The 56,468-nt window shown below is 71.6% G+C and carries 55 protein-coding genes (2 of these 55 only partly in view); 16 read left to right on the top strand and 39 right to left on the bottom strand.

The window, feature by feature from the left end; genetic code table 11:
* From H9I49_RS20135 to H9I49_RS20155, 5 genes are all read right to left on the bottom strand, one after another.
* Positions 1-287, bottom strand: partial view of a DUF3159 domain-containing protein gene (locus H9I49_RS20135; RefSeq protein WP_188032151.1) — the 5' portion only. Its footprint begins 448 nt before the window's first position; only the first 287 of its 735 coding nucleotides appear in the window; its start codon is at positions 285-287; its stop codon lies off the left edge, out of view.
* The gene (locus H9I49_RS20140; RefSeq protein ID WP_223128938.1) at positions 280-711 is read right to left on the bottom strand and encodes an OB-fold nucleic acid binding domain-containing protein; all 432 of its coding nucleotides are present in this window, start codon (positions 709-711) and stop codon (positions 280-282) included. The genes H9I49_RS20135 and H9I49_RS20140 overlap by 8 nt, the downstream gene beginning before the upstream one ends.
* Before the next feature lie 10 nt (positions 712-721).
* Positions 722-1,483, bottom strand: coding sequence for a DUF3710 domain-containing protein (locus tag H9I49_RS20145; RefSeq protein ID WP_188032152.1), 762 nt, complete (start codon positions 1,481-1,483; stop codon positions 722-724).
* A gap of 104 nt (positions 1,484-1,587) precedes the next feature.
* Positions 1,588-2,124, bottom strand: coding sequence for a dUTP diphosphatase (gene dut / locus H9I49_RS20150; protein WP_370587674.1), 537 nt, complete (start codon positions 2,122-2,124; stop codon positions 1,588-1,590).
* Positions 2,125-2,174: 50 nt separating this feature from the next.
* Positions 2,175-2,474: a DUF4193 domain-containing protein gene (locus H9I49_RS20155; protein WP_188032153.1), complete on the bottom strand. Its 300-nt coding sequence runs from the start codon at positions 2,472-2,474 to the stop codon at positions 2,175-2,177.
* A gap of 347 nt (positions 2,475-2,821) precedes the next feature.
* On the opposite strand from H9I49_RS20155, the gene H9I49_RS20160 reads away from it, so the two are divergent.
* Positions 2,822-3,007, top strand: a complete 186-nt coding sequence (locus H9I49_RS20160) for a hypothetical protein (RefSeq protein ID WP_188032154.1) — start codon at positions 2,822-2,824, stop codon at positions 3,005-3,007.
* Between the two features lie 105 nt (positions 3,008-3,112).
* Here H9I49_RS20160 and H9I49_RS20165 read toward each other — a convergent pair whose 3' ends face one another.
* Genes H9I49_RS20165 through H9I49_RS20175 form a run of 3 tightly spaced genes read right to left on the bottom strand, consistent with a single transcriptional unit; the run spans position 3,113 to position 5,792 of the window.
* Positions 3,113-3,982, bottom strand: a complete 870-nt coding sequence (locus tag H9I49_RS20165; protein ID WP_188032155.1) for an inositol monophosphatase family protein — start codon at positions 3,980-3,982, stop codon at positions 3,113-3,115.
* Positions 3,983-3,991: 9 nt separating this feature from the next.
* A complete protein-coding gene (locus tag H9I49_RS20170; protein ID WP_188032156.1) occupies positions 3,992-5,107 on the bottom strand; it encodes a ferrochelatase in 1,116 nt (371 codons plus the stop codon).
* Between the two features lie 46 nt (positions 5,108-5,153).
* Entirely contained in the window at positions 5,154-5,792 is a 639-nt protein-coding gene (locus H9I49_RS20175) for a trimeric intracellular cation channel family protein (RefSeq protein WP_188032157.1), read from the bottom strand.
* A 163-nt stretch (positions 5,793-5,955) separates the two neighbouring features.
* On the opposite strand from H9I49_RS20175, the gene sepH reads away from it, so the two are divergent.
* Both sepH and H9I49_RS20185 read left to right on the top strand, forming a co-directional pair.
* Positions 5,956-7,320, top strand: a complete 1,365-nt coding sequence (gene sepH / locus H9I49_RS20180) for a septation protein SepH (RefSeq protein ID WP_188032158.1) — start codon at positions 5,956-5,958, stop codon at positions 7,318-7,320.
* A gap of 25 nt (positions 7,321-7,345) precedes the next feature.
* Positions 7,346-8,350 (top strand): serine hydrolase, encoded by a 1,005-nt coding sequence (locus tag H9I49_RS20185; protein ID WP_188032159.1) that lies wholly within the window; start codon positions 7,346-7,348, stop codon positions 8,348-8,350.
* A gap of 233 nt (positions 8,351-8,583) precedes the next feature.
* Here H9I49_RS20185 and H9I49_RS20190 read toward each other — a convergent pair whose 3' ends face one another.
* The 4 genes from H9I49_RS20190 to H9I49_RS20205 form a co-directional block, all read right to left on the bottom strand.
* A complete protein-coding gene (locus tag H9I49_RS20190) occupies positions 8,584-9,276 on the bottom strand; it encodes a thymidine kinase (RefSeq protein ID WP_188032160.1) in 693 nt (230 codons plus the stop codon).
* An 11-nt stretch (positions 9,277-9,287) separates the two neighbouring features.
* Positions 9,288-10,526: an alkaline phosphatase family protein gene (locus H9I49_RS20195; protein ID WP_188032161.1), complete on the bottom strand. Its 1,239-nt coding sequence runs from the start codon at positions 10,524-10,526 to the stop codon at positions 9,288-9,290.
* Positions 10,527-10,545: 19 nt separating this feature from the next.
* Positions 10,546-11,145, bottom strand: a complete 600-nt coding sequence (locus tag H9I49_RS20200) for a DUF5998 family protein (protein WP_188032162.1) — start codon at positions 11,143-11,145, stop codon at positions 10,546-10,548.
* A gap of 97 nt (positions 11,146-11,242) precedes the next feature.
* On the bottom strand, positions 11,243-13,939 hold the full coding sequence (locus H9I49_RS20205) for a bifunctional GNAT family N-acetyltransferase/acetate--CoA ligase family protein (protein ID WP_188032163.1): 2,697 nt from the start codon (positions 13,937-13,939) through the stop codon (positions 11,243-11,245).
* A 55-nt stretch (positions 13,940-13,994) separates the two neighbouring features.
* Between H9I49_RS20205 and H9I49_RS20210 the strand changes: the two genes are divergently transcribed.
* Genes H9I49_RS20210 through H9I49_RS20220 form a run of 3 tightly spaced genes read left to right on the top strand, consistent with a single transcriptional unit; the run spans position 13,995 to position 18,258 of the window.
* Positions 13,995-14,618 (top strand): nitroreductase family protein, encoded by a 624-nt coding sequence (locus H9I49_RS20210; protein ID WP_188032164.1) that lies wholly within the window; start codon positions 13,995-13,997, stop codon positions 14,616-14,618.
* Between the two features lie 53 nt (positions 14,619-14,671).
* Positions 14,672-17,218 (top strand): DNA topoisomerase (ATP-hydrolyzing) subunit A, encoded by a 2,547-nt coding sequence (locus H9I49_RS20215; RefSeq protein ID WP_188032165.1) that lies wholly within the window; start codon positions 14,672-14,674, stop codon positions 17,216-17,218.
* Complete coding sequence (locus H9I49_RS20220) at positions 17,215-18,258, top strand: sucrase ferredoxin (RefSeq protein WP_188032166.1); 1,044 nt, start codon at positions 17,215-17,217, stop codon at positions 18,256-18,258. The genes H9I49_RS20215 and H9I49_RS20220 overlap by 4 nt, the downstream gene beginning before the upstream one ends.
* Positions 18,259-18,271: 13 nt before the next feature.
* Here the strand turns inward: H9I49_RS20220 and H9I49_RS20225 are convergent, their stop codons facing one another.
* The 7 genes from H9I49_RS20225 to H9I49_RS20255 form a co-directional block, all read right to left on the bottom strand.
* Positions 18,272-19,117 (bottom strand): tetratricopeptide repeat protein, encoded by an 846-nt coding sequence (locus H9I49_RS20225; RefSeq protein WP_188032167.1) that lies wholly within the window; start codon positions 19,115-19,117, stop codon positions 18,272-18,274.
* Entirely contained in the window at positions 19,114-20,124 is a 1,011-nt protein-coding gene (locus H9I49_RS20230) for a VWA domain-containing protein (protein ID WP_188032168.1), read from the bottom strand. Before H9I49_RS20230 ends, H9I49_RS20225 begins: the two co-directional genes overlap by 4 nt.
* Complete coding sequence (locus tag H9I49_RS20235; RefSeq protein ID WP_188032169.1) at positions 20,121-21,110, bottom strand: VWA domain-containing protein; 990 nt, start codon at positions 21,108-21,110, stop codon at positions 20,121-20,123. The genes H9I49_RS20230 and H9I49_RS20235 overlap by 4 nt, the downstream gene beginning before the upstream one ends.
* Positions 21,101-21,580, bottom strand: a complete 480-nt coding sequence (locus tag H9I49_RS20240; protein ID WP_188032170.1) for a hypothetical protein — start codon at positions 21,578-21,580, stop codon at positions 21,101-21,103. Before H9I49_RS20240 ends, H9I49_RS20235 begins: the two co-directional genes overlap by 10 nt.
* Positions 21,567-22,454 (bottom strand): DUF58 domain-containing protein, encoded by an 888-nt coding sequence (locus tag H9I49_RS20245; protein ID WP_188032171.1) that lies wholly within the window; start codon positions 22,452-22,454, stop codon positions 21,567-21,569. The genes H9I49_RS20240 and H9I49_RS20245 overlap by 14 nt, the downstream gene beginning before the upstream one ends.
* Positions 22,455-22,479: 25 nt before the next feature.
* The gene (locus H9I49_RS20250) at positions 22,480-23,712 is read right to left on the bottom strand and encodes a MoxR family ATPase (RefSeq protein ID WP_255524111.1); all 1,233 of its coding nucleotides are present in this window, start codon (positions 23,710-23,712) and stop codon (positions 22,480-22,482) included.
* 131 nt (positions 23,713-23,843) lie between these two features.
* Positions 23,844-25,979, bottom strand: a complete 2,136-nt coding sequence (locus H9I49_RS20255) for a DNA topoisomerase IV subunit B (RefSeq protein ID WP_188032172.1) — start codon at positions 25,977-25,979, stop codon at positions 23,844-23,846.
* 418 nt (positions 25,980-26,397) lie between these two features.
* Between H9I49_RS20255 and H9I49_RS20260 the strand changes: the two genes are divergently transcribed.
* Both H9I49_RS20260 and H9I49_RS20265 read left to right on the top strand, forming a co-directional pair.
* Positions 26,398-26,622, top strand: coding sequence for a hypothetical protein (locus tag H9I49_RS20260; RefSeq protein WP_188032268.1), 225 nt, complete (start codon positions 26,398-26,400; stop codon positions 26,620-26,622).
* A 71-nt stretch (positions 26,623-26,693) separates the two neighbouring features.
* Complete coding sequence (locus H9I49_RS20265; protein ID WP_188032173.1) at positions 26,694-27,182, top strand: DUF456 domain-containing protein; 489 nt, start codon at positions 26,694-26,696, stop codon at positions 27,180-27,182.
* A 91-nt stretch (positions 27,183-27,273) separates the two neighbouring features.
* On the opposite strand, the gene H9I49_RS20270 is transcribed toward H9I49_RS20265, so the two are convergent.
* The 6 genes from H9I49_RS20270 to H9I49_RS20295 form a co-directional block, all read right to left on the bottom strand.
* Positions 27,274-27,672 carry a DUF3040 domain-containing protein gene (locus H9I49_RS20270; RefSeq protein WP_188032174.1) on the bottom strand — a complete coding sequence of 133 codons (399 nt, stop codon included), beginning with the start codon at positions 27,670-27,672 and terminating at the stop codon, positions 27,274-27,276.
* Positions 27,673-27,745: 73 nt separating this feature from the next.
* Complete coding sequence (gene dinB, locus H9I49_RS20275) at positions 27,746-29,005, bottom strand: DNA polymerase IV (RefSeq protein ID WP_188032175.1); 1,260 nt, start codon at positions 29,003-29,005, stop codon at positions 27,746-27,748.
* Between the two features lie 45 nt (positions 29,006-29,050).
* Positions 29,051-29,815, bottom strand: a complete 765-nt coding sequence (locus H9I49_RS20280) for a methyltransferase domain-containing protein (protein WP_188032176.1) — start codon at positions 29,813-29,815, stop codon at positions 29,051-29,053.
* A gap of 63 nt (positions 29,816-29,878) precedes the next feature.
* Positions 29,879-33,841: a DNA polymerase III subunit alpha gene (locus H9I49_RS20285; RefSeq protein ID WP_188032177.1), complete on the bottom strand. Its 3,963-nt coding sequence runs from the start codon at positions 33,839-33,841 to the stop codon at positions 29,879-29,881.
* A gap of 6 nt (positions 33,842-33,847) precedes the next feature.
* Complete coding sequence (locus tag H9I49_RS20290) at positions 33,848-34,297, bottom strand: SAV_6107 family HEPN domain-containing protein (protein WP_188032178.1); 450 nt, start codon at positions 34,295-34,297, stop codon at positions 33,848-33,850.
* Between the two features lie 24 nt (positions 34,298-34,321).
* Complete coding sequence (locus H9I49_RS20295; protein WP_188032179.1) at positions 34,322-34,663, bottom strand: DUF6504 family protein; 342 nt, start codon at positions 34,661-34,663, stop codon at positions 34,322-34,324.
* A 484-nt stretch (positions 34,664-35,147) separates the two neighbouring features.
* On the opposite strand from H9I49_RS20295, the gene H9I49_RS20300 reads away from it, so the two are divergent.
* Positions 35,148-35,864 (top strand): DUF4126 domain-containing protein, encoded by a 717-nt coding sequence (locus H9I49_RS20300; protein WP_188032180.1) that lies wholly within the window; start codon positions 35,148-35,150, stop codon positions 35,862-35,864.
* Positions 35,865-35,893: 29 nt separating this feature from the next.
* On the opposite strand, the gene H9I49_RS20305 is transcribed toward H9I49_RS20300, so the two are convergent.
* Entirely contained in the window at positions 35,894-36,091 is a 198-nt protein-coding gene (locus H9I49_RS20305) for a hypothetical protein (protein ID WP_188032181.1), read from the bottom strand.
* A 213-nt stretch (positions 36,092-36,304) separates the two neighbouring features.
* Entirely contained in the window at positions 36,305-37,213 is a 909-nt protein-coding gene (metF, locus tag H9I49_RS20310) for a methylenetetrahydrofolate reductase [NAD(P)H] (protein ID WP_188032182.1), read from the bottom strand.
* A 94-nt stretch (positions 37,214-37,307) separates the two neighbouring features.
* Between metF and H9I49_RS20315 the strand changes: the two genes are divergently transcribed.
* Complete coding sequence (locus H9I49_RS20315; RefSeq protein WP_188032183.1) at positions 37,308-38,414, top strand: polyprenyl synthetase family protein; 1,107 nt, start codon at positions 37,308-37,310, stop codon at positions 38,412-38,414.
* Positions 38,415-38,445: 31 nt separating this feature from the next.
* Here the strand turns inward: H9I49_RS20315 and H9I49_RS20320 are convergent, their stop codons facing one another.
* Positions 38,446-38,844: a helix-turn-helix domain-containing protein gene (locus H9I49_RS20320; protein WP_188032184.1), complete on the bottom strand. Its 399-nt coding sequence runs from the start codon at positions 38,842-38,844 to the stop codon at positions 38,446-38,448.
* Between the two features lie 264 nt (positions 38,845-39,108).
* Between H9I49_RS20320 and H9I49_RS20325 the strand changes: the two genes are divergently transcribed.
* The 3 genes from H9I49_RS20325 (at position 39,109) to H9I49_RS20335 (ending at position 43,153) form a co-directional block, all read left to right on the top strand.
* Positions 39,109-40,062, top strand: a complete 954-nt coding sequence (locus H9I49_RS20325) for a LysM peptidoglycan-binding domain-containing protein (RefSeq protein ID WP_188032185.1) — start codon at positions 39,109-39,111, stop codon at positions 40,060-40,062.
* Positions 40,063-40,236: 174 nt separating this feature from the next.
* Positions 40,237-42,246 carry a Stk1 family PASTA domain-containing Ser/Thr kinase gene (gene pknB, locus H9I49_RS20330; RefSeq protein WP_370587675.1) on the top strand — a complete coding sequence of 670 codons (2,010 nt, stop codon included), beginning with the start codon at positions 40,237-40,239 and terminating at the stop codon, positions 42,244-42,246.
* A 7-nt stretch (positions 42,247-42,253) separates the two neighbouring features.
* A complete protein-coding gene (locus H9I49_RS20335) occupies positions 42,254-43,153 on the top strand; it encodes a DMT family transporter (protein WP_188032186.1) in 900 nt (299 codons plus the stop codon).
* Positions 43,154-43,208: 55 nt separating this feature from the next.
* On the opposite strand, the gene H9I49_RS20340 is transcribed toward H9I49_RS20335, so the two are convergent.
* From H9I49_RS20340 to H9I49_RS20360, 5 genes are all read right to left on the bottom strand, one after another.
* Positions 43,209-44,258, bottom strand: coding sequence for a low specificity L-threonine aldolase (locus tag H9I49_RS20340; protein WP_370587676.1), 1,050 nt, complete (start codon positions 44,256-44,258; stop codon positions 43,209-43,211).
* A 28-nt stretch (positions 44,259-44,286) separates the two neighbouring features.
* A complete protein-coding gene (locus tag H9I49_RS20345) occupies positions 44,287-45,723 on the bottom strand; it encodes a class II 3-deoxy-7-phosphoheptulonate synthase (RefSeq protein WP_370587677.1) in 1,437 nt (478 codons plus the stop codon).
* Positions 45,724-45,852: 129 nt separating this feature from the next.
* Positions 45,853-46,563, bottom strand: a complete 711-nt coding sequence (locus tag H9I49_RS20350; RefSeq protein WP_188032187.1) for a response regulator transcription factor — start codon at positions 46,561-46,563, stop codon at positions 45,853-45,855.
* 55 nt (positions 46,564-46,618) lie between these two features.
* The gene (gene macS / locus H9I49_RS20355) at positions 46,619-47,887 is read right to left on the bottom strand and encodes a MacS family sensor histidine kinase (protein WP_255524112.1); all 1,269 of its coding nucleotides are present in this window, start codon (positions 47,885-47,887) and stop codon (positions 46,619-46,621) included.
* A gap of 4 nt (positions 47,888-47,891) precedes the next feature.
* The gene (locus tag H9I49_RS20360) at positions 47,892-48,809 is read right to left on the bottom strand and encodes a 1-acyl-sn-glycerol-3-phosphate acyltransferase (protein WP_188032188.1); all 918 of its coding nucleotides are present in this window, start codon (positions 48,807-48,809) and stop codon (positions 47,892-47,894) included.
* Between the two features lie 177 nt (positions 48,810-48,986).
* On the opposite strand from H9I49_RS20360, the gene H9I49_RS20365 reads away from it, so the two are divergent.
* Positions 48,987-49,658, top strand: a complete 672-nt coding sequence (locus H9I49_RS20365) for a hypothetical protein (protein ID WP_188032189.1) — start codon at positions 48,987-48,989, stop codon at positions 49,656-49,658.
* 5 nt (positions 49,659-49,663) lie between these two features.
* On the opposite strand, the gene H9I49_RS20370 is transcribed toward H9I49_RS20365, so the two are convergent.
* From H9I49_RS20370 to H9I49_RS20385, 4 genes are read right to left on the bottom strand one after another with little or no spacing between them, the layout of a single operon-like run.
* Positions 49,664-50,371, bottom strand: coding sequence for an endonuclease/exonuclease/phosphatase family protein (locus H9I49_RS20370; RefSeq protein ID WP_188032190.1), 708 nt, complete (start codon positions 50,369-50,371; stop codon positions 49,664-49,666).
* Between the two features lie 51 nt (positions 50,372-50,422).
* Entirely contained in the window at positions 50,423-51,391 is a 969-nt protein-coding gene (locus H9I49_RS20375) for an ROK family glucokinase (RefSeq protein ID WP_188032191.1), read from the bottom strand.
* The gene (locus H9I49_RS20380; protein ID WP_188032192.1) at positions 51,388-51,951 is read right to left on the bottom strand and encodes a hypothetical protein; all 564 of its coding nucleotides are present in this window, start codon (positions 51,949-51,951) and stop codon (positions 51,388-51,390) included. Before H9I49_RS20380 ends, H9I49_RS20375 begins: the two co-directional genes overlap by 4 nt.
* Positions 51,952-51,957: 6 nt before the next feature.
* Entirely contained in the window at positions 51,958-52,401 is a 444-nt protein-coding gene (locus H9I49_RS20385) for an SRPBCC family protein (protein ID WP_188032193.1), read from the bottom strand.
* Between the two features lie 223 nt (positions 52,402-52,624).
* Between H9I49_RS20385 and H9I49_RS20390 the strand changes: the two genes are divergently transcribed.
* Positions 52,625-54,415: an AMP-dependent synthetase/ligase gene (locus H9I49_RS20390; protein WP_188032194.1), complete on the top strand. Its 1,791-nt coding sequence runs from the start codon at positions 52,625-52,627 to the stop codon at positions 54,413-54,415.
* Positions 54,416-54,461: 46 nt separating this feature from the next.
* On the opposite strand, the gene H9I49_RS20395 is transcribed toward H9I49_RS20390, so the two are convergent.
* Entirely contained in the window at positions 54,462-55,826 is a 1,365-nt protein-coding gene (locus H9I49_RS20395) for a hypothetical protein (protein WP_188032195.1), read from the bottom strand.
* Positions 55,827-55,854: 28 nt separating this feature from the next.
* On the bottom strand, positions 55,855-56,124 hold the full coding sequence (locus H9I49_RS20400; RefSeq protein ID WP_188032196.1) for a hypothetical protein: 270 nt from the start codon (positions 56,122-56,124) through the stop codon (positions 55,855-55,857).
* A 238-nt stretch (positions 56,125-56,362) separates the two neighbouring features.
* Here H9I49_RS20400 and H9I49_RS20405 point away from each other — a divergent pair, with 238 nt between their 5' ends.
* Positions 56,363-56,468 carry the 5' end (the start) of a DEDD exonuclease domain-containing protein gene (locus H9I49_RS20405; RefSeq protein WP_188032197.1) on the top strand. 1,673 nt of this gene lie beyond the right edge of the window, so 106 of the gene's 1,779 nt are visible here — the first part of the coding sequence; its start codon is at positions 56,363-56,365; the stop codon falls past the right edge of the window.

Below are 56,468 nucleotides of genomic sequence, written 5' to 3' on the forward strand. Positions count from 1 at the left end.
TCCTGGCGCTGGACCAGCCGGACGAGCAGCAGGATCGCGACGCAAGCGCCGGCCACGACGAGGGCGAGCTTCAGGTCCTGGCTGCGCGACCACGTCAGCGCGAAGGCGAGCGTCGGCACGGCCGACTCCGCCGCACCGCGCCAGCCGCCGATGGCCTCGGACAGCTTGTCGCGCAGCAGCTCCTCGACAGTCTGGTAGCGGCGCAGGTCGGCCTCGGACCGATCCACCCGGTCGCCGTGCCCGGTGTCTGCCCCGGGTGCGGCAGCGTCCCGATCCGCTTCAGCCATTGGACTGTCCGACCCGGCCGATGATCTCGTAGGCCGGGTTGAACATCGTCAAGACCTTCCGGCGGGCGGTGATACGGCCCGTGGCCTGGATCTTGATGCCCGGCACGATCCCCGCGATCCGGCGGCGCCCGAGCCAGATCAGGTGCAGCGACTCGGTGCCGTCCCACACCTCGACATCGAGCGCCGGCGTCTCCTCGCGGGGGCGCAGGGTCACGGAGCGGACCTCACCACAGACCGTGACACGCGTGCGCGGGCGAGCGTCGCGGATGTGGACGACGCCGTCGAGGTCTGAGGACTCCTGGCGCAGCTCGGCTGCCTCGAGCTCGTGGGACGACCGCGTCAGTCGCTCGGTGAGACGGCGGAGGACGCTGGGGCCGCCCGTGCTCACGAGGACGTCCCCGAGGGGCGCGGCGCGGAGAGACACGGGCTGACCATCAGCGGACCTCGGTGATCTCGGGACCGCGCTCGAAGGGCTTGAGGTCCTCAGTGGTCATGCCGGACTCGTCAGGCTCTGCCTGCTCAGCCCCCTCGGCGCCCTCCGCGTCAGGCAGGTGCAGCGGGAGCAGCTCGCGCGGCGGCATCGCCTCGGCACCGCGGTCGATGACCGTCGTGCGGATGACCTCGTGCACGGCGTCCGCGGCGGCTGGCTCGATGGCGGCCCGACCGGAGACCACGGCGCGGAGGAACCAGCGCGGACCGTCGACCCCGACGAAGCGCGCCGGCATGAACACGGTGCGGCCGTCGGGCCCGGACTGCGGCATCCGCGTCAACAGCTCCTCGCCGAACTCGCCCGTCAGCACCTCCGCGGTGCCACCGGCGTCGACGATGCTCGCGGCGATCTCGTTGCGGATGTCGATCCAGACACCCTCGGTGCGTGGCGCGGCGAAGGCCTGCAGCTGGACGGCGGACTCGCCGATCACGGCCGTGACGCCCGTGATCTGCTGCTCCTGCTCGTTGACCTCGAGCCTCAGCTCCATGCCCTGCTGGCCCTTGAGCCAGATGGCACCGAGATTGAGGTAGTCGCTGTCGTCGTCGACCTGTGAGCGGTCGAGCGGACCGGTCGTGCCGTCGCCGCGCGGACCTTCGGGGTCGGCACCGTCAAAGTCCGCCGCCTCGTCGAGGTCGTCGGCCAGGTCCGTGTCCACGGCCTCGGTGTCCGGGCGGTCCTTCGACTTGCCCCGGCTGAAGAGTCCCACGTCGTTTCCGTCCTTCTGAGTCCTGCTGTCCGGCGGGCGTCGTGCCCGCCGGAGAGGTGGTCGTCTCGGCGCTGACGCAGCGCCCGGCGAACCGTATCCGATGATCACGCCGTCGCGGGCGTCTCCCCCATCGTCGGCGAGGCGGCGCCCCCGGCACCGAACCCGCCGGTGGATCCGTGTCCAGTGTCCCCCCGACTGGTCTCGTCGAGCGAATCGACCGCGACGAAGCGCACCCGCTCGACGCGCTGGACGACGAGCTGGGCGATCCGGTCACCGCGGCGCACCGTGAAGGCTGTGCGTGGGTCGAGGTTGACCAGGTTGACGAGGATCTCTCCCCGGTAGCCCTCGTCGACGGTGCCGGGCGCGTTGACGATCGAGATGCCGTGTCGCGCCGCCAGTCCCGACCTGGGGTGGACGAAACCTGCGTGCCCGGGCGGGAGCGCGAGCGCCACACCAGTGGGGACGAGCACGCGCTCCCCGGGCTCGATCGTCACGTCGATGCGGGCGCAGAGGTCGGCGCCCGCATCACCCGGGTGGGCATAGCCGGGCAGCGGCAGGTCGGCGTCGAGCACGCGGACTGCGACGTCGAGGACGTCGGCCTCGACTGCGGGCCGGTCCGGGACAGCACAAGGGTCGGTCACGAGGACCGACCCTACTTGCTCCAGAGCATGCTGCCCGGACCGCGGTGCGCTCAGGCCGCGCACTCCGTGCAGATCATCATGCCGTTGCTCTCCTTGGCGAGCTGGCTGCGGTGGTGGACGAGGAAACAGCGTGAACAGGTGAACTCGTCGGCCTGCTTGGGCAGGACCCGGACCGACAGCTCCTCGCCGGACAGGTCGGCACCCGGGAGCTCGAAGCCCTCGGCCTGCTCGGTCTCGTCGACGTCCACGCTGGACGACGTCTTGTCGACGCGACGGGACTTCAGCTCCTCGATCGAGTCTTCATTGAGGTCGTCGTCGGTCTTGCGTGGCGCGTCGTAATCGGTTGCCATCTCGTTGTCTCACTTCTACTCGTGCTGCGCCTTGCGGTCTGTGACGCGAAGAACGTTCGTGGGGTCGTGCTTGTTCCCGCTGGGACCCTCGCTGTCAACCCCGCTGTTAACAGCCACGAAACGTCCGCGTGCGCGTATGGTGCCTGATCCCACCGGCGTTGTCACGTCGCCGGAGCCATTGTCTGAGACACGGGTCGGATCGGTCGGGTGGGACCTACCCTTTTCGGACCAACAGTTCACCCCCGCTTTGCCATCCACCTACCGAGGCGGGTGCACATTGGGGGTCCTACGGCGCGGTAGGGTCTCCGGACCCGACCGAACGACCCCACGGCCCGGAGGTGGCACCCATGACCGAGTTCGTCGACCAGATAAGGCAGCGCGTACACGACGCGTTGGGCGACCTCGCCGACGCCCAGGCGGCAAACGACGACTACCGCATCCAGGTGCACACCGGTGAGCTCGAGTCGTTCGCGCGCCTCGCGGCCGAGAACGGCATCCGCGTCCCCGAGCTCGAGCCGTTCCAGGCGGCCTGAGCGGGTCCGACCGGACCACCGGGGCGTATGCCGCCCGCAGCCTGACACACGAGGACGCCCCACCCGGCTCGGCCGGGTGGGGCGTTCGTCCGTGGCCGGGGTTGCTCAGCCGCCCGCGGTCTGCGTGGTGAAGAGGGCGTGCACCTGTCCTACGAGCTCCGGGCCGGCCGCGACCGTGAGCAACCTTCCGGGCGACTCCTGTTCGCCGACGACGACTCCCCCGGCCTCCTCGACGATCAGCCAGCCGGCCGCCAGGTCCCAGGCGTTGAGCCCCGCCTCGGCGTACGCGTCCACGGAGCCCTCGGCGACGCGGACGAGGTCGAGCGCGGCGCTGCCGATGCGGCGGATGTCCCGCACGAGTGGCAGCACGCGCAGCAGCACCTCGGCCTGGCGCGCACGGATCTCCGGCGCGTAGCCGAACCCGGTGGCGAGCAGGGTGCGGGCGAGGCGGTCCTCGGCGGACACGGTGAGGCGCTTCGGCTCGGCGCCGTCGTCCGACTCCGGGCGGGTCCAGGCGCCGGTGCCGTGACCGGCGTGGTGCACGAGGCGCAGGCACGGGTCGGCGACGGCGCCCGCAACGGGCGTCCAGCCGCCCTGGGAGTGGGCGTCACCGACGACGACGGCAACGGACACGGCATACGCGGGCACCTCGTAGAGGTAGTTGACGGTGCCGTCGATGGGGTCGATGACCCACGTGAGGCCCGACGTGCCGGCCACATCGGCGCCCTCCTCGCCGAGAATGCCGTCGTCGGGGCGGGCCTGCTGGATGAGCCGGTGCAGCAGCTCCTCCGAGCGACGGTCCATCACCGTCACGACGTCGGTCTCGGTCGACTTCGTGGCGGCGACGCCCATGCGGGGCGGGCGCTCGTCACGGATGAAGCGCGCAGCCTCCGTCGCGAGGGTGACGCAGAGCCGCTCGAGCTCCTCGACGGTGACGCCGTCGGGGAGGACGGGCTCGGTGCGGATGGTGGTCATCGGGTCCTCTCAGTCGCTGCCGCAGAGGGCAGGTCGGGCCTGGCGAAGGTTGGGGCAGCAGCCGGCGGCGCAGACCGATGGCATCCGTCCCTCGAACTGCGGCACCGGCTCGCCGCGGGCCTCTGCGGCGCGCTCGAGCAGGGCGTCGGCGAGGTCACTGACGAAGACGTCGCCGGTGCCGACGGTCGGAACCCGCACGAGCGCGACGCCGAGCTCGTCAGCCGTCTGCCTGGCCTCGGTGTCGAGGTCGTACACGACCTCCATGTGGTCGCTGACGAAGCCGATAGGAGCCACCACGACGGTGCGCACCCCGGACTCCGCGAGCTCACGGATCCGGTCGTTGACGTCCGGCTCGAGCCACGGTTGGGTGGGCGGCCCGGACCTCGAGCAGAAGACGAGCTCGCCCGTGAGGTCACGGTCGAGCGCCCGGTTGGCCTCCGTGGTCAGGCGCGACGCGAGCGCGAGGTGCTGGCGCCGGTAGAGGTTGCCCTCACCGTCGCCCGGCCCCGACGTGTCGTCCATCGCGTCGGGGATCGAGTGGGTGACGAAGAGCAGGCCGAGCTCGCCGTCGGGCGCGCCGTCGAGGGCGCGCAGGGCCCGCACGAGCTCACCGAGGTTGGCCTCGGCGAAACCCGGGCGGGGCGCGTACGGCGCCACCTTGTCGAGGTGGAGCTCGAGGCCCTCGTCGGCGAGGGACGCGGCGGCGTCGGCGAGGTTCTCGCGGTACTGGCGGCACGACGAGTAGCTCGAGTACGCGCTCGTCGTGAGGACGACGATGCGACGGTGCCCGGCGGCGTGCGCGGCGCGGAGGGTGTCGTCGATGAACGGCTCGCTGTTGCGGTTGCCCCAGAGCACCGGCGTCTCGATGCCGCGTGCGTCGAGCTCGGAGCGCACCGCGGCGATGAGGGCGCGGTTCTGGTCGTTGATCGGGCTGCGTCCCCCGAACAGGTAGTAGTGCTCGCCCACGGCGGCGAGGCGCTCGTCGGGAATGCCGCGTCCGGCCGTGACTCGGCGCAGGAACGGCATGACCTCGTCGGGGCCCTCGGGTCCGCCGAAGCCGAGCAGGAGCACGGCGTCGTAGGGGGCGAGGCCGAGGTCGGCCGCCGGGGATGTCTCTGCTGTCATGTCTCCGCCATGGGTCTGGGTGTTCTGATCTCGGGCTGCTGGACCGTCACGTCGACGCGGACGTCCGGAGCGGGGTCGGGGCGTTGAGGTCGAGGCGGACGGCGAGCACGCGGACCGCGAAGACGAGTCCGGCGGCGGCCCAGAGGACCCAGTCCTGGAGCGAGCCGAGCTCCGCCGCGACGACGATGATGATCGAGCCGAGCATGGCAGGGATGGCATACAGCTCCCTGCGCAGGACCTCGGGCACCTGCCCCGCGAGCAGGTCGCGCACGACGCCTCCGCCGACCGCGGTGATGACGCCGACGAGAACGGCCGCGATGGGGGAAACACCGAGGGTCGTGACGGCCTTGAGGCTGCCCGCAACCGCGAAGGCGGCGAGACCTGCAGCGTCGAGAAGCCGGACGAGGCGCGTGATCCGCTCGACTCCGGGGTGGAAGAGGAAGGTGACCACACCGCCGAGCGCAGCAGCGGTCAGCAGTCGCCAGTCGCTGATGCCGACCGGCGGGATGTCACCGATGAGCAGGTCACGCACGATGCCGCCACCCAGGGCTGCGGCGCACGCCAGGACGATGACGCCGAAGAGGTCGAAACGCTTCTTGACGGCGACGAGCCCACCTGACAGCGCGAAGACGAACACGCCGACGAGGTCGAGGGCGAGCTGCGCGGACGAGAAGGAGGTTGGCATGCCAGAGCAAACGGTACCCGTGCGGCGTGGTCGCTTTGGTGGGCGCCCAGCCCGGTGGCATGCTCGACTGCACAGCGCACCAGACGGCAGCACCACGTCAGCACCACGTCAGCACCGCGTCAGCACCGCACGAATTGCAGACTCGTCACCGGGAGACCCACCCATGCACCACCTCAGGCTCGTCGGCGTCCACGAGGACGGAATGCACCTGATGCTGGCCGACGACGAGGGGAACCGCTTCTCCGTCCCGCTCGACGAGGCGCTCCGGGCGGCGGCTCGACGCGACGTCCCGCGGCTCGGCCAGCTCCAGATCGAGATCTCGGGCGGCTTGCGCCCCAAGGACGTCCAGTCGATGATCCGCGCGGGCCTGACAGCCGAAGAGGTTGCGGAGCGCGCCGGCTGGCCGGTCGAGAAGGTGCACCGCTACGAGGGCCCGATCCTCGCCGAGCGCGAGCACGTCGCGGGCCTCGCCCGCCAGGTGCGGCTGCGTGCTCGTGGCGGCTCGCACGGCGGGGCCCCGACTCTCGAGGCCCGCGTCGCCGAACGCCTCAGGAGCCGTGAGATCGACGGCGGGTCCGCGCGCTGGGACTCGCGTCGCACCGACAAGGGCGCCTGGACGCTCCTGCTGCACTTCAACGCCGGTGGGCGCCAGCGCGAGGCGGCCTGGCACTTCGACCCCCTGGCCCGCACCGTCTCCGCCGTCGACGACGAGGCTCGCTGGCTCAGCGAGGACGAGGACCAGCAGGCCCCAGGACCGATCCCGGCCCCGCACCTGAACGCGTCGACACGCCCCAGCCGCGTCTACGACGTCGAGGCCGAGGGTGGTGTGGGCGCGCCGTCCCGCCGTCGCGAGGGTGAGACGGTCGACCTCATGGCGGCGATGCGCGAGCGGAGCTCCCAGCGCGGCCGCCGCAGGCGGCCGAAGTCCGCCGAGGTGCCGGGCCTCGACAGCGCCCCGGAGGAGGCGCTTCCCCTCGAGGAGCTCGCCCGCGACCCGCGCGAGGAGATCCCACCTCCCGCGCACACGCATCCCGAGGACGACCCGGAGGTCGTCAAGAGCGGCACGACCGAGGAGCGGGTGGGCCCCGAGGTCGCCCGGCGCCGGGCGCGTCGTGCTGAGCCGACCCAGCCGGTTCAGCAGGTTCCGGACGACGCGACGCCGACAGGCGCCGACGGCGCACGGACCGGCGCGACGGGTGAGGCGACAGTGACCGACGCCGCCGACACGACGGACGCGAGTCACGCCACCGAGGATGAGGGTGAGGCGAGGTCGACTGCACCCCGGTCACTCGCAAGCGTCGCATCCACGGTCTCCGACGAAGGGCCCACCTCGGCTCACGACATCGGCGACGTGCGTGATCTTGAGGCCGGGGACGATCGCGGCCACTACGACGACGACGTGCTCGAGCAGCGCGCCGCCGCCCCCGATCCGAAGCCGGCGCCGAAGCCCGGGCCGCCCGCACGAAAGTCCGGTCGTCCGAGCGTGCCCAGCTGGGACGACATCATGTTCGGTCGCCGCAACGACTGACCCTGCGGTTGATGGTTTCAGCGCGATGCAGTCACTCCAGGACGCGGTGGACAGGGCGGCGGAGCACACGGGGTTCTCCGGTGTGGTCCGTGCGGACCGCGCGTCCGGTCAGGCGTTCTGCATGGCCTATGGGCTCGCCGACCGCGGCCACGAGGTCCCCAACACGACGGAGACCCAGTTCGCCATCGCCAGCGGGTCCAAGAGTCTGACGGCACTGGTGGTGACGAGCCTGGTCGAGCGAGGAACGCTCGAGCTCCGAACCACGGCGCGTTCGCTGCTCGGGAACGACCTGCCCCTTGTCGCCGACGACGTGACGGTCGAGCACCTGTTGGCACATCGGTCGGGGATCGGCGACTACCTCGACGAGGACGCTGTCGACGACATCCGCGACTACGTGATGCCGGTGCCCGTGCACGAGCTCGCGACGACCGAGCAGTTCCTACGGGTGCTGGACGGACACGAAACGGTGTTCCCCACCGGCGAGCGCTTCGGCTACAACAACGGCGGCTACGTCCTGCTCGCTCTCTTGGCCGAGCGGGCGTCCGGCGTGGAGTTCCACGACCTCGTACGCACCCTCGTCTGCGAGCCCGCGGGCATGAGCGACACCGCGTTTCTGCGTTCCGACGAGCTCCCAGGACGGGCTGCCCTGGGCTACCTGTCGATGGATGGGCTGAGGACCAACGTGTTCCATCTCCCCGTACGCGGCAACGGCGACGGGGGCATCTACTCGACCGCCGCCGACCTCAGCTCCTTCTGGGACGCTCTCTTCGCGGGAAGGATCGTCTCGCCAGAGCTGCTCGCCGAGATGGTGCGACCGCGCAGTGACTGGCCGGAGGAGTCCCGGCGCTACGGCCTGGGGTTTCACCTCCACGCGACGAGCGAAGAAGTCTGGCTCGAGGGGTATGACGCGGGCGTCTCGTGCGCGAGCGTGCACCAGCCCTCGTCCTCCATCACCTTCACGGTCATCTCGAACTGGTCAGAAGGCGCCTGGCCGATCATCCGACTGCTCAGGGACCGGTTCGGCAACTGAGCTCTCCGTCGGCGCCTGCCCCGCACGCCCCGCGCCGTCCTGCCGCTCCCGCGCGGCGGCGAGTTCCATGACCTGCGCGTACGGCAGGCGCCGGATGTCGAGGAATGGCGCGAACGCTAGAACACCCGTTCTCCTACCGGTGCACGAGTTGTCCACGGGCGAGAATCGCGAGCCGGCTTGCCGCACAGACGGATCCGGCCCGAGGCTTCCTCCGCAGGAGCCGAGCGAACGAGTCAGTCGGCCTGCGTGATCGGCAGCGGCGGCAATGGGCACACGTCGAGGTCGAACGGCAGTACCTCGGGCGAGAGGGCGGCCGCCTTCGCGGCATGTGAGGTCATGCGCCGCATGTAGTGGCGCCGGCACAGCACCTCGTACTCCACGAGGCCCGTCGTACCGGGCTTCGTGTCCCCGACCACGACCTGCTCCCCCTCGACGACCATGACGCCGTCCATGACGCGGGCGTTCGTCGTGGCGCGGCGGCCGCACCAGCACAGCGCCTCGACCTGGAGCACCTGCACCCGGTCCGCGAGCTCGATGAGGCGCTTGCTACCCGGGAAGAGCTCGGTGCGGAAGTCGGCGGTGATGCCGAACGCGAAGACGTCGACGTCCATCTCGTCGACGATGCGGGCGAGCTGCTCGACCTGGTCACACGTGTAGAACTGTGCCTCGTCGCAGATGAGGTAGTCGATGCGCGTCCCCGCCGTCGCCCTACCGACGATCGCGTCCCAGAAGTCGAGGTCGTCGCCGACCTCGAGCGCACCGGTCGAGAGACCGAGTCGTGAGCTCAGGACGTTGGTGCCCGCCCGGTCCATCTTCGTGAAGATGAGTCCGACGCGACCGCGCGCGCTGTGGTTGTGGTCCATCTGAAGGGCGAGGGTCGACTTGCCGCAGTCCATGGTTCCGGAGAAGAAGACGAGCTCAGCCACGAGGCAACACCCTAGGCGCCGAGTCGGGGCGGCACCACGACCACCGGCACGGCGAGTTCCCCCTCGCTCGTCGACCCGTGCAGCCCCAGCAGCGCAACGAGCTCGCGTCGCATCAGACCCGAGTGGACGAGCGCGAAGGAGCCGCGCGTGACGACGACGAGGTCGCCGATCCGCCCCGCCACGCCATCACGCACCGGACCGAACCACCCGTCGTCCACGGCCTGCTCGCGAGTGAGCAGGTGCACGCGGTCGCTCAGCCGCGAGCGCCACGCCCGCTCGACGTCGGCCGCAGCACCGGCCTCGGTGTAGAGCTGCAGGTTGCGCGGCTCTCCGCCGAGGTGGCGCACCCCCGACATGAGGTCCGGCTCGTGGAGCAGGTCGATGCGGTCGGCGTACGGGATGTCGATCATGCCGTGGTCGGCGGTGACGACGACCGACGTGTCGTCGGGCACGCGCGCTGCCAGCCGGCGCAGGGCGGCATCGACCGACTCGACCTCGTCGCCCCACTGCCACGACTGGCAGCCGTGCACGTGGCCGACCTTGTCGACCTCGCCCCAGTACAGGTAGACGAGCGCCCGGGGCGTGGCTCGCACCGCGGCGGCGGCGGCGTCGACCCGTTCGTCGAGCGTGCGAGCCGCCTTGAAGCTGCCGCCGCGCAGGGCCGCCGTCGTGAGGCCCGAGCCCTCGAAGTAGTACGGCCCCACCATGGTCACGGAGACACCGGCGTTCTCGGCGGCTTCGAAGACGGTCTCGTTCGGCTGCCAGGTGCGCGGGTCGGGCCCGTTCTCCCAGGACAGCTCGTTCAGCAGCTTGTCGGTGGCCGGGTCGAGCACCTGCATGCCGACGAGGCCGTGCGAGCCGGGCGGCAGTCCGGTCCCGAAGGTGCCCATCGAGGTCGCGGTCGTCGTCGGGAAGCCGCACGGCACGCGGCTCGTCGTGCTGGCCAGACTGCGCAGGAAGGGAGCGTGACCGCTGCGCTGGCGCAGCAGGTCGTGCCCGAGCCCGTCGACGAGCACGACGACGGTGCGCGGAACGGTGGGCAGGCCGAAGACGTCGCGGCCGGCATACCTCGGGACGCCGAGGCGGTCGGCCACGGAGGGCAGCACCGAGGCGAGCGTGCCCGCAGACCAGTCGGTGGGTGGGCCCGGGTCGCCGACGGCGTGGTGGGTCGGCTCGGCGCCGTCATCGTTGCCGGCCTTGCCGGCCTTGCCGGCCTCGCTTGCCTTGTCGGCGCTGTCGGTCCTCGTCATGGGAGGGATGGCTCTACGGTCAGTGGGCGATGCCGCTGCCGATGCTGGCGGAGAGAGTCCGCGCGAAGCGCATCGCGTGACCGACCGCGTCCTCGCCGTCAGCCGCCGAGCTGATGCGCAGAGAGATGTCGTCGGAGGCGATCGTTCCCTCGAAACCGTGGTCGGCCGTGCAGTCCGGGTCGCCGCACTGTGCGGGGATCATGTCCAACCGGCTCACCGCGCCCCAGCCGAGCGTCAGGGTGAGGTCGCGGCCGTGCGTACCGGGCGTGAACGTGTCGGGCTGGGCCACGACGTGCGTCAGCATGACGCCGCGGACGGCTGCGAGCGGCACCGTCTCGGTCGTCGCCGTCGCCATGAGCTTGTCCTCGGACTCGGCGTGGTCGTCGGCGTGTGCGATGACGAGGCGCTGCGGGGTCACCACGAGGACGGTCACGTGCCGACGGACCGTCTCGTGGTCGAACGTCGTCTCCTGGTGCACGAGGTGCGAGACGACCTCGTCGTCGGCGATGGCGGACTCGACGACGTCGCAGACGAGGGACGGGTAGTACCCGGCGCGGGTGATCGCCTCGGTGAGGTCTTCGGGAAGGGCCCGTCCGGTGCCCGGGGTGGCGCGTCGCATACCCCCCATCCTTGCACCCGCGCGCGGGTGGTCCCGTCAGAGCGGCCACCACGCCCGCGCCGGGCGGCCAGCGCCCCGCGGGCAGCCGACCGACAGGTCAGGTCATCCGGCGACGACCCGCGTCCTTGCGCACGAGGGCCGGCCGGACCACGACCTCGGCACCGAGGACGTCGATGCCCCCGGTCCACGCGTTGACGGGGTTGAGCTCGACCGACGACAGCTCGGGGTGGTCGTCCGCGAGCACGGACAACCGGGCGATGAGGTCGGCGAGGGCGGCCCGGTGCACGGGCGCCGCGCCGCGGTGCCCGCTGAGCAGGGGGGCCGCCTTGACGCCGTCGATGAGGTCGGTGACGTCGACGTCGGTGAGCGGCGGGATACGGTGCGCGACGTCGCCCAGCAGCTCGGTCGGCGGACCCGCGACGGAGAAGCTGACGACGGGCCCGAAGAGCGGGTCCTCGCTCGCCCGGATGACGCACGAGACGCCGGGCACGGCCATCCGCTGGACGACGAAGCGGTCGGCGCCCAGTGGGCCCAGCCGCTGGCTGAGCGACGCGTGGGCGTCACGCACGGACTCGGCGTCGACGAGGTCGCCGCGGACGCCGACGAGGCCCGGCTGGTGGCGCACGACGGGCGACGTCGACTTGAGGATGACGGGGTAGGTCAGCTCCTCAGCCGCCTCGACGGCCGACTCGACACCGGTGACCTCGACCGCCGGCCACACGCGTATGCCGTACGCCCCCAGCAGCTCGCGCGTCTCCTCACGGGACAGCGCCCGGCCGTCCGGGCTCCCGCCGAGCAGCGCGTCGATGAAGGACTCGGCACGCAGCCGGTCGATGCCGACGGGGGCGACGGGGATGCCACGGTCGCGCTGGCGCCACAACGCGTACCGCGTGACGGCGTTGAGGGCGCGGATGCCGTCCTCCGGCATGGAGTACGCCGGCACCGAGCGGCGTATGCCGTCCTGTTCGTAGGACATGCCGTCGCCGACTCCGCGCATGCCGAGGAACGTCGCGACACAAGGTTTCTCGTGATCGGCCACGATGTTGCGCACGGCGAGGTGGACCTCCTCGTCGGCTGTGACGAGGGGTGGGATGAAGGCGGCGACGACGCTGTCGACCTCGGGGTCGGCGAAGGCGGCGTCGAGCGCCGCGGCGAACTCCTCGGGCGACGCCTGCGGCGGGAGCGAGACGGGCCCGTGCGTCACCTTGAGGCCCCAGCTGACGCACGCGCTGGCGCTCAGGGCGCCCAGCGCGTCCGAGTTGCCGACGATGCCGACCCGGTCGCCCTTGGGCAGGGGCTGGTGCAAGGTCAGCTGGGCGACGTCGAAGAGCTGGTGGACGTTCTCGACGCGGATGACACCGGCCTGGCGCAGCAGCGCGTCGAACGCCTGGGCGGGCACGTTGGTCACGCGCGTGCGGTGGCCGGGTGGCGCGGCGAAGCTCGAGACGCCGGAGCTGACGACGATCACCGGTTTGACCGCGGCGAGGGACCGCGCGATGCGCGAGAACTTGCGGGGGTTGCCCATGGACTCGAGGTAGAGCCCGACCGTGTCGGTCTCCTGGTCGTCGATCCAGTACTGCATGAGGTCGTTGCCCGAGACGTCGACGCGGTTGCCGGCCGAGGCGAACACGGAGATGCCGAGGCCCCGTCGGGCCGCTGACGCGAGGACGGCGACACCGAGGGCGCCGCTCTGCGCGAAGAGCCCGAGCCGGCCCTTCTCGGGGATGACGGTCGCGAGTGAGGCGTTGAGCCGGACGGCCGGGTCGTTGTTGATGAGGCCGAAGCTGTTGGGTCCGACGATGCGCATGCCGGCACGCCGGACGCGGCGGCGGAGCTTGTCCTGGAGGCGGATTCCCTCCTCACCGGCCTCGGCAAAGCCCGCCGACAGCACGAGGAGGGCCTTGACTCCCGCCTTGCCGCAGTCCTTGACGACGTCGAGCGCCTGCTTGGCCGGCACGACGACGACGGCGAGGTCGACCGGCTCCGGCGTCTCGAGGATGCTGGGGTAGGCCTTGACGCCCTGGACGTGCTCCGCGACCCGGTGGATCGGGTAGAGCTCGCCCTGGAAGTCCGACGCGATGATGTTGCGCATCACGAGCGCGCCGATCGACTCCTCACGGCGGCTCGCCCCGATGACGGCCACCCGCTCCGGGAAGAGGATGGTGCGCATGCTGCGCGACTCGGCGCGGTGCTCGCGGGACAGCTGGACGGCCTTGCTCTGCTCGGTGGGCAGGATGTCGAACGAGACCTCGACGACGCCGTCCTCGATGTGGTGGGTGACCTCGTAGCCCGCATCCTTGAACACCGTGAGCATCTTGCGGTTCTGCGGCAGCACCTCGGCGACGAACCGCGTGATGCCCATCTCCTGGGCGATGGCCGCGAGGTGCTCGAGCATGACCGAGCCGATGCCCTTGCCCTGGAAGTGGTCCGAGATGTTGAACGCGACCTCGGCGGACGTCGGGTCGATCCGGTCGTAGCGGCCGATGCCGATGATCTCGCCGTCGAGGGTCGCGACGAGGGCCACCCGGTCGTGGTGGTCGACATGGGTGAAGCGGTGGACGTCGCGCTCACTCAGCTGGCGCAGCGGCGCGAAGAAGCGCAGGTAGATCGACTCCTCCGACTGACGGCTGTGGAAGTGGCGGATGCCGTCGGCGTCGTCGGGCGTGATCGGCCGGACGTGCGCCACGCTGCCGTCGCGGAGCACGACGTCCGCCTCCCACTCTAGGGGAGCTCCCGTCTGCCGAGCCGAGACCCGCTCCAGCGCACCGGTGTCGTCGAGCTCGCCACCCTCCATGGGGTCATCGTGTCACGTCCCGCCGGCCGTCCTGCGCAGGTGGGAGTCTGGTCGCATGGAGTTCACCGAGGTGGTCCGCGCCCGGCGCATGGTCCGTCGCTACGACCCTGACCGGCCGGTCCCGCGGGAGCTCGTCGAGCGGTGTCTGGCCAACGCCGTCCGATCCCCCAGCGCAGGCTTCAGCCAGGGCTGGGACTTCCTCGTCCTCACCACGCCCGCCGAGCGCGACGCCTTCTGGCGAGCCACGACGGACCCGGACGCGGGGAGCGACCCCTGGCTCGACGGCATCCGGGCGGCGCCCGTGCTCGTCGTGTGCCTCTCGCACAAGGACGCCTACCTCGACCGGTACGCGGCGCCCGACAAGGGCTGGACCGACCGCGACGAGGCCCGCTGGCCGGTCCCCTACTGGGACGTCGACACGGGCATGGCCTCGCTGCTCATCCTGCTCACCGCCACCGACGAGGGGCTCGGCAGCCTCTTCTTCGGGGTCCCGCCCGGGCACCACGACGCCGTGCGCGAGGCGTTCGACATCCCCACGGGTCGCACGATCGTCGGGGTCGTCTCCATCGGGTATGCCGTCCCGGGACCGAAGAGCCCGAGCCTGCGCCGCCACCGGCGGAGCGGGCGCGAGGTGGCCCACTGGGGGCGCTTCGGCGTGGCAGGTGATGGCGCGCGATGAGGCTGCGCGAAGATGGGGTGTTCACCCGCTAGCGGCAAGGAGCACCACCCGGCATGGCCCGTGGAAAGACCACCCCGCCTCCACCCGAGGACTTCGAGGAGAAGATCGTCGGCATCGACGTCGAGGAGGAGATGCAGAACGCCTTCCTCGAGTACTCCTACAGCGTCATCTACTCGCGGGCCCTGCCCGACGCCCGCGACGGCCTGAAGCCCGTGCAGCGCCGGATCCTCTACGGCGCCAACGAGCTCGGCCTGCGCCCCGACCGCGGCCACGTCAAGAGCCAGCGTGTCGTCGGCGAGGTGATGGGCAAGTACCACCCGCACGGCGACCAGGCGATCTACGACGCCCTCGTGCGCATGGCCCAGCCCTTCACGCTGCGCCTGCCGCTGGTCGACGGGCACGGCAACTTCGGCTCGCTCGACGACGGCCCGGCGGCAGCCCGCTACACCGAGGCTCGCATGGCCAACGCGGCGCTGCTGATGGTGTCCGGGCTCGACGAGGACACCGTCGACTTCGTCCCGAACTACGACGACACGCAGCTGCAGCCGGGCGTCCTGCCGGCGGCATACCCGAACCTGCTCGTCAACGGTGCGGCCGGCATCGCCGTGGGCATGGCCACCAACATGCCGCCGCACAACCTCGTCGAGGTCATCGGGGCCGCGCGTCATCTCATCGCGAACCCCACGTGCTCGCTCGAGGACCTCATGAAGTTCGTGCCCGGGCCCGACCTGCCGTGTGGCGGCAAGATCGTCGGGCTCGAGGGCATCCGTGACGCCTACCTCACGGGGCGCGGCAGCTTCCGCACGCGGGCGACGGCACGCATCGAGTCGATCACCCCTCGACGCAAGGGGATCGTCGTCACCGAGCTGCCGTACCTGGTCGGACCCGAGAAGGTCATCGACAAGGTCAAGGACCTCGTGCAGGGCAAGAAGCTGCAGGGCATCGCCGACCTCAAGGACCTCTCCGACCGCCAGCACGGCCTGCGCCTCGTCATCGAGGTGAAGAACGGCTTCAACCCCGACGCCGTTCTCGAGCAGCTCTACAAGCTCACGCCGATGGAGGAGAACTTCGGCATCAACAACGTCGCGCTCGTCGAGGGCCAGCCGCGCACGATGGGCCTCAAGGAGCTCCTCAAGGTCTATGTCGACTTCCGCACCGACGTCGTCCGCCGACGCACGGCCTACCGCCTCGCGAAGCGCGAGGATCGCCTTCACCTCGTCGAGGGCCTGCTCATCGCGATCGTCGACATCGACGAGGTCATCCAGGTCATCCGGTCCTCGGACGACGCCGGCACCGCGCGCACACGGCTCATGGAGGTCTTCGACCTGTCCGAGGCGCAGGCGACCTACATCCTCGACCTGCAGCTGCGCCGCCTCACGAAGTTCTCGCGCATCGAGCTCGAGACCGAGAAGTCCGAGCTCGAGCGGGCCATCGAGGAGCTGCGCGCGCTGCTCGACAGCGAGAAGCTGCTCATGAAGCTCGTCTCGACCGAGCTGGCCGACGTCGCCAAGACGCACGGCACGCCGCGTCGGACCGTCCTGCTCGAGAGCTCGGGCGTGAGCGCGGCCGCCACGGCCGCCTCGCCGCTCGAGATCGCCGACGACCCGTGCTGGGTGCTCCTGTCCTCGACCGGCCTGCTCGCACGCACGGGCACGGCCGACCCGGTCACCGCCGAGGGCTCACGCTCGAAGCACGACGTCGTCATCGGCGCGGTCCGCACGACCGCCCGCGGCGACTTCGGACTCGTCACCTCCGCCGGACGCATGGTGCGGCTGTCGGCGCTCGACCTGCCGACCCTGCCCCCGACCAACGGTGCCCCGAGCCTCTCCGGGGGTGCCCCGCTCGCGGCCTACGTCGACCTCTCCAAGGGAGAGGAGCCGGTGACGATCGTGCCCGTCGGCGCGGACGCCCCGGTCGTGGCGGTCGGCACGGCGAGTGGAGTCGTCAAGCGCGTCACCCCGGACGCGCCGAAGAGCAACGACTGGGACGTCATCAGCCTCAAGGACGGCGATCGCGTCGTCGGCGCGGGTGTGGCCGACCGTGACGACCTCGACCTCGTCTTCGTGACGTCGGATGCACAGTTGCTCCGGTTCGCCGCGAAGTCCGTTCGCCCACAAGGACGCTCGGCCGGCGGCATGGCCGGCATCAAGCTCGCGGCCGGCGCGCGAGTCGCCTTCTTCGGTGTCGTCGACCCCGCGCGCGAGGGCGTCGTCGTCACCTCGGCCGGCTCGTCGGGTGCGCTACCCGGCACCGAGGGTGGCTCGCTCAAGGTGACGCCGTACGCCGAGTACCCCGCCAAGGGCCGCGCGACCGGTGGGGTCCGCTGCCACCGCTTCCTCAAGGGCGAGGACACGCTCGTGCTCGCCTTCGCCGGCAACACGCCCGCCCGTGCGGCTGCCGCCAACGGCGTCGCGGTCGAGCTGCCGAGGGCCGACGGCCGCCGCGACGGGTCGGGCCTCGCGACGACCGCGGTCATCGCCCACGTCGCCGCTCCCCCGGCCACGGAGCAGACGGCCGGCCCGGGCGCCACCACGGTCACCGACGTCGTCGACACCGAAGGCGACGCAGGCGACTCCGGCGACGGGGGCGACGCGGGATGACAGCGACGGCGGACGGCGCGACCGGGGTCCGGGCCGACACCGACCTCGTCGGGCCGGGCGTCGAGAACGACGAGCACCCGGCCACGAGCGGGCACGGCAGTCCGGCATCCGACGCGTGCTCGGTCCAGTGGGACCACGACGGCACGAGTGCGTTCGGCACGGCGGCGACCGCCGCCTTCTTCGTCATCGTCGAGCAGCCTGGTCCTTGGGGACGGGACGCCGCTCGGGAGTCGCACCTCGACCACGACCTCGGCGCCGAGCTCGACGCCCGCACCAGCCACGCCGGAGGGCGGTTCATGCTCGTTCGAAGGCCGGGTGGCCACCCCGCCCACGACGGCCCTCGCCATGTGCTGCTCGCGCACACGGGTGCCCGGGCCGAGGACGCCTGGCTCCTGACGGCCGAGGTCGACGACGTCGGCGACCTCCTGGGCCTCGACTGGGCCGGTCTCGCCCGCGGCAGCCGCGCGCTCGTGCAGGCATCGCTGCCCGGCTCGCGCCCGGCCGAGCCGACGCTCCTCGTGTGCACCAACGGGCGCCGCGACGTGTGCTGTGCCGTGCGCGGACGCCCGCTGGCGGCTCACGCAGCCCGGCTCGCCCCCGGACGAGTCTGGGAGGCATCGCACACGGGCGGCCACCGCTTCGCCCCGACGGCGGTCCTGCTCCCCTGGGGACAGACGTTCGCACGGCTCGACGACGAGGGCGCAGAGTGGGTCCTCGCCGCGAGCGACTCGGGGCACGTCCCCGCCGAGCTGCTCGGCCCGCTTCACGACCGCGGCCGATCTAGCGTCCCGGGCCCGTCGCAGTGCGCCGAGTCCCACGTGCGGCAGGAGACCGGCGAGACCCGGCTCGCGGCGCTCTGGGCCGACCAGCCCGAGCCGACCGACGACGGCTGGGACGTCATGGTGACCCACGCCGACGGTCGGCGCTGGCACGTCGCGGTCACGCGCGCCCCCGCCGGCCGCACGCGTCCCGAGTCGTGCGGCAAGAAGGCGATCGACGTCCTGGAGCACCGGGCCACGATCGTGGAGGCGTGGTTCTAGCCCCGACGCGTCGTCACCAGGGCTTCGGATAGCTCGGCGAGCCTCCACCGGTAAGGGTGTCGTCGCTTCCCTGCTGCTGCTGGTTGCGTTCGATGGTGTTCTGGCGCTGCTGCTCCTGGAGGTAGTCCTGCTCCTCCTGGCTCGGCGTGTTGCCGGGGTCGGGCGTCGGCTGCGGCGGCTGGCTCGGGCCAGGCGCCGGCTGCTCGCCCTGCGGCGGCTGGTCGTCCTGTGCCGGAGGGTCGGCGTTCTTCTCCTCCATGCGCTGCTGGGCCTGCTCGAGCTGCTCACCCGTCTGGCCGCCCTCGGGCGCCTCGCAGAGCGGCGGGCGTTCGCTCGTGATCTTGATGCCCTTGTCGTAGTACTGCTTCCACTCGTCGGTGCGCTCGCGGGCCTTCGCCTGGTCGCCGAGCGCCTCGTAGGTGAGCCCGAGGTTGACCCGGACCTTGCACTCGTCGATGCCACCCTTGGGCACCTGCGCGAACGCCTGCTCGAACCACGGCCGGGCCAGCTCGAAGTGCCCCGAGAGCACGTGCGCGTCGCCGATGGCGAACGGCGATCGGAACTGCTCGACGACGTTGACCCACCCCTGCCTCTCCCCCCAGAGCACGGTGCGCGGCTTGTCACCCGCCTGGTAGGCATCGAGAGTCTGCGCTGCGACCACGTTGAGCGACACGAGCCGTGCAGCGACGAGGACGAGCAGGACGACGAGCGGTGAGGACGCGAGCAGCAGCCGGCGGCGACGGCGACGCTGGTGTGGCGGCAGTGGAGGATTCGCGCGACGTCGCAGCCGCCGTCCGGCACGCTGCGGCGCCTCGGGCCCGCTGTCTGCGCGGGCCGGTGGGTCGTCGAGGAGTGTCATGGCCGGGCCTCCCTCCGTCGCCTGGTCTGCACGAGGGCGGTGACGCTCGCCCCCACCTCCCACGCGGCGATCCCTGCGACGCCGATGAGCAGTGGCCAGTACAGCTCTCGACGGGCGAGGACCTTCTGCTTCTCGATCTCCTCGCTCGTGCCGAACCGCGCGAGGTCGATGCCGTCCACGGCCGGGTCGATGGCATCGCCGGACTCGCGGTGCAGGTAGGGCAGGCCGAGCTGGTTGCCGATCGCGCGCAGCGTGTCCTCGCTGATGACGGACCGGGCGTCCTCGCCGGTCGCCGGGTCCTTGATGTAGGTGCGCGAGGTGTCGAAGCGCGATCGCGTCGCCTTCATCCGTCCGCCTTCGGCCGTGCCGTAGCCGAGCACCGCGCCACCGTTGACGAGCCGCTTGTCGATGTCGAACGGCGTCGGCGCGTCGGGCGCCGTCTGCTCGCCGTCACCCAGGTAGAAGACGACCCGTCCGCGCTCGGGCGTGCGTGCGTCGGCCTGCTCGAGCAGCGTCTTGAGCCGGTCGTTCGCCTGGCTCACCGACGTACCGTGCGAGACCTCGTACGACTCCGGGAGCAGCGTCTCGACCGCGGCGTCGAGCGCCGTCGTGTCGGTCGTGAGAGGCAGCCGCACGCGTGCGTCCTGGTCGAACGTCACGATGGAGTAGCGCGCGCCGGGCAGGTCCGTGGCGATGGCAGCGATGTCGGCGGCGACGCCCTCGATGCGTGGCCGCTCGTCCCCGTAGTCCTCCGCGATGATGCTGCTCGTCGTGTCGACGACGAAGTAGACGTTGAGGTTGGCGGCCGTCGTGTCGACCTGCTCTCCCGGCACCGCCGGCCGCACGGCCGCCGTACCGAGCAGCAGCACCGCAGCCGTGAGCCGCCAGTGCGTGGTCCGGGACTCACCCGGGACGGTGCGCGACGACGGGTTCCACCAGACGGCCGCCAGTCCTGCGACGACGAGGACGAGGAGCACGGGCCACGGCACGACGGGCAGCAGGCTCACGAGGCCCACCTCCGGCTCGCGCCGATGACCCCGACGAGCCCGACGCCCGCCAGCACGATCGGCAGGGTCGGGTTGTCGGAGTACAGCGACCGTGCGGCGGCGTCGATGAGGGTGGCCTCCTGCGCCTGCACCGAGTCGACGATTCCCTTGATCGCCGACTGGTCGTTCATCGCGTAGTACTGGCCCGCGGTGCCGGTCACGACGTCACGCAGCTCGGCCGCCTCCTCGTCGGGGCCGTCCTCCTCGGGGTTGAGCCCGTAGACGCGCACGCCCTTCACCTTGGCCAGCTCGCCCGCCTCGTCGATGTCGATGATCGGCCGTCCGGCCAGATGGTTGTCGGTGGCGAAGACGACCGAGCGTGCCCGCTGCACCTCGACCTTGTCGAAGCTCGACACGCAGGTGGCGAGACCGTCGCCGATGAGCGAGGTGCCGCGGCCGTTGAAGGTGCCGGCGAAGAACGAGTCGTACTCCGGGTCGCCGGTCAACGCGCGCGCGGCCGTGTCGAGCTCGCCGTTGATGAAGTCGTAGTCATCGGTGAGCGGGAACACCGTCGCGGCCGAGGAGTTGAAGATGACGAGACCGATCCGCTCGCCCTCGAAGTTCTTGACGAGCGTCTTGAACGTCGCGACGAGGGTGGCGTCGTAGGCCGCCATCGAGCCGGAGATGTCGAGGCACAGCATGATGTCGCGGCTGCGGGTCTGGGGCTTCTCGATCGTCGTGTCGAGCGGGCGGGCCGCACCCACGAGCGCCGCGCCGCCGAGCAGGACCGCGCTCAGCGCCAGCACCGCCATCCGGATGCGGTGGAGACGAAGCGCCCGCCGGTATGCCGGCAGCTCGGTCAAGGCGGTCGAGTTCGCCACTGCCGCAGCCGCCTTCGCCGACCGATGGGTCAGGTGACGGTAGACGGCGTACGCGAGGAGCACCGCAAGGAGCGTCCCCAGGCTGAGGACGCCGGGGTACTTGAGGTCGAGTCCGTTCAGCTCCACCGCGCCACCACCTGCTTGGCCACGGTGCCCGCCCCGGAGAGCGTCGCCGTCTCGCGCGGACCGAACTCCCCGGGGTACAGGGTGCCGACGACCTCCGACACGGGAGTCAGCCGATCGCCTCGCGCGTTGAGCTCGGTCAGCGTCATCGTCGGCGCGTGGATGCCGGAGACCTCCTGCACGAAGTGTCGGACGAGGACGCTGAGCTGCTGGTGCGCCCGACGCTGCGTGATCTCGCCGGAGGCCGCTCGCTCGAGCACGAGGTCGATCTGTCGCGTGTAGTCCTCGCGCAGTCGAGTCAGGCGGTCAGGCGTGACGCGGGGCGGCACGACGACCTTCCTGGCCCGCGTGCTCCACCACACCCAGGCATACCAGGCCGCGACGAGCGCGAGGATCCCGACGCCGATCCACAGCCACTTCGCGGCGTACGGGTCGGGCGCGTAGAAGCCGGGGGGCGGGTCAGCGGCGAGCACGGCGCTGCCTCTCGAGCAGGCCGAACACCGTGCCGACGACCTCGTCGGACGACCCCAGGCGAGCGTGGTTGATGGCGCGGCGGTCGAGCAGCTCGGTCGTGCGCCGCACCCGCTCGGCCACGGACACGGCATACGCCTGCCTGACCTTGGGGTCGAGGCGCACCAGGGTGGGCAGCGTGTAGGTGTCGGCCACGTCGTATGCCGTCCGGTCGCCGTCGATGGCCGTGGGGTCGGCGTCCTCGACGGTCAGCCAGAGGATCTCGTGCTGGACGTGCAGACGGCGGAGCAGCTCGTCCAGTGCGGGGTCGAGCTCCCTGTCGTCAGCGACGACGAGGAGCACGAGCCGGCGGCGGACGTTGCGCACGACCCAGCGCAGCTGCGTCGCGAGGTTGCTCTGCTCAGCGCCGAGGACGGTCGACGTGTCGATGGCCCTGAGCAGCAGCTCGAGGTGGGCCTCGGTGCCGCGCAGGTCGTGGGCGACGGTGGAGCTCGCAGTTCCCCGGACGAGTCCGACGAGGTCGCCGTGGCGCTGCGCGAGGTAGCCGACCAGACCCGCAGCGGCGATCGCCACCGCCTTCTTCGGCTCCCCGCTGCGCGTCGTGGCGGCCATGCCGCGCCCGGTGTCGATGACGAGCATGAGGTTCTGCTTGCGGGTCGCAACGTAACGCTTGACGAGCGGCGCCTGGTGCCGGGCCGTGGCGCGCCAGTCGATGTCGCGGACCTCGTCACCCGGCACGTAGTCGCGCAGGTCGTCGTAGTCGAGGCTGCGACCGTGGAAGACCGACGCGTACTCCCCCTCGAGCAGGCTTCGCGACTTGCGGCGCGCGTGGACGAAGAGCTTGCTCTTCACCCTCGTCAGGAGCGTCGTCGTCATGTCGCGTCTCTCGTGTGAATCCCGTTCAGGGAGTGCGGATCCCGTTGACCATCGCGTCGATGATGCTCTCGACCTCGACGTCGTCGGCGGCCGCCTCGAAGCCGAGCGTCACCCGGTGCCGGAGCACGCGGTGCGTCAGAGCCTTGACGTCGTCGGGCACGACGTGGTTGCGCCCGTCGACCAGGGCACGCGCGCGCGCCGCGCTCGTGAAGGCGATGCTCGCTCGGGGGCTCGCACCGAAGTCGACGTAGGAGGCGAGCCGTGGCTCGATGTAGTCGCGCGGGTGTCGCGTGACGTAGCCGATGCCGACGATGTAGTTGATGATCGCGGGGTCGACGTAGACCCGTCCGACCAGCGCCTGCAGCCGCTTGACGTCGGCGACGGAGACGACCGGGTCGGAGGGGCTCATGAAGATGCCGGAGTCGATGCGCCGCAGCACTTCGGCCTCCTCGGCCGGCGACGGGTAGTCGAGGACGTCCTTGAGCATGAAGCGGTCCATCTGCGCCTCGGGCAGCGGGTAGGTGCCCTCCTGCTCGATGGGGTTCTGTGTCGCGAGGACGAGGAACGGGTCGGGCAGTGCATAGCTGCGGTCGCCGATCGAGGTCTGCCGCTCCTGCATGGCCTCGAGCATCGCGGACTGGGTCTTGGCGCTGCTGCGGTTGATCTCGTCGAGGAGCACGAAGTTGGCGTGGACCGGCCCGAGCTGCGTCTCGAAGGCACCGGTGTGCTGGTTGTAGACCTGCGTGCCGACGATGTCGCTCGGCAGCAGGTCGGGTGTGCACTGGATGCGGTGGAAGGTGCCGCCGACGGACTGCGCGACGGTCTGCGCGGCCGTCGTCTTGGCGAGACCGGGGACGCTCTCGAGGAGCACGTGACCGCCGGTCAGAAGGGCGATGAGGAGTGTCTCCTGCAGCCGCGCCTGCCCGACGACCTTCGAGGCGAAAGCCGTCGAGATCGCCTCGACGGTCTCGCCCGCCCAGTGCAGCTCGTCAGGGCTGAGGTAGCGGGGCGGGGTGGGGACGGTGTGGTCCGGGGGCGTGTCGATGCCGCCGACGGCGACGTCCTCGTCGGGGGTCTCGGGCGTGCCGGACAGCTCGCGCGGCTCATCGGGCACCGCCGCCTCCTGCGACCCGGGAAGCTGGACCGTGAAGGTCTCCCCGTGGCCGTCCAGCCGGCCGTTCGCCTGGCCGTCCGGCTGCTCGGGCAGGTCGGAGCGCTCGTCGGCGACCGACTCCTCTGCATTCACGTTGCCACCCATCGATTCCCCTTCTCGACGCGTACCGGCGGAGGGAGTCGCGCCGGCAGGGACACATCGTAAGCACGGCTTGCTGTGCGCCGCGGGCGGTCCGGGCACCCTGCCCAGGTCGCTGGGGCGCGGGACAGGACGGGTCAGGCGTCGATGCGCTCGCGGTCGACCTCGGCCGCGGACTCGATGATGAAGTCCTTGCGAGGTGCGACCTCGTTGCCCATGAGCAGCTCGAAGACGCGCTCGGCCGCCTCGAGATCGCGCATCGTCACCTTGCGCAAGGTGCGGTGACGGGGGTCCATCGTCGTGTCGGCGAGCTGGTCGGCGTCCATCTCACCGAGGCCCTTGTAGCGCTGCATCGGCTGCTTGATCTTCTTGCCGGACTTCTCGATCCGGGTCACGGTGCGGCGCATCTCGAGCTCGTTGTAGGTGTAGATGAGCTCGTTCTTCTTGGCGCCCGCGTTGATCACCTCGAGGCGGTGCAGCGGCGGCATGGCCGCGTAGACACGTCCGGCGTCGACGAGGGGACGCATGTAGCGGAAGAACAGCGTCAGCAGCAGGGTGCGGATGTGGGCGCCGTCGACGTCGGCGTCGGTCATGATGATGACCTTGCCGTAGCGGGCGGCCGACAGGTCGAAGCTGCGGCCCGACCCCGCGCCGATCACCTGGATGATCGAGGCGCACTCGGCGTTCTTGAGCATGTCGGAGACCGACGCCTTCTGGACGTTGAGGATCTTGCCGCGGATCGGCAGCAGGGCCTGGAACTCGGAGTTGCGGGCCTCCTTGGCGGTACCCATGGCCGAGTCGCCCTCGACGATGAACAGCTCCGAGCGGTCGACGTCGGTGGTGCGGCAGTCGCGCAGCTTCGAGGGCAGGGTCGAGCTCTCGAGGGCGTTCTTGCGGCGCTGCGTCTCCTTGTGCAGCCGCGCGCTGATGCGCGACTTCATCTCCGAGACGACCTTCTCGAGGAGCAGGGCGGCCTGGGCCTTGTCGCCGCGCTTCGTCGACGTGAGGCGGTCGGTGAGCTCCTTCTCGACGACGCGCGCGACGATGGCACGGACCGCGTTGGTGCCGAGGACCTCCTTGGTCTGCCCCTCGAACTGCGGCTCGGCGAGGCGCACCGTGACGACGGCTGTCATCCCGGCGAGCACGTCGTCCTTCTCCGGCTTGTCGTTGCCGACCTTGAGGCGCCGCGCGTTGACCTCGAGCTGCTTGCGGAACACCTTGAGCAGCGACTGCTCGAAGCCGGCGACGTGCGTGCCGCCCTTGGGCGTCGTGATGATGTTGACGAAGGACTGGACCCTCGTGTCGTAGCCCTGGCCCCAGCGCAGCGCCACCTCGACGGCGCACTCGCGCTCGAGCTCGGTCGGCGTCATGTGGCCGTTGACGTCGAGGACCGGGACGGTCTCGGTGAACGTGCCCGAGCCCTCGAGCCGCCACACGTCGGTGATCGGGGTGTCGGGTGCGAGGAACTCGACGAAGTCGGTGATGCCGCCCTCGTGCTGGAAGACCTCCTCGATGGGGCCCTCCTCGCCGGGGGTCCCCTTGAGGCGGCGCTCGTCGCGGATGACGAGTCGCAGCCCGGGCACGAGGAACGACGTCTGGCGCGCGCGCCCGAGGATCGCGTCGTAGTCGAGCTCGGCGTCCTTGATGAAGATCTGGCGGTCGGGCCAGAAGCGCACGCGAGAGCCCGTCACACCCCGCCTGGCCTTGCCCACGACCGGGAGCGCGCTCTTCTTCTCGTAGGGCGTGAACGGGGCCTCGGGCGAGTGCACGGCCCCCTTCGCGTCGGTGAAGGTGCCGGGCTCGCCGCGACGGAAGCTCATGCCGTACGTCTTGCCGACGCGGTCGACCTCGACGTCGAGCCGGGAGGAGAGGGCGTTGACGACGGAGGCGCCGACGCCGTGGAGGCCGCCCGTGGCGGCGTACGACGCGCCGCCGAACTTGCCACCGGCGTGCAGCTTGGTGAAGACGACCTCGACGCCGGAGAGCCCCGTGCGCGGCTCGATGTCCACGGGGATGCCGCGACCGTTGTCACGCACCTCGATGGACCCGTCGGAACCGAGGATCACCTGGATGTCGGTGCACACGCCCGCCAGGGCCTCGTCGACGGCGTTGTCGATGATCTCCCAGAGGCAGTGCATGAGACCGCGCTGGTCGGTCGAGCCGATGTACATGCCGGGACGCTTGCGCACGGCCTCGAGGCCCTCGAGGACCTGGAGGTGGCGCGCGGTGTAGTCGCCGTTGCCGGAGGGAGCGGGACGGGAGGCGGAGGCCACGGTGTGTCGATCTCTTTCGGTCGGTGAGCGGCCAGCGGTCGGGCTGTGGGGGCTGGCAGGGGAAGCCTAGCCACCCGCGCCGACGGCTCTCGGGAGGCTCGCTGGACCCAGGGTGACGCAGGTCACCGGCCGGCAGCGGCGACGAGGACCGGTGCCCACCCAAGCCGCTCGAACCGTCGCAAAGCGACCCGTCGCAATCCGTATCGCCCGCCGGCGGCGAATCACTGACACGTAACGATGTTGCTGCGCAGGGTGTCTCATCTTCCGAGCCTGACCTTCGGGAAGGATTCCACGTGATTCACTGTTGGAACAGCCGCGAAGCAAGGCCGGTGCACCGAATGGACCGTTCGAGCGTCGTAGGTACATGACAGGGTTTCCCTTACGGGGACCCCCGAGGGAGGAAAGAGGCGAAATGACGATGACGACAGCACTGGCACCCGAACTGACCGCTGCTGACCGCTGCGACCGATGTGGGGCTCAGGCCTACATCCGCGCCCGCCTCGTTTCCGGCGGAGAGCTGCTCTTCTGCGCTCACCACGGTCGGGAGCACCTCCCGGCCCTGAAGGTCAAGGCGATCGACATCCGCGACGAGACGGAACGGCTCAACGAGATCCCGGTCTCGGCGCCCGTGGACGAGCGCTGACCCAGCAGACGACTTCCGACCCGGCCCTTTCCTGACCTCGACCCAGACCCCGTACGCCGCCGACGGCCACCGTGATCACCGCGACGAACGTCATCGTCCTGCTCGCGATGCTCCTGGGAACCGTCGGCATCGTCGTCCCGGTGCTTCCGGGACTGTTGGTGGTCTGGGGTGCGACGCTCGTGTGGGCGTTCGAACGTCAGGACGGGCCGGGTTGGCTCGTCTTCGGCGTTGCGACGGTGCTGTATGCCGTGGGCTTCGTGTCGCAGTACCTCGTCCCCGGGCGTCGGATGAGGTCCGCGGGGGTCCAGGGTGGCGTCGTCGCGGTCGCCCTCGCGGTCGCGGTCGTCGGCTTCTTCGTCGTCCCCGTGGTCGGTGCGCCCCTCGGCTTCGTCCTCGCCGTCTACCTGATCGAGCGGGTCAAGCACCGCGAGCACGTCGCGGCCCGGCGGGCGACGCTCGAGGCGGTCCGGGCCGTGGCCCTCAACATCGGCATCGAGCTGGCGACGGCGTTCGCGATCATCGCGACCTGGGCGGCAGCGGTCTACCTGACCCGCCCCTGACCTGACCGGCGCGCGACGGGCGAGACCGTTCGCGGCGCCGCACGAGAAGGACCCCGACGAATCCGTCGGGGTCCTCGTTCGTCTGGGGTGCTCACCACTGGTCGCGGCGGCGCTTCTCCCAGCGTTCCTCGAGGCGTTCCATGAACGTGCCCTGGCGCGCAGTGCCGGCCTTGGCCTTGCCGGCGCGCGGCTTCGGCGTGCCGTCGGCGTCGACGGCGGCGAGCTTCGTCTTGGAGGGCGTGATCGCGTAGACGATGCCGGCGACCATGATCGCGAAACCGACCGCACCCAGCCAGATGACGCTGCTCATGGCCGAGAAGATGACGAGCCCGAGTCCGGCGACGCCTGCGATGACCCCCGCGACGACACGCCCACGCCCCACTCCACGCGAGTTGGTCTTCTGGATCCGCGACGCGAATCGCGGGTCCTCGGCGTAGAGGGCTTCCTCCATCTGCTGGAGGAGGGCCTCCTCGTGTTCCGAGAGTGCCACTCGGCACCTCCCTGTGCGATCTCGACTGTGCCCGAATCGTATGTCGGAAACGGCCGACACGGACTTCTTTCCTTCAGGATAAGTCGCGCCGCTCCCGTTGGGAACCCGAGGGTCGGTCAGGCATGAGGCTGGCAGGTCGCACCGAGCCGGCACCGAACCTCGCACTCGCCCGGTCGACCGCGCGGTCGGCCTCACGCCACCCGTGTTCGGGCTCGTCGAGGGTCGCCTGGATGGGGGCGACGGCCGACGGGACGAGGCCCTCGAGGCGCACTCCGACGAGCCGGATGCGGGCCCGCTGCAGGCCGAGGCGGTCGTAGAGCTCGCGCGCGGTCGCGAAGATGTCGCGCGAGACGTCGGTGTGGTGGCGCAGGGTCTTGGCGCGGGTGATCGTCGTGAAGTCGGCGAACCGGACCTTGATCGACACGGTGCGGCCCATCATCCCGGCGGACCGGGCCCGTGCCGCCGTGCGGTCGGACAGGCGCAGCAGCTCGCGGTGGATCCGCACGGGGTCGTCGATGTCGTGGGCGAAGGTCTCGTCGGCACCGATCGACTTCTCGCGCCGCTCGGGAACGACGGAGCGAGGGTCGCGTCCCCACGCGAGGTCGTGCAGGCTGCGGCCGGCGACGTCACCGAGAGCGCGCTGGAGCGTCTCGACCGGGGTGTGGGCGAGGTCGGCGACGGTGCGCAGGCCGAGCCGGTGCAGGTGCTCCTCGGTCTTGTCACCGACGCCCCAGATCGCACCGACGGGCAGCTGGTGCAGGAAGGAGACGACCTCGTCGCGCGGCACGACGATGAGTCCGTCGGGCTTGGCCAGGTTGGAGGCGAGCTTGGCCACGAACTTCGTCGAGGCGACGCCCACCGAGCACGTGATGCCCTGCTCGTCGGCGATGGTGTCGCGCAGCTGCTCCGCGATGTGCGTGGGACGGCCGAGGCGGCGTACGGCCCCGGAGACGTCGAGGAACGCCTCGTCGAGCGAGAGCGGTTCGACGCTGTCGGTGATCGTGGCGAAGGTCGCCATGACGGCCTCGGAGATGGCGGCGTAGCGGCGGTGGTCGGGCTCGATGATGACGGCCTGGGGGCAGAGCCGCTGGGCGCGCGCCATCGGCATGGCCGAGGTGACGCCGAACGCGCGCGCCTCGTAGGTCGCCGAGAGCACCACCGAGCGGCCGCCCGCTCCGCCGATGATGACGGGCTTGCCGCGCAGGTCGGGACGCGAGATGAGCGACGCGGACGCGTAGAAGGCGTCCATGTCTACGTGCAGCACGGTGCACCCGGTGTCGTCGGGTGGCTCGGCGCTCCCTCGCGTCGGGGCGGTGAACTGGCGGCGGCTCACGGCCGGGCCCCCACGGAGGAGCCCGCCCGGAGACCGGCGACGAGGTCAGTCGCGACGGGCGACGACGTGCAGGGCATTGCCGAGCGTCCGGAGGAACTCGCGGCCGGGACCGGAGACGAGCAGGTCGTCGAGCTCGGCCAGGGCGAGACGGTCGGCCTCCGAGTCGATGAGCGAGGCGGGCACGAGATGACCGAAGATGTTCGTGCCACGCACGCGGACGTCGGTGAAGCCGGCGTCGGCGAGCAGGGACTCGAGCTGCTCGACGTCGAAGCGGCGCGGCAGCGGGTCGGTGCTCCCCCATCGCCCGGACGGGTCGACGAGGGCGGTTCGGGCTTGCGTGAACTCACCGGCGATCGCCTTGGCGAAGACGACGGAGAGCCGGCCGGAGACGAGGAGCGAGAGGACGCCGCCCTCGCCGAGGGCGTTCGCGATGGCGCGGAGCGTCGCCGCGGGGTCGTCGACGAACTCGAGGGTGCCGTGGCAGCACGCCAGGTCGACGTGGCGTCCGGCGAGGAGTGCATCGAGCGAGTCACCGTCGCCCTGCACCCCGGTGACACGGTCGACGATGCCGGCCTCGCGGGCACGGCGGGCGAGCGCCGCGAGGGCGTCGGGGCTGGGATCGACCACGGTGACCCGGTGACCGGCCTCGGCGAGCGGGACGGCGACACCGCCGGTGCCTCCCCCGAGGTCGAGCACCTCGAGGGGACGGCCGAGGCGGGCCCCGCACTCGTCGGCGATGCGACCCACCGCTGAGACCACGGCCGACGGTCGCACCCCTCCACGTCGCTGGGGTCGCTGCTCGTCAGGCACGGGGTCCTCCGTCTGGGAACGTGGTTCGCGTGGTTGCGCATGTGGTTCGTGTGCGTCCTCACCCTAGTGCCCCGAGCTTCCCGGGCTCGCGTGCCACAGCTTGCGTGGCGGACCGCCCACCGTGTCGTTGGGGATGAGTCCGCTCGTCGCGCGCGGCCCCCTCACGTCGTCACCGGCCGGCTTGATGTCGGCGTACGGGGACTGCTTGAAGCCGGACGCGTGGACGAGCACGCGCCGGCCGTCGGGCCCCTCGCCCACTCCGGGCATCGCGCCGTCGGGGCGGGCGAGCGCGGAGGCGCGTTCCCACGCGGCCCGATCGGCGGCGTCGAGCGCGTCGCTCACGGCGTTGATGCCACCGGAGGTCCACGCCTCCTGGAGCGCACTCAGCTCCCACGCGCCGGTGGCGCGGATGGACACGCCTCGGGGACCGGTGCGACGGACCAGCCCACGGCAGAGCAGCAGCCACGAGTGGAAGACGGTGGCGGCATACGGCCCCTGGACGTCCTCGAAGAAGGTGAGGTCGGCCGGTCCGGTGGCGTCGTCGAGCGTCAGGAAGACGACGCGGTGGCCGCTGCGGATGGGTGGGGTCTGGGTGGCGACCTTGACCCCGGCGACCCAGACCTCGCGTCCGCTGCGGCCCGAGAGGAGGTCGCGCGCCCGGGTCACGCCGAGCGCGTCGAGGAGCGGGGCGTAGAAGTCGACGACGTGACCGCTCGCGTCGAGTCCGAGCACCTCGAGCTCTGCTCGGACCCGCTCGGGCCCGGTCATCTCGGGCAGCCCGCTCGTCGCCGACAGCCGGGGCGTGTCGCCGAGGTCGAGGGTCAGCTGGGTCGCGACGTGCTCGGGAGCCCCGGCGGAGGCCTGTGACTGCGCGGCGGCGAGGGCGCGGATGTCGCCGGTCGCCGACACCGACGTGACTCGCCCTCGCGACGAAGCCGACCCGGACGAGCGGCTCGCCGCCGAGACGCGCTGGGACGACCGGCGCGACGACCGCTGCGACGCCGACCAGCGGTCGAGCTCGGCGACGTGGAGCAGCAGGTCGCGTCGGGTGACCCGTCCGCGACGGCCGAGGCCGTTGCGTGACCGCCCCACGACCCCCGTGCCGCTCTCGTCGAGACGGGACGGGCCACCCAGGTCGATGTCGTGGAGGGAGTCGAACCCACCTGCGAGCACGAGCTTCTCGGCGACCGGCCGGGACACGTGGGCGCGCTGCCAGAAGTCGGAGAGGCTGGAGTACGGCTGACCGGCCACGATCTGTGCGACCTCGGCCTCGCTGATGCCGTGGACGTCGGCGAGCGAGAGCCGGATCGCCTCGGTGCCGTCCTCGGTGCGCTCGAAGCGGTAGGTGCCGGTGGAGACGTTGACGTCGAGCCCGAGGACGGCGATGCCGAAGGTGCGGGCGTCGTCGAGGATGAGCCGCTTGGGGTACATGCCGGGGTCGTGCGTCAGCACCCCGGCGAGGAAGGCCGCCGGGTGGTGCGCCTTGAGCCAGGCCGACTGGTAGGTCGGCAGCGCGAACGCGGCCGCGTGCGCCTTGCAGAAGCCGAACGACGCGAAGGCCTTGAGGACGTCCCAGATCTTGTCGGCGACATCGGGGGCGTAGCCACGGTCACGTGCCGCGCGCCGCCACCAGTGCTCGATCTGCCGCTGCCCGTCGGGCGTGCCGAGCGCGCGGCGCACCTCGTCGGCCTGCGCGAGGGTCACGCCGGTCGTCTCGGCGACGATCATGAGCACCTGCTCGTGGAAGACGACGACACCCTCGGTCTCCTCGAGCGCCGGGACGAGCGTCGGGTGCAGGTAGGAGGGGTCCTTCCAGCCCTGCCTCGCGTTGAGGAACGGGATGATCATGTCGCTCTTGACGGGGCCGGGCCGGAAGAGCGAGATGTCGATGATGAGGTCCTCGAAGGTGCGCGGCCCGAACTTGCCGATGAGCTCGCGCTGCCCCGGGCTCTCGATCTGGAAGCATCCGAGCGTCTTCGTCGAGCGGACCAGCTCGAAGGTCGGCTCGTCGTCGAAGGGCACCTGGGTCTCGTCGTCGAGGTCGATGCACACGCCATCGACGCGTTCGACCTCGTCGATCGCGTGCGCCATCGCCGACTGCATGCGGATGCCGAGGACGTCGAGCTTGAGCAGTCCCATCTCCTCGACGTCGTCCTTGTCGAACTGGCTCATCGGGAAGCCGAGCCAGCTCGCCTCGACGGGCGTGCGGTCGAGCAGGACGGAGTCGGACAGCACGACGCCGCAGGGGTGCAGCGCGATGTGCCGGGGCAGCCCGTCGAGCCGCTCGACGATGTCGAACATCAGCTGCAGGCGCGGCACGTCGAGGCCGCTCGCGCGCAGCTCGGGAAGCTCGGCCAGGGCGCTGCGCACATTGCGGGCAGCGATGTGCGGGAAGGCCTTGGCCATCGCGTCGATCTCTGGTGGCGGCAACCCGAGCGCCGCGCCGGCATCGCGGATCGCGTGGCGCACCCGGTAGGTGTCCATCATCGAGACGCACGTGACCCGCTCGCCACCGAAGTGGTCGAGGATGCGTTCGTAGATCTCGGTGCGGCGGGCCGACTCGACGTCGATGTCGATGTCGGGCAGCTCGGCGCGCAGCGGTGAGCAGAACCGCTCCATGAGCAGCCCGTGGCGCATCGGGTCGACACCGGAGATGCCGAGGAGGTAGTTGACGAGCGAGCCCGCCCCCGAGCCGCGGGCCGCGACCCGCACCCCCATCTCGCGGATGAGGTCGCAGACCTGCGCGACGGTGAGGAAGTACGTCGCGTAGCCGAGCGTCTCGATGACGCCGAGCTCGTCCTCGAGCCGGTCGCTGACGGCACCGAGCTCGCTGCCGGTGCGGCCCGGGTATCGGGTCGGGATCGACTCGCGGCACCGGCGCGCGAGGACGTGGTGCGGATTGGTGCCGGGCCGGATGCCGAGCACGCCGGGCTCGGGCAGGTGCACCGAGCCGATGCCGAGGTCGGCGCGCGGGTCCTGGATGCACTCGGTCGCAAGGGCCGTGGTGCGGGCGAGCAGCTCACGCGCCTGCTCGCGGGCGAGCGGCCCGCCGCCGACGAGGCCGGGACCCGAGACCTGCACGACGTCGAGCGCGAGCGCGTGCATGAGCGGAGTGGGCGAGAGGTGCCCGGCCGTCGTGACGCGGTCGAGGTGGCGCTCGTCGAGCGCGACGAGCCGGCGCGCCGCGTCGAGGACGTCGATGACCGCGGCGTCCTGCGGGTCGACGTGGCGCACCGCGGCGGTGATGATGCTCGGCACGCCGACCTCCCGCGCAAGGGCGAGCATGCGCCCGGCCTGCCCCAGGCTGCCGGGAAGGTGCTCGGGCCCGCCGTGGCAGACGACCTCGACGACGACACCCCCGCGCGGGAGCAGCGCGACCCAACGCTCGAGCGCGGCCCGCGCCCGGTCGCGCCGCTTGGCGAGGACGGCGCGGCCGACATCGGAGTCGGGTCCGAGGAGAACGACGAGCCGGGCGGGCCCGGCTTCGCTGCCCGAGCTGCCCGAGCTGCCCGAGCTGCCCGTCGAACCCTCGGGAGCCGGGTCGGTGCGCGGGCGCGCGTGCTCCGCGACGAGGCTCGCGGTCGTGACGGGGTTGCCGCGCTCGCCACGCAGGTGGGTCGCGGTGACGAGACGGCAGAGCGCAGCCCACCCCTCACCGGGGGCCAGGGCCAGGTCGGCGGTGCTGCCGCGAGCCAGCACGGTGACGCGCGGCAGCCGCGGGTCGACGAGCGCGCCTCCGCGCACCGGGGTGCGCAGGCGCCCCCGGGGTCGTTCGGGGTGCTCGGGGCCGAGGGCGAGATCGACGCCGAGGACCGGGGCGACGTCGTGCTCCATGCAGGACCGGACGAACTTCACTGCGCCGTAGAGCCCGTCGCGGTCGGTGAGGGCGAGCGCGGGCTGTCCGAAGGCTGCCGCCCGTTCGACGAGCTGGTGAGGCTTGGCCGTGCCGTAGCGCATGGAGTATCCGGACGCGACGTGCAGGTGCACGAAGCCCTCGCCGCCATGGGTGGAAGAAGGAGTCGCCATAACTGCTCAGCCCCCGCTCGCCCGGCTCCTCGAGACAGGGGTGATCGACTGCGGCAGCGGGATCGTCAGCGGCACGCCGAGCTGGTCCTGGACGATCTCGAGGAACATCTCAGCCTGGCGCAGCAGGTCGTCGGCCTCGCGGGCGCTGATGTGGCCGCCCCGGTCGACGACTGACCTGTGGGCCGAGCACGCCGCGAAGAAGGCAGCCCACTCCCCCAGCTCGGGCGCGACCCCGGGGAGCACCTGCCAGACGCTGCGCGGCCGTGAGCGCGGGGACGGGACGGTGCGAGCGGCGACGAGGGCCGCAGCAGCCCTCAGGGCACCGAGGTGGGCGTCGCGGTAGCGCTCCGAGGCGTCACTCGTGCGGCACGCGGTCTCGAGCGTGGCGCGCCCACGCTCGAGCAGGTCGAGCACGGCGACCGAAACAGGTGGACGACGCAGGTGGGCGGCGGTCACGGTGGTCTCCTCTCTTCTCCGGTGTCAGTCGGCTACCCGCACGAGCGACCACCGGTCGCCGCGTGGGGACTCGTCGTGGGCGAGGTCGTAGACCCCGGGCGCGAAGGACCACCCCGGGCTCGCCTCGACCCTCCAGACGTGCTGCTCGCTCGCGGCCGCGACGAGCGTCTCGCCTGGGCGCACCTGCGCCTCGTCGGCGTCGAGCGCGTCGTGCCACCAGGCCCGCCGTTCGCGCCACTGGGCGAGGATGCCGCGCACGACGTAGAGCCGGCCGCGCCAGATGAACGCCTCGGGCGGCGGCCCGGCAGCGGACTGCTCCCTCTCCCGCACTCTCACCTGCACGGAATCACTGAACCTACGCACCACGACACGTCTCCCTCGGACACGTCGAGGCCGGACATCACGACCCAGACCACCCGCGCCCCACACGAGCAGCCCGACACCAACCGACGACTGGGCTGAACTGAACCAACATTCGAACATTTGTTCGATCCCCAAAGCCTAACCCCTGCCGCCGACAGCCTGTCAAGACGTCCGGGACCGACCTGACGGCCACCCGTTCCGTGCCAGGTTCCGGTGAACCTGAGTACCGGTGCTCAGGCCTGTCCCCGTAGCCCTCGGCAGAGTTGGGCTGCGGGTTCGGTCCGCGAACGGAGGGGTGCAGGGGTCCCGTCCGCTCACGGATCGGACCCGTTCCGCTGCCGTGAGGCGTCCGGGAGCACCTGGCGCGCCCCGTTGCACCACCCCCGGGAATGCGGGAGCGTCAGAAGCGTTGGACCTGTGCTCGGCCGTCCGGCCGGCAGCAGACGCACCGGCGCACCCGCGACCGGCGCGCGACCGAAGGAGTGTCGTGGGCGCCGAGCTCATCCCCATGGCCTTCACCACTGGGTGGGGCAGCGGAATCAACGCGTACGCGGTCGTGCTCGTCCTCGGGTTGGCCGACAAGATCTTCGCCCTCGGTCAGGTCCCCGACGCCCTGGCGCGCACCGACGTGCTCGTCGGGGCCGGGATCCTCTTCGCGATCGAGATGCTCGCCGACAAGATCCCCTACATCGACTCGGTGTGGGACTCCGTCCACACCGTCGTGCGGCCGGCCGTGGGCGCCACGATCGGCTACCTCATCGGCCACGAGACGGCGAGCCTCGACGCCGCCATCGGAGCGGCCACGGGTGGTGTCACCGCCCTCATCTCGCACGGCATCAAGGCCGGGATCCGCGCAGCGGTCAACACCTCGCCGGAACCCGCGAGCAACGTCCTCGTCAGCACGACCGAGGACGTCACCGTCACGGGCGTCACGGCATTGGCCATCGCGCATCCCTGGTGGGCCGCGACGATCGCGCTGCTGCTGCTCGCGCTCGGCGCCTTCCTCGTCTACAAGCTGGCGAGCCGCATCCGGCGCTACAAGCGGCGCTACGACGCCTGGGGTGAACGCGTGGGCATCGCCGCGCCGTCCGACCGTCGCGGTCTCGACCCGTCTGCCGCCCCACCACCCCCGCCCCGGTCCCCCACGTCCCCTCCCTCCCGGACCGACGAACGGCTCGAGCGACCCTTCGACCAGGAGACCTGACCCGGTCGTCCGGTCCCCTCAGCGCCCTCTCACAGGTCGAGGACCGTCTCGAGCCGATGCGCTCCGACGAGAAGCTGCTCACGGGCGACACCGCCGCCAAGGTGACGGCAGCCGCCAGGGCCAAGGAGCCGACCGCGACGATCGAGCGCGTCGAGACCGACGCTGACGGCGTCTACGAGGCGCACGTGGTGCGCGCCGACGGCACGCACATCACCGTCCAGGTCCATGCGTGGTTCACCGTGACGGCGGTGCAGGAGGACGGTCAGGGCGGTCAGGCGGACGTGGCGGATCGGACGGCCCCGGCGGCCGCGGCGAGGCGCCCACCTCCCCCAGCGGTGCGACGACGGCCGCGCCGTCCACCTGACCGGTACCGCCGCCCGACGGGACGGCCGACCCTTCTGTGGGGGCCGGCCGTTCACGGCCGTCCACCGTCGGACGGGTCAGAGGTTGCCGAAGACCTCGAGCGTCGCCGACGAGCGGTTCATCGTGATGAAGTGGATGCCCGGCGCGCCCTCGTCGAGCAGCCGGCGCGAGGACTCCGTCGCGATCGCCATGCCCTCGGCGCGCACACCGGCGGCGTCGTCGCCGTGACGCTCGAGCCGGTCGGTGACCGCCGTCGGCATCGGCTGGCCGGCGAGCTCGGCCATGCGCACGACCTGGCGGACGTTGGTGATCGGCATGATCGCGGGCACGACCGGCAGTGAGGAACCGCGGCGGGCGAGCTCGTCGCGCAGCCGCAGGTAGTTGTCGACGTCGAAGACCATCTGTGTGATCGCGAACTGCGCGCCCGCCCGCTCCTTGCGGATGAGCGTCTCGGCGTCCTCGCTGATGTCGCCGGACTCCGGATGCCCATCGGGGAAGGCGGCGACACCGACGGTGAAGTCACCGAGCCCTCGCACGAGCGAGACGAGCTCATCGGCGTGGTTGAGCCCCTCCGGGTGCGCCACCCACGGCTGGCCGAGGCCGCCTTGCGGGTCACCGCGCAGGGCCAGGATGTTGCGCACCCCGGCGGCGGCGTACGACCCGACGATGCTGCGCAGCTCTGCCATGGAGTGCCCGACGCAGGTCAGGTGCGCCATCGGGGTCAACGAGGTGGCCTCGAGCACGCGCTGGGTCAGGCGCACGGTGCGGTCGCGGGTGCCGCCCCCGGCGCCGTAGGTGATCGACACGAAGCTCGGTGAGACCTTCTCGAGGCGGCGGATGGCGTCCCAGAGCTGCGCCTCGGACGCGTCGTCCTTGGGCGGGAAGAACTCGAAGCTGAAGGTGGGGGTGTCGGCCTCGATCATCGCGGGGATGGACCGGGTGAACCGCTCCGCCCGAGCCATGGAGGATGCCGTGCCGTGTGCCATGTGCGACACCCTAGGCGGAGCGCGTTCGTGGTGTGTGGGCTGTTCACGGGGCGACCGGCCCGCCGCGTAGGCTGACCACGATTCCCGCGACTCGATGGAGGACCCCGTGCAGACCCCCACCGACCTCGACGTCCTGCGCCGTCGGGTTCAGCAGGCGATCGACGGGCAGATCGCCGGGGCCACGCAGTCGCTCGCCGTGATCGGCGACGAGACGGCGCCTCTCGTCTCGGCGGTGTCAGGCCTGCTGTCGGGCGGCAAGGGACTGCGGGCCGGCTTCCTCTACTGGGGCTACCGCGCCGCCGGGGGCGCCGACTCCGACGCGCTCGTGCGGCTCGCGGCGAGCATGGAGTTCTTCCAGGGGGCGGCCCTGCTCCACGACGACGTCATGGACCGCAGCGACACGCGCAGGGGTATGCCGTCCGCGCACCGGGCGGTTGCCGCCCTGCACCGGGCGCGTGGCTGGGCGGGCGACGCCGACCGGTTCGGCGAGGGCACGGCCATCCTGGCGGGCGACCTGTGCCTGACGTGGTGCGACGAGCTGTACGCGACGTGCGGGCTGCCCGCCGAGGAGCTCGCACGCGGCCGCCGTCTCTTCGACACGATGCGCACGCAGCTGATGGGCGGGCAGTTCCTGGACCTGCTCGAGTCAGCCCGCGGCTGGGACGGCCTCGACCTCGACGCCCGGATCGCCTCGGCCCGCAAGGTCATCCGCTTCAAGAGCGCGAAGTACACCATCGAGCACCCGCTCCTCATCGGCGCGCGGGTCGGGGGCACGCCCGAGGACTCCCTCGCTCCCCTGTCCGACTACGGCCTGGCGCTCGGCGAGGCCTTCCAGCTGCGCGACGACCTGCTCGGTGTCTTCGGCGACCCGGAGGCCACGGGCAAGCCGGCTGGCGACGACCTGCGCGAGGGCAAGCGCACCGTGTTGGTGGCGCATGCCCTCGATGCCGCGTCCCATGCCGACCGCGAGACGGTCGAGGGCCTGCTCGGCCGGGACGACCTCGACCTGGCAGGGGTCGAGGCCATCAGGGGCGTCCTCGTCGACACCGGCGCCGTCGAGCGCGTCGAGGGGCTCATCGGCGACCTGGCTGACGACGCCCGCAAGGCCGTCGGACGCGCCCGCGAGTCAGGCGCGTACGACGCGTCGGCGCTCGACGTCCTCGAAGCACTCGTCGCCGTCTCGACTGCTCGCCACACCTGACCCGCACCCGCGGCGCCGGGCGCTCACGACGTCAGAAGGCGAGCTCCTGGGCGCGGCGCCTGATCTCCGTCTTGTGGCCGGCGCGCAGGGAGTCGATCGGTGCGCCCTCGACCGGGAGGCTCGGGTCGGGCGTGAAGAGCCACTCGATGATCTCGTCGTCGTCGAGGCCGCCGTCGGCCAGCACCGTGAAGGTGCCGCGCAGCTCGGGGCGCGGCCCGGTGTCGTCGAGGAACTTCGCGGGGATGGCCGTGACGCGGCGCTCGCCGACGCGCGCGGAGAGCAGCTCGCGATCGGAGACGAGCTGGCGCACACGCGACAGCGGCACGCCGAGACGCTCGGCGACGTCGGGGATGGTCAGCCACTCGCCCACGAGCGACTCGAGGTCGCGGGCTGGGGACTCGTCGGTGTCGGGCACGGGGTTGTCGCTCACGGGCAAGAGTCTGCCACCGCCGGGCCGCCGGGTGGGCACCCGCCCGCCCGGCCCGGCGGCAGCTCCTTCGAGGGACAATTATGGGCAAATTACACCAATGTACTTTTACTTTAGTGCTCAATTATGCGCTATCGTCACAGGCGCCACTTGGCTCACATCCGTCACACCGCTCCACGAGCACGCCTTCGCTCGACCGACCCCTTCCGAACGCCCCTCCACGCTCACGAACTCAGCACCCCGGGCTCCAGGAAAGGACTCCATCACATGCCCTTCGCCGACGTCGCCGCCCTCGCGCTGCCCGCCCACGCTGCCGTGGCCCCCGTGGCCGCGACCCCGTGGAAGACCGTCACGGTCCGCCCGGGCGACACCCTCTGGCACCTCGCCATCGCCAACCACACGACGGTCCAGGCGCTGGTGGAGAAGAACCGGCTCAGCCGTGGTGGCGCCCTGATCCACGCGGGGCAGAAGCTCCTCGTCCCCGGCCGCGCGTCGACCGCGCCCAAGCCGGGCAACCCCGCCAGACGGGCCCCCAGCACTCCGGCGAAGCCGTCGGCCGACGACACGGTCCACGTCGTGCGCGCCGGAGAGACGATGAGTGGCATCGCCCAGCGCCACGGCGTCTCGCTCACCAAGCTGCTGGCCGCGAACAAGCTGCGCAACGCCGCCCTCATCTTCGTCGGCCAGAAGATCATCGTCCCGGGCACGGCCTCCGCTCCCAAGCCGTCGACGCCGACCCCGAGCAGCACTCCCCCGTCCGGATACGAGTACCCCAACAAGACCGCTCAGGCCGTGGCCGAGAGCAAGGCCAGGCTTGCCGCGATGGACGTGCCGAGCCGCAGCGAGACGGCGGCGATGATCCGCGCGACGGCGAGGCGCCAGGGCGTCGACCCGAAGCTCGCGCTCGCGATCGGCTGGCTCGAGTCGGGCTGGCACCAGCGGGCCGTCTCCTACACGAACGCCGTCGGCGTCATGCAGATCATGCCGATCTCGCAGACGTGGGCCTCGCAGCTCGCGGGCCGGTCGCTGGACCGCTACGACACCCAGGACAACATCACCTCCGGTGTGCTCATCCTCCGGGCCCTGCAGGCCGGCGCGGAGTCGCGCGAACAGGCCATCGCCGCCTACTACCAGGGCCTCTACTCGGTGCGCTCGAAGGGCCTGTACGAGGACACGAAGCGCTACGTGGCCAACGTCCAGGCGGTCTACGACCGCCTCTGAGGGGGACGCCCCCGCCGCCGAAGGGCGCGGGGACAGGACGCGGACGGGCACTCGGTGGCCTCGACGGAGCGTGCCCACGGGGCGGGCAGCGCGCTGTCGTCGACCCGTCACCGAACCGCCCGTCCGCGGCTGGCCTGCACGGGATGGACCTGATCTGCCCGTAAACTTTCCTCCGTGACGTCCAGCGTGGCGGACGCCCTCGTCGGTCGCGTGATCGACGGTCGGTACCGCATCCTCTCCCACCTCGCTGACGGAGGCATGGCCTCTGTCTACGTGGCGCTGGACGGACGCCTCGACCGCGAGGTGGCTCTCAAGATCATGCGTCCGGGCCTCGCGGCCGACGACGTCTTCGTCGACCGGTTCCGCGCCGAGGCCCGCTCCGCCGCGCGGCTCAGCCACCCCAACGTCGTGGCCGTCTTCGACCAGGGTGAGGACGACGGCGAGGTCTTCCTCGCCATGGAGCTCGTCGAGGGCAAGACGCTGCGCGACGTCATCCACGAGGAGGCGCCGCTCACCGCACGCGAGGCGCTCGCCATCCTGGAGCCCATCCTGCTCGCACTGCGGGCCGCCCACCTCGCCGGCATGATCCACCGCGACGTCAAGCCCGAGAACGTCATCGTGCGCCGCGACGGCGAGGTCAAGGTCGCCGACTTCGGGCTCGCCCGGGCGATCACGAACCAGACCGCGACCAGCCAGACCGGCGTGCTGCTCGGCACCGTCTCCTACCTCTCCCCCGAGCAGGTCGAGCGCGGCGTCGCCGACCCGCGCAGCGACGTGTACGCGGCGGGCCTGCTCCTGTTCGAGATGCTCACCGGGCGCAAGGCCGTCACCGGTGGCACCCCGATCCAGATCGCGTACAACCACGTCCACGGTTCCATCCCGAAACCGTCGACGGTGGTGGCTACCGTGCCCGCCGACCTCGACGACGTCGTCGCCCGCGCCACCGCGGTCGAGCCCGACGACCGCTTCGACTCCGCGACGGAGTTCGTGGCCGCGCTTCGGACGGTGCGCCGCGGCCTGACGCCGGCCGACCTCGACCGGCGTGGCGACGCCGCCCCGCCGGACCCCCGGGCGACCTCCGTGCTCGCGCCCGTCTCCCGCACGAATGCAGACGTCCCGGCCGACCACGACGCACGCGGCACCCCCCGCACGTCGGACGCCGCCGGCGCGACGGAGCGCGACCGCACGCGCCCCACCGAGCTCGGCCGCGCCCCGCTCGCCGGACTCCCCGTCCACGAGGACGGGCCCACCATCGAGCGCACGACGGCCATGCCGATCGACCGGCGCCGGCCGCGCACGGCCCGACGGTGGCCGCTGTGGCTCGCCGCCGCCCTGCTCGTCGTCGGCGGAGGCGTCGGCGGTTGGTGGTTCACCGCGGGTCCCGGAGGCTCGACACTCGTGCCCGCCGTCGTCGGTCAGCAGGTGTCGCAGGCGCAGGACGCCCTCCGGCAGGTGTCGCTGAGGAGCGACATAGCCAGGGAGTTCTCCGAGACCAGGGCCGAGGGCACCGTGCTTCGCGTCGAGCCCGGTCCCGGCAGCGAGCTCGGCAAGCAGTCCATCGTGCGGCTCGTCGTCTCCAAGGGCAAGGAGCGGTATGCCGTCCCGCAGCTCGTCGGCTCGAAGCTCGGCAGGGCCGGTCCGGTTCTGTCACCGCTGACGCTCCGGCTCGGCGACACCACCGAGGAGTGGAGCGAGACGGTGCGCGAGGGCGTCGTCATCTCGCAGAGCCCGCCTGCGGGCGAGTCGGTGCGCCGCAACACCACCGTCTCGGTCGTCGTGTCCAAGGGGCGCGAGCCGATCGAGGTACCCAAGGTCACCGGGGCTGCCTTCGACGCGGCGTCAGCCGCGATCACGAAGGCCGGCCTCAAGGTCGAGCGCGGCGAGGACGTCAACAGTGACACCGTCCCCGCCGGATCGGTCGTCTCGCAGAGCCCCGACAAGGGCAGGCTCCACCGCGGCGACCCAGTGACGCTCATCGTGTCCAAGGGCCCCGTCATGGTCCAGGTCCCCAACGTCGTCGACCAGCAGGACGCCGCCGCCGAGAAGACCCTGACCGACCTGGGCTTCAAGGTCGACAAGCAGTATCCCTTCGGCGACCTGTTCGAGCGGAAGGTGCGAGCGCAGGACGTCACGCCCGGCACGTCCGTGCCCAAGGGCAGCACGATCACGCTGACGATCGTCTGAGGCCTCGGTGACCCCTGCGGCGCGAACGCGTCTGGCCACCCTGCTGCTCGTCGCCCTGACGGCGGTCTGGGGTTCGACGTTCTTCCTCATCCGCGACCTGGTCGAGACCGTCCCCCCGGTCGACTTCCTCGCGGTCCGCTTCACGCTGTCCGCCGTCATCATGCTCGCCGTCTTCTGGCGTCCGGTGCGGTCCCTGAGCCGCCGTCAGGTGCTCGCCGGCGTCGGGCTCGGCGCCCTCTACGGACTCGCGCAGATCTTGCAGACCCAGGGTCTGGCGACGACACCCGCCTCGGTGTCAGGGTTCATCACCGGCTCGTACGTCGTCCTGACGCCGGTCTTCACGGCACTGCTCCTCCGTGAAAGGGTCGCCGGATCGACGTGGGCCGCAGTCGGACTCGCGACCGCCGGACTCGCGCTCCTGTCGCTCAACGGCTTCTCGATCGGCGTCGGTGAGGCGATCACCCTCCTCGCCGCCGCCCTCTACGCCCTCCACATCGTCGGTCTCGGTCGCTACAGCGCCTCCGAGATCGCGACCGGGCTGTCGGTCGTGCAGATGGTCGTCATCGCCGTGCTGTGTGTCGTCGGGGCCCTGCCCGACGGGATCGTCCTCCCGGGCACGGCGACCCACTGGGCGTCGGTGCTCTACATGGTGGTCTTCGCGAGCATCCTGGCACTGTGGGTCCAGACGTGGGCGCAGGCCCACATGCCCGCGACGCGCGCCGCGATCGTCATGACGCTCGAACCGGTCTTCGCCGCCTTCTTCGCCGTGACGCTCGGCGACGAGGCTGCGACCCTGCGGATGCTCGCCGGAGGAGCCCTGGTCCTCACCGCGATGTATGCCGTCGAGCTTCTCGCGCGTCGACGCCCGGGTGAGCTCCCGGCGGAGGTCCTCCACCACGAGGTCTGACCCACCGACCCCGGCACGCCAACTCAGCCCCGGCGAGACTCGCGCGTCTGTCGGGTCAGGCCTCCGGTGCCGACCGCAGCAGGGCCGTGACGACGTCGATCGCGATGTCGGTCGCGGCGTCGTCGACGTCGAGGTGCCAGACGAGACGCACGGCCCGCGGCCCCACGGCATACGTCCGCACACCGGCGGTGAGCGCCGCCTCGACGAAGGCCGCCGAGGTCCATCCGGCCGCGGCGACGTCGACGATGACGATGTTCGTCTCGACCGTCGCCAGGTCGACCGAGCCGGGGGCAGCCTCGGCCATCGCCTCGGCCGCGCGACGCGCCCGGGCGTGGTCGTGGGCGAGCCGGTCGATGTTGTGGTCGAGGGCGAAAAGGCCTGCGGCAGCGAGGATCCCGGCCTGTCGCATGCCACCGCCGAAGCGCTTGCGCCAGATGCGCGACTCGGCCATCGCGGCGGCCGACCCCACGAGGACGCTTCCGACGGGGGCGCCGAGGCCCTTGCTCAGGCAGACCGACACGGTGTCGAACTCGCGGCCGTAGTCGGAGAGCGGCACGCCGGAGGCGACGTGGGCGTTGAAGAGCCGGGCGCCGTCGAGGTGCATCGCGACGCCGCGCTCGCGCGTGATCTCGCGGGCCCGCCGGATCTCGTAGATCGACTGGACCGTGCCGCCACCGAAGTTGTGGGTGTTCTCGACGATCACGAGGGCCGTGCACACCTGGTAGGGCCCAACCCCCGTGATCATGAGGGACGCAGCGTCGTCGGCGCGGAAGCGGCCTCGCTCGGAGACCCATGTGCGCGACGAGATGCCCGACAGCACCGCGGCCGCGCCGAGCTCGGCGCGCACGACGTGGGCCAGGGAGTCGCCGATGAGCTCCTCGCCGTGCCGCACGTGCAGGCGCACGCCGAGCTGGTTGGCCATCGAGCCGGACGGCGTGAAGAGCGCGGCCTCATGCCCGAGCAGGTCGGCGACACGCTCCTCGAGGGCCCGCAGGGTCGGGTCCTCGCCGAAGACGTCGTCACCGACCTCGGCGTCCGCCATGGCGGCGCGCATGGCCTCGCTGGGCTTGGTCAGGGTGTCGCTGAGCAGGTCCGCCTTGAACACGCCCGCCACGGTGGCCGTCACCCGTGCGTCACGCCTGGCCGAGCATCTCGGCCACGAGGAACGCCAGCTCGAGGGACTGCTGGTGGTTCAGGCGCGGGTCGCAGACCGACTCGTAGCGCTTCTCGAGGTCGGAGTCGATGATCTTCTCCGCGCCGCCGAGGCACTCCGTGACGTCGTTGCCCGTGAGCTCGACGTGGATGCCGCCGGGCACCGTGCCGAGCGACTGGTGCACCTCGAAGAACCCACGGACCTCCTCGACGATGTCCTCGAAGTCGCGCGTCTTGTAGCCGGACGGGCTCTCGAAGGTGTTGCCGTGCATCGGGTCGCAGATCCACGTCACGGTCGCGCCCGATGCCGTCACCTTGTCGACGAGGGCCGGCAGCGCGGCGCGGATCGTGCCCGCCCCCATGCGCGTGATGAAGGTGAGACGGCCCGGCGTGCGGTTGGGGTCGACCTTGTCGATGAGGCGCAGCACCTCGTCGATGTCGGCCTTGGGCCCGAGCTTGACGCCGATGGGGTTGCTGATGCGCGACGCGAAGTCGACGTGCGCGCCGTCGAGCTGGCGGGTGCGCTCGCCGACCCACACGAAGTGGCCCGACGTGTCGTAGAGCCGGCCCGACCGCGAGTCGATGCGCGTGAGCGGGCGCTCGTAGTCGAGCAGCAGCGCCTCGTGCGCGGCGAAGAACTCGACGGTGCGCATGGCATCGAAGTCGGCGCCGCAGGCGGCCATGAAGCGCATCGCCTTGTCGATGTCACGGGCGATCTTCTCGTAACGCTGGTTGGCGGCGTTGGCGACGAAACCCCGGTTCCAGTCGTGGACGTGGCGCAGGTCGGCGAAACCACCCGTCGTGAACGCGCGCACGAGGTTCAGCGTCGCCGAGCTCGCGTGGTAGGCGCGGACGAGCCGCTGCGGGTCGGGGATGCGGGCGGCCTCGTGGAAGGCGAAGTCGTTGACCATGTCGCCGCGGAAGGCGGGCAGGGTGACGCCCTCACGGGTCTCGACGGTGGAGCTGCGCGGCTTGGCGTACTGCCCCGCCATCCGTCCGATCTTGACGACGGGCACCGATGCGCCGTAGGTCAGCACGGCGGCCATCTGCAGGATCGTCTTGATCCGGTCACGGATGTTGTCGGCGGTTGCCGACGCGAACGTCTCGGCGCAGTCGCCGCCCTGCAGGACGAAGGCCTCCCCGACGGCGGCCTTGGCCATCCGGTCGGTGAGGATGTCGCACTCGCCGGCGAAGACGAGAGGGGGATACGACCCGAGGGTCTCGATCACCTCGGCGAGCGCAGCCGTGTCGGGCCAGCTGGGCTGCTGCTGGGCCTCGAGCTCGGTGGCTGCCGCCGTGAGGGCGGCGAGGGCCTCGGAGCCATCGACTGGCTCCAGGCCGACATCGGAGGTGACGGTCCTCATGTTCACTCCGACAGCGTAGACGCCGTTCCGCACGCTCCCCGCACGGGTCCGCATCCCGAAACCTGGGACACGCCCCGCCGACGTATGCCGTCCGCCGGCGACCGGTGGGAAGTGCCCACTCGACCCCGGACCTCGAGGGGGCATTCTCAACCGTCAGGTAGGGCCTGGTCGGGCCTGGTCAGCTCAGGTCGGGTCGGCGAGGTCGAGGCCGCGCTCCATCGCGAACCGGACGAGCTCGACACGGTTGTGCATCTGGAGCTTGCCGAAGATGTTCTGCACGTGGTTCTGAACCGTACGGTGCGAGAGGAACAAGGTGGCCGCGATCTCCTTGTAGCCCATGCCCGTCGCGACGTACTTGAGGATCTCGGTCTCACGGTCGGTCAGCTCGGGGATGGGCCGCTCGGCCGTGCCGCCGCCTGCTGCCTTGGCCCGGCGGAACTCCCCGAGCACGAGGCCGGCGAGCCCTGCCGTGAAGACCGGCTCGCCCGCTGCGGTCGCCCGCACGGCGGCGAGGAACTCCTCGCGGCCGGCCGACTTGACGAGGTAGCCCAGGGCGCCCGCCTTGACCGCGTCGAGGACGTCCTGGTGGTCGCCGCTCGCGGACAGGATGAGGATGCGTGTGGGCACCTGTGCGGCCGCGAGTGCGGCACATACCTGGGCGCCCGTCAGGCCGGGGAGGTTGAGGTCGAGGACGAGGACGTCGGGCACCGTCGCGCGTGTGCGCGCGACCGCGGACCGTCCGTCGTCGGCGGTCGCGAGCACCTCGAAGCCGGCGTCGGCAAGGTCTCGGGCGACGGCATCGCGCCACATCGGGTGGTCATCGGCCACGACGACGCGGATGTGCTCGTTGGTCGCGCTCCCGTCCTGGGACGCTGCGTCGTCCTGGTCCGTCACGATGCTCCTCGTCGATGGGTCGGGATGTCCGGTTGGCCACCATGGTGGCGGTTCGTCAACGTGCTGTCCGCCGATTTGGTATCCGAAGCTCGACCGTCGTACCGCCGGCAGGGCCCGAGCTGATGGTGGCGGTGCCCCCGAGGTCGGTGGCGCGACCGCGGATGCTGGAGGACACGCCGAGCCGCCCCTGCCCGACCGCCTCCTCCAGCCGCCCCGCCGCGACGCCGCGGCCCGAGTCACGGATCGTCACGGCGATCTCGTCGCCGTCGTCGTCGAGCAGCACCCATGCCCGCGCGTCGTCGCCGGCGTGCTGGCGCACGTTGTCGAGCGCTGCCTCGACCGCGGCGACGACCTCGTCGGCCACGCGTCGCGGGAGCACGACCGGCTCGGCGGGCGCCACGAGCTGGACACCGTCGCCCTCGATGTGGCGCAGCAGCGCGCGCAGGTCCGCGGCGCCGCTGACCGCACGGCTCACCTCCGCCAGGTCGGTCTGGCTGACGAGCGTGCGCAGGATCCGCTCCTGCTCCCCCGCCATGGCACCCAGCCGCGCCGCCTCGCCGCCGAGGTCGGACGCCCGCCGGTTGATGAAGGCCAGGGTCTGGAGGACGCCGTCGTGGACGGTCCGCGCCAGGCGGTCGCGCTCGGCGCGTGCGGCGTCGAGTCGCATCGCCTCGCCGAGCGCGGCGTGGCTCGAGCGGGCGAGGTCGACGCAGTAGCCGATGCAGCCGCCGATGAGCAGTCCGAAGATCGAGTTCGAGACCGTGTTGGCGGTCGGTTCGACGACCTCGACGAAGGAGGACGCAGCAACGAGCGAGGCCGCCGCCAGGCCGCCGCGCCAGCCGCGCAGGACCGCGAAGCCGACGACCGCAGCGGTCGGCCAGATCGACGGGATCGTCTTCGCGCCGGCCGTGATGACCGCGGGGTGGTCGACGAGACGGGTCGCGAGGATGGCGGAGCATCCGAGGGCTAGCTCGACGGCGTACGCCCGGAACGTGCGCATCGGCCGGAGGGTCTGCAGGATCGTCCAGCCCGTCAGCACGCCGAGGACGGCGACGGCCCCGACCAGGTGCGCGATCTGGTCGTGGCGCAGCCACACCGACCACGCGGCATACACCAGGGCCAGCCAGCGGAAGACGTCGACGCCTCGCCACAGGGCGCGCACGATGGCGTGCTCGTCCTCGAGGACGGCCGTGGTCGACGGCGTCAGGTCGGGCGCGTCGACGGGTTCGCCGCCATCCTCGCCGGCCGCGCGCTGCTCGGTGGTGCCCATCGCGTCGGACCCGCCGAGGCGGTCCGGGCCGGCGCCGTGGCGCGGGGAGCCCATGGCGTCAGGACGCCGCCACGACGGGACCGTCGCCGTCGTCGTCGCGGTCGGCGTCGTCGTCGGACTCGGCACGAAGGGCGGAGCCGTCCGCCGTGGCCTCGGTGTTGTCACCGGCCGGGTCGCCGGCCGTGGTGTCGGCCAGACGTTGCTTGCCCTCGGCGGCGTCGAGCGCCTCCTCGAGCTCGGGTGCGGCGCTGCCGGGTTTGGCGGCCTCCTGCAGCTCGCGCGCCTTGGCGCGGGCAGCCTGGACGAGACGGTCCTTCATCGACGTGGCGTACATGTCGACGTACTCCTGGCCCGACAGCAGCATCAGCTCGTACATGATCTCGTCGGTGATCGAGCGCAGGACGAAGCGGTCGTCCTCCATGCCTTCGTAGCGGGAGAAGTCGAGCGGCTTGCCGACGCGAACGCCGACGCGCATGATCCGCGGGATGACCTTGCCGGTCGGCTGCGCCTTGTCGGTGCCGATCATGGCGACCGGGATGACGCTGACCTTGCCCTCGAGCGCCATCCGCGCGACGCCGGTGCGCCCGCGGTAGAGGCGACCGTCGGGCGAGCGCGTGCCCTCGGGGTAGATGCCGAGCAGCTCGCCCCGGCGCAGCACCCGCAGACCCGAGCTGAGCGCCGCGTTGCTCGCCTTGCCACCGGAGCGGTCGACGGGGAGCTGTCCGACGCCCTTGAAGAACGCGGCGGTGAGCCGGCCCTTGATGCCGCGACCGGTGAAGTAGTCGCTCTTGGCGAGGAAGGTGACTCGGCGCGAGACGACGAGCGGCAGGAAGATCGAGTCGGAGAAGGACAAGTGGTTGCTCGCGAAGATCGCGGCTCCCTCCTCGGGGATGTTGTCCTCGCCTTCCACCCACGGACGGAAGAGGAGCTTGATGATCGGCCCAATGACGATCGTCTTGAGGAACCAGTAGAACAACCGTGTCCGCCTTCCAACGGTGACGGCTCGAACTCTACGACACTCGCGCGCACGCGGCGCCGCATGCGAGGATCGGAGGGTCCAGCCGCTTCACCGCCAGGAGCCCAACGTGACGGTCCTCCCCGACGCCGCAGCTGCCTCCGGTGCGTCCCCCCGGCAGGCCTGTGGGGTGACCTCGTGAGCGAGCGCGACCTCGACGCGGAGTTCGAGCGCATCATCGCCGGCTGGGACGACGAAGCGCCCGACCCGCGGCCACGCGACGGCGCCCCCGACACCGCCGACACCGCCGACGACCTTGGCCCCGACCGCGACGGCGACCCCGCAGCCGAGAACGTCGGCGAGTCCGCAACCGTCGCCGACGACGGCGCCGGCACCGTCTCGCCGGACCTCGCAGCCCACCCCGCGGTAGACGCGGCGGATGCCGTCGAACACGTGCCCGAGCGCCCGTCGGACCGCGCCGCCGACCCAGCCGCGCCGCCGGTCCAGCCCGGCGCGTCGGGCCTGCTCGAGCTGCCGATCGCGCCCACGACCTCGCACGCGTGGCGAGGAGGCGCACCCCAGCGCGACGACGCCGACGAGATCCTCGACGCCGTCGACCCCGACAGCGACCACTTCGTGCCCCCGTCGGAGATCGACCTCCCCTCGGCCGAGACCGACCCGATGTTCTGGGCGATCGTGGGCGGGCTCGCCGGCGGTCCGCTCCTGCTGCTCTACGTCCTGTTCTTCGACCGCGACGGCAGCGGTTGGTGGGTCGTCACCGCGTTGACGATGGTCGTGGTCGGCTTCGTGCTGCTCGTGCTGCGCGGCGGCACGGAGCGCGACCCGTTCGACGACGGCACCCGGGTCTAGAGGCTCTAGCTCGACCCTGCGACGTCGAGGTCGACCCAGACCGGGCGGTGGTCAGAGCCGGCGACGAGGTCACGCTCCGCCACGGCGCCCACGGCACCCATGGCGTCCACGGCACCCACCTCCAGGACCGGCAGCGTCGGCGCGGCGAAGACCACGTCGAGGGCGGCAGAAGGCTGGTCCGCCGGGTAGGTGGGGATGCCGCCCGACACGAGCCGGTAGCGCGCGCCGATGAGCGCGCGAGCCCGCCCGTCGGCACCCTCGTTGAGGTCACCGGCGACGACGACGCGGTCTTCGGTGAGCGCGCTCGCGTCGAGACGGCCGAGGACGATCAGAGCGTGGCGCACCCGCTCCTCGGCCCGCAGACCGAGGTGCATGCTGACGACCGTGACCGGGCGAGCAGCGCGACCGTCGCCGGACAGGCTGACGGTCGCGGCGGCATACCCCCTTGACCGATCGGGGAAGCGGACGGGCAACCGGCCGCGCTGCCTCTCGACCACCTCGACCCGCGGTCCGGTCAGGACGGCTGTCCCGCCGGTCCCCAGCCGGCCGCCGCCCCACAGCAGGCCGCACCTGCGAGCGAATGCCGGCAGCCGCACCTCGGTCGTGAGGCGGCGTGGCACCTCCTGGAGGCAGAGCACGTCCGGCCGCACGGCCCGCACGACCCGCGCCGCGGCCGCGCGGTCGTCGCGCAGGTCGTGCACGTTGTAGGTCATGACCCGCAGCACGTGCCCGGGTCGAGCCGCACGACCAGGGTCAGGCACCGGTCAGCGGCCCACCCGGGCCAGCTCGGCAGCCCCGATGAGCCCCGCGTCGCTGCCCAGCACGGCGCGGACGATACGTGCCTCCGGGCGGTACCCGCGGCCGGGAAGCTGGCGGCGGAACGCCTCGCGGGCCGGGCCGATGAGCATCTCGTCGGCAGCACTCACGCCGCCACCGATGACGAAGAGGCCGGGATCGAACGCCGACGCGAGGTTGGCGAGGCCGATGCCCAGCCACTTCCCGATGTCGGCGAGCAGCTCACGTGCCGTGGGGTCGCCGTCGCGAGCGGACTCGGTGATGAAGGGACCCGTCAGCGCCGCGGCGTCGCCACCGAGGCGCGCGAGCAGGTCGGCGACGACGGGCGACCCGGCCTCGATCATCGCGCGCGCCTCCCGCACGAGCGCATTGCCGCTGGCGTACTGCTCCCAGCAGCCACGGTTGCCGCACTCGCAGCGCACACCCCCCGGCATGATCTGCATGTGGCCGAACTCGCCCGCGATGCCGTGCCGACCGCGCTGGACCGTGCCGTCGATGATGAGCGCGCCCCCGATACCCGTGCCGAGAGTGATGACGACGACGTGCGACTCGCCCTTCGCGGCGCCGAAGCTGGCCTCGGCCCAGGCCGCGGCATTGGCGTCGTTGTCGACGGTGATCGGGAGGTCGATCCGGTGTGCGAGCGCCTGACGCAGCGGCTCGTTGCGCCATGACAGGTGTGGCGCGAAGACGACGGTCGCGCGGTCCTCGGCCACGAAGCCCGCGGCTCCGATGCCGACCGCCACCACGTCGTCACGGTCGACGTGGCTGAGCAGCTCCTCCACGGACTCCACGATGGTGTTCTCGACGACGGCGGGGGACGTCGAACGGTGCGGCGTGTCGCGTCGGGTGCGGTGCGTGATGATCCCCGACTCGTCGACCACGCCGCCGGCGACCTTCGTTCCTCCGATGTCGATGCCGATGGCGAGTCGTCTGCTCATGCGCGGTCTCCGGGTCGGGTCCGTTCGGGATCGTCGTTCGCGGTGGCGGGCGGTGGCGTGGCCGTCGGCGGGGGCGGCGTGGGCGGGGCGTCGGCGGCGCCGGCGTGCCGCTCCCGTTGGGCCGTCGCGAGGTCGCGCAGCGCAGTCGCCGCGAACCCGACGACGTCGGCGACCTTCTCGATGGTGTCCGGGTTGACCTGCTGGACGAAGGCGATCAGCTGGCAGAGTGGGCACACCCGGCAGGCCGCGGGCGTCGTCCCCCCGCAGGTGCACTCACGCCCGGAACCGTGCGCTCCGTGGTCTCCGTGCCCTCTGCGCTCTTCCTGCCCTCCGCGCCCTGCAGGCTCGTCGGCGCCGTCGCGCGGCGCGTCACCGTTCGAGCGCGCCCGGCCGGGCGGCATACCCGAGCTGCCCGACCAGCCGCGCTGGGAGAGCAGGTCGACCAGCAGCGCGGCCTCCTCGGCGACGCTCCGCACACCGGGCGCGCCGGCGGAGCCGGACGTCGTGGAACGGTCGGCGTGCTCGGCCCCCGAGGAGCCCGGTCCGTCGATCGGCGTCACCGTCGCTCAGGCCTCGACGCGCTTCTTCAGCTCCTTGAGCGCTGTGTCGACGATGACCTTCTCCGCCTTGCGCTTGAGCAGCCCGATCATGGGGATCTTGACGTCGACGGCGAGCCGGTAGGTCACCTTCGTGCCCCCGCCCTCGCTCGAGAGCGTGTAGGAGCCGTTCATCGCCTTGAGGACCTGGGCCGAGACGAGCGACCACGAGACGACGCCCGTGCCGTCGTCGACGACGTCCCACTCGTAGTCGAGCACGTAGGTGTCCTTGATGGCGCCGGCGTCGAGCGTGAACTGCACCTGGTCGGCCCAGCCGTCCCCCTCCTCGGCGAGCACCGCGACGTCCTTGACCTCACCGGCCCACTCGGGGTATGCGTCGAAGTCCGCGATGACGTCGAGCACCTCGCCCGGAGGAGCGTCGATGACGATGGAGGACTCGGTGCGATCGGCCATGCGCCGAAGGCTATCGCGTCGCCCACTGCAGGTCGGGCGAGGTCCCACGCCGCTCACGGCGCGTCGGCCGCGTGCGAAGATGTGCACGGCGGCAGGACCTCCCGACGCAGCGGGTGGGCCACCGCCCGGCCGGGGGCTCCCGTGTGATCATGGCGACGTGGTCCTCGCGGGTTACCGCTCGGTATGGTGCAGCACAGTTCCGGCCCGGCCATCAGGAGTGTCAGTGAAGGACAACGTCGTCGCACCACTTGCCCCCACCACCACGGAGGGCAGCCTCGCGGGCCTCCCCGTGCGCAATGCCGCCGAGGCCCCGGGCGAGACCGCGTTCTCGCGCAAGACACCCTCCGGCGGCTGGACGCACGTCACGTGGTCGCAGTTCGCGGGCGACGTGGCAGCCCTGGCCAAGGGCCTCATCGCCACGGGCGTCGAGGCCGGCGACCGGGTCGCGCTGATGTCGCGCACGCGCTACGAGTGGACGCTCGTCGACTTCGCGGCGTGGAGCGTCGGAGCCGTCGTCGTCCCGATCTACGAGACCTCGTCGGCCGAGCAGGTCCAGTGGATCCTCTCCGACTCCGACACGCAGTTCGCCGTCGTCGAGACCGACTCCCACCGCGCCGTCGTCGACCAGGTCCGCGGTGACCTCCCGTCGCTGCACGAGGTCATCACCATCGACGCAGGCGGGCTCGACGCGCTCCGCGACAGGGGCCGGGAGGTCGCCGACTCCGACCTCGATGCGCGGCGCGACGGCATCGAGCGGGGCTCGCTCGCCACCATCATCTACACGTCGGGCACCACAGGACGCCCCAAGGGTTGCGAGCTGACCCACGGCAACTTCCTCGACCTCGCCGAGAACGCCATCGAGAAGCTGGGCCAGGTGGTCCTCAGCGACAACGCGTCGACGCTCCTCTTCCTCCCCCTCGCCCACGTCTTCGCGCGCTTCATCGAGGTGCTGTGCGTCGCGGGCAAGGCGCGGATGGGCCATTCCGCCGACATCAAGACGCTGCTCGACGACTTCGCCGGGTTCCAGCCCACCTTCGTGCTCGCGGTCCCGCGGGTCTTCGAGAAGATCTACAACTCGGCCGAGGCCAAGGCGTCCGCCGAGGGCAAGGGCAAGATCTTCCTGCGTGCCGCGACCGTCGCCATCGCGTACAGCGAGGCGCTCGATGCGGGCGGCCCGGGCCTGGCTCTCAGGGTCCAGCACGCCGTCTTCGACCGGCTCGTGTACTCCAAGCTCCGTGGTGCCATGGGCGGCCACGTCCGGTATGCCGTGTCGGGCGGAGCGCCGCTCGGCACCCGCCTCGGCCACTTCTACCGAGGCATCGGCGTGCTGATCCTCGAGGGCTACGGCCTGACCGAGACGACGGCGCCCATCGCGGTCAACACCCCGGACAAGGTCAAGATCGGCACGGTCGGCTACCCGCTGCCGGGGTGCGGCATCCGCATCGCCGACGACGGCGAGATCCTGCTCAAGGGTGTCGGCGTCTTCGGCAGCTACCACGGCAACCCCGACGCGACCGCGGACGCGCTCGCCGACGGCTGGTTCCACACCGGCGACATCGGCGAGATGGACGACGACGGCTACCTTCGGATCACCGGGCGAAAGAAGGAGATCCTCGTGACGGCGGGTGGCAAGAACGTCGCTCCGGCCGTGCTGGAGGACCGCCTCCGCGCCCACCCGCTGGTGTCCCAGTGCATCGTCGTCGGCGACCAGAAGCCCTTCATCGGTGCGCTCATCACCCTCGACGAGGAGATGTGGCCGCTCTGGGCCAGGTCGCACGGCGTCGAGGACGTGTCGCTCGAACAGGCCCGCACCCACCCCAAGGTGCTCGAGGCGCTGCAGGACGCTGTCGACCGCGCCAACGACGCCGTCTCCAAGGCCGAGTCGATCCGCAAGTTCACGGTGCTGCAGGGCGACTTCACGGAGGCCAACGGCTACCTGACGCCGTCCCTCAAGCTCAAGCGGAACGTCGTCATGAAGGACTTCGGCGACGAGGTCGAGAAGCTCTACTCCTGAGCCGCCCGGGCGCCTCGGCCCGGTGTTGCGCGGTGTGTCTCGCGCGTCAGCGGAGCAGTGCGCGAATCCGCTGCCGCCAGTCGGCGACGAGGTCGGCGCGGGTGCTGCCCACCTGCTGGCGCAGGGCAGCGTCGACGGCTGCCTCGCGGTCGTCGAGCCGTGAAGTCGGCACGTCGAGCCCACCGGCCGCCGCACGGTAGAGCCGCACGACTGCGTGGGTGCCATGCGCGTCGGCGAGCGTCCGCAGCGCCAGCAGGGACAGGCCGTATGCCGCCGGGAGGGTGCGGGTGCCCGGCTCGAAGTCTGCGTCGGCCGGAAGAGCGTGCGGCAGCCCACCGGCTCGGACCCGTTCGAGCGCGGGGGCCACGATCGCCGACTCGGGCAGGTGGATCGACGCATAGGCCACAAGCTCGGCGAAGCCCTCCGACAGCCAGACCGGAACGGCGCGGGTCGTCGCCGACCTGACGGTGACGTGGGTGAGCTCGTGCGTCATGACGACGTCGCGGCCGGCCGGCCGCAGGGCCGTCCACGCGCCGGGGACGAGGACGATGCGGTCTGCGCCGGCCCGTTCGCCGGGCGTGAGCGGGCCGTCCGTGGCAGCAGCCACGCCGCCGAGGTCGGCGGTCGCCCGGCCGAGAAGGCGTGCGGCGTCGGCGTCGGTGGCCGGTGCGACCCACACTGCCGGGCGAGCACTGCCCCACACGGCGGCCACCCTCGCAGCTGCCGTGCGAGCTCGGCGCGCGACCTCGTCGACGCGGGTGCGTGTGCCCACGGCGAGGACGAGCGCGTTCGTCGAACGGCGCACCACCAGGCCAGGGAGATCCCACGGTTGTGGACGTCCCGACGGTGCCGACGCGGTGAGGACGAGCCGGGTCGGCGCGGCCGGACCGGCCTTGAAGGTGAGGTCGAGGTCGAAGGATCGCGGCTTAGAGTCGAATCCCCGAAGCCTGTAGGTCAGGCTCGCGCGGACGTCCCACTCCACCTCGGCGCCCGGAGCCGCAGGCACCGGTGCCGTAGTCTCTCGCGCTGCGACGAGCCGCACCGCGCCGACGCCCATCGCGGACATGCGGTCGAAGACGGCTGACTGTCCGGCGCGGAGAGTGTCGTCCGACGCTCCGGCGAGCGGGGCGAGCCACTGCGCCCGATCGCCACGTTGCACGGTCTCAGCCCTTACCCGCAGAAGACCGGTGACAGCCCTCTCCCGCTCTGCCGCCCACGCCTCGGGCGGTACCTCGGTCGGCACATCGGTCGGGGCGGGTGGGCCGGGAGCAGTGCCGACACCGGTCGTGACGCCTCCCGACGCCGCGTCGGGAGGGCCCACGGCGCGGGTGCAGGCGCTCGGCAGGAGCGCGATCAGGGCCGCGAGGAGGGTGGAGGCCGCAAGGGCGGGTCGGCGGCTCGGGCTGAACACCGCGTCATCGTGCCACGCGGCGAGGGGCTCAGACCGCCCGGCGGGCGCGGTGCCCGGGCGCCCGCTCGACGTCGTCGAGCTGGGCACGGGCTGCATTGGCGGTGGCCGTCGTGACGAGCCCGGCGGCGAGGAGCGCGGACACGGCCCGCCGCTCGGCGCGGTCCAGAGGAGCCGTGACGGCATCGACGGCGCCCCCGCTCGACCCCGGCCGCATCGGGATCGCTGTCAGCGCGGTCACCATGCATTCCGAGCAGTGGACGTCCCGCACCGGGCAGGTCTGGCAGTCGACGAGCATCATCCTGTTCCACCCTTCGTCTTCTCGTTGCGATCTGTCGAGAAAGACGCTAGGTGCGCCCACTGACACTGCCCGCGGCCTGCATGCCAGGTGCGGTTGCCGGACCGTCCCGCCGGCGTCCGTCGGCGGGAGTGCCGCCACGGCTGGCGCGACTACCGCCGTCCGCAGAGGCCTTGCAGCAGAAGGGGTCCCACCGCCGCGCCTCCGAGGCATTGTCGGCGCAGCGGCATACCGTCGGGCCATGCAAGCGATCCAGGCGACGTTCGACGACCTCGGCACCCCCCTTGCCGACGTCACGTTCGTCGTCGTGGATCTCGAGACCACGGGTGGCGCCCCCGCCCAGTGCG

The sequence above is a fragment of the Terrabacter sp. MAHUQ-38 genome (assembly GCF_014518425.1).
In the GTDB taxonomy this organism is placed as follows: domain Bacteria; phylum Actinomycetota; class Actinomycetes; order Actinomycetales; family Dermatophilaceae; genus Terrabacter.

What these genes read in the sequence shown, in the direction of transcription:
- H9I49_RS20155 (WP_188032153.1), bottom strand. Translation starts at nt 2,474, where the DNA reads ATGGCAACCGATTACGACGCGCCACGCAAGACCGACGACGACCTCAAT.
- H9I49_RS20160 (WP_188032154.1), top strand. Translation starts at nt 2,822, where the DNA reads ATGACCGAGTTCGTCGACCAGATAAGGCAGCGCGTACACGACGCGTTG.
- H9I49_RS20165 (WP_188032155.1), bottom strand. Translation starts at nt 3,982, where the DNA reads ATGACCACCATCCGCACCGAGCCCGTCCTCCCCGACGGCGTCACCGTC.
- H9I49_RS20170 (WP_188032156.1), bottom strand. Translation starts at nt 5,107, where the DNA reads ATGACAGCAGAGACATCCCCGGCGGCCGACCTCGGCCTCGCCCCCTAC.
- H9I49_RS20175 (WP_188032157.1), bottom strand. Translation starts at nt 5,792, where the DNA reads ATGCCAACCTCCTTCTCGTCCGCGCAGCTCGCCCTCGACCTCGTCGGC.
- sepH (WP_188032158.1), top strand. Translation starts at nt 5,956, where the DNA reads ATGCACCACCTCAGGCTCGTCGGCGTCCACGAGGACGGAATGCACCTG.
- H9I49_RS20185 (WP_188032159.1), top strand. Translation starts at nt 7,346, where the DNA reads ATGCAGTCACTCCAGGACGCGGTGGACAGGGCGGCGGAGCACACGGGG.
- H9I49_RS20195 (WP_188032161.1), bottom strand. Translation starts at nt 10,526, where the DNA reads ATGACGAGGACCGACAGCGCCGACAAGGCAAGCGAGGCCGGCAAGGCC.
- H9I49_RS20200 (WP_188032162.1), bottom strand. Translation starts at nt 11,145, where the DNA reads ATGCGACGCGCCACCCCGGGCACCGGACGGGCCCTTCCCGAAGACCTC.
- H9I49_RS20205 (WP_188032163.1), bottom strand. Translation starts at nt 13,939, where the DNA reads ATGGAGGGTGGCGAGCTCGACGACACCGGTGCGCTGGAGCGGGTCTCG.
- H9I49_RS20210 (WP_188032164.1), top strand. Translation starts at nt 13,995, where the DNA reads ATGGAGTTCACCGAGGTGGTCCGCGCCCGGCGCATGGTCCGTCGCTAC.
- H9I49_RS20215 (WP_188032165.1), top strand. Translation starts at nt 14,672, where the DNA reads ATGGCCCGTGGAAAGACCACCCCGCCTCCACCCGAGGACTTCGAGGAG.
- H9I49_RS20220 (WP_188032166.1), top strand. Translation starts at nt 17,215, where the DNA reads ATGACAGCGACGGCGGACGGCGCGACCGGGGTCCGGGCCGACACCGAC.
- H9I49_RS20225 (WP_188032167.1), bottom strand. Translation starts at nt 19,117, where the DNA reads ATGACACTCCTCGACGACCCACCGGCCCGCGCAGACAGCGGGCCCGAG.
- H9I49_RS20245 (WP_188032171.1), bottom strand. Translation starts at nt 22,454, where the DNA reads ATGACGACGACGCTCCTGACGAGGGTGAAGAGCAAGCTCTTCGTCCAC.
- H9I49_RS20250 (WP_255524111.1), bottom strand. Translation starts at nt 23,712, where the DNA reads ATGGGTGGCAACGTGAATGCAGAGGAGTCGGTCGCCGACGAGCGCTCC.
- H9I49_RS20260 (WP_188032268.1), top strand. Translation starts at nt 26,398, where the DNA reads ATGACGACAGCACTGGCACCCGAACTGACCGCTGCTGACCGCTGCGAC.
- H9I49_RS20285 (WP_188032177.1), bottom strand. Translation starts at nt 33,841, where the DNA reads ATGGCGACTCCTTCTTCCACCCATGGCGGCGAGGGCTTCGTGCACCTG.
- H9I49_RS20305 (WP_188032181.1), bottom strand. Translation starts at nt 36,091, where the DNA reads ATGGACCTGGACGGTGATGTGCGTGCCGTCGGCGCGCACCACGTGCGC.
- metF (WP_188032182.1), bottom strand. Translation starts at nt 37,213, where the DNA reads ATGGCACACGGCACGGCATCCTCCATGGCTCGGGCGGAGCGGTTCACC.
- H9I49_RS20315 (WP_188032183.1), top strand. Translation starts at nt 37,308, where the DNA reads ATGGAGGACCCCGTGCAGACCCCCACCGACCTCGACGTCCTGCGCCGT.
- H9I49_RS20325 (WP_188032185.1), top strand. Translation starts at nt 39,109, where the DNA reads ATGCCCTTCGCCGACGTCGCCGCCCTCGCGCTGCCCGCCCACGCTGCC.
- H9I49_RS20345 (WP_370587677.1), bottom strand. Translation starts at nt 45,723, where the DNA reads ATGCGGACCCGTGCGGGGAGCGTGCGGAACGGCGTCTACGCTGTCGGA.
- macS (WP_255524112.1), bottom strand. Translation starts at nt 47,887, where the DNA reads ATGGGCTCCCCGCGCCACGGCGCCGGCCCGGACCGCCTCGGCGGGTCC.
- H9I49_RS20370 (WP_188032190.1), bottom strand. Translation starts at nt 50,371, where the DNA reads ATGACCTACAACGTGCACGACCTGCGCGACGACCGCGCGGCCGCGGCG.
- H9I49_RS20375 (WP_188032191.1), bottom strand. Translation starts at nt 51,391, where the DNA reads ATGAGCAGACGACTCGCCATCGGCATCGACATCGGAGGAACGAAGGTC.
- H9I49_RS20385 (WP_188032193.1), bottom strand. Translation starts at nt 52,401, where the DNA reads ATGGCCGATCGCACCGAGTCCTCCATCGTCATCGACGCTCCTCCGGGC.
- H9I49_RS20400 (WP_188032196.1), bottom strand. Translation starts at nt 56,124, where the DNA reads ATGATGCTCGTCGACTGCCAGACCTGCCCGGTGCGGGACGTCCACTGC.